Origin of the sequence: Mesorhizobium calcicola, assembly GCF_042682105.1 — a bacterium.
GTDB lineage: Bacteria > Pseudomonadota > Alphaproteobacteria > Rhizobiales > Rhizobiaceae > Mesorhizobium > Mesorhizobium calcicola.
Genome location: NZ_JBHUGY010000029.1, coordinates 1 through 53,448 on the forward strand (window position 1 = coordinate 1; position 53,448 = coordinate 53,448).

Below are 53,448 nucleotides of genomic sequence, written 5' to 3' on the forward strand. Positions count from 1 at the left end.
CGGTGGTCATCGGCAACTATATCTCGATGAGCGCGTCCGCATCTCGCGGAACTGACACCTCGATCCGCGTCCATTTGTTGGCAAGATGGCAGAATCGGTCCTCGTGCTGGTGGCTGGCGCACTTCGCTATTTCCGCCGTCGGCGTCGACTCACGGCGCTGACGGGTGTTTCCGGCGCGATCGGCGTCGGTCTCATCGCTTTCGGGCTGCAAAAGGTCGTTTCAAATTTTGTCTCCGGCGTGATTCATCTGCTCGACAAGTCGATCAAGCCGGTGACACCATATCGCTCGAAGGCACCTTTCGGCGGGATCCGCGAAATGCGGGGGCGCTTCGATCTCGGTGGTGACGCGCGACGGCCGCGGATTTCCTGATCCCCAACGAAGACTTCATCACCCAAAGGGTCATCAACTGGTCGTTTTCAACAACGGGGCGACAACTCGTGCGGCTCGATGTGAATTTCGGCGTCTCTATGACGCCGACCCGCACAAGGTCGGCGAGCTGGCGATAGAAGCCGCGATCAGTGTCGGCCGGGTCGAAGCCGATCGGCGCCCGTCTGCTGGCTCACTGGCTTCGGCGACTCCTCGCTGATATTCGTCTGCGCTTCTGGATCCGCGATCCCGCAGCAAGGCTGACCAACGTGCGCGGCAAGTACTGCTGCGCTGTGGGACACATTCAAGGCAAACGACATAGGCATCCGGTGCAGGGGCGCTGGCACCATAACAGGCAATCTCTGCAACGCCCTCGCCGGCCGCCGACAGCGGCCGCGCTGGTCGCCGACAGCGCAGGGCGCTGGTTGCGCGGACCCGCGCAAGCGCACGATTGCGGTGGAGGCCGTGCCGACCGGGCCGGGCAAGAGTCGCGGGCAAAGCGCGAGATCATCGAGGCGATCTGCTCAGACAAACGCGCGCCCGCTCGGGCGATGCCTATCTGCGCTTCATCCGCGCACGGAGCTGGACATAGCGGTGGTCAGCGCCGGCGTGAACCTGACGCTCGATGAGCAAGGTGTTGTGTAGTCGGCCGCGTGGCGCTGGGTGTCCGCGGGCGCGACGTGCTGCTGCTGGTGGAAGAGGCGGCCGAGGCCCTCATGCGGCAGGAAGCTGGATGAAGCAGCACTTGAGCGGCTGGCCAGGTCTGCTCGGGAGGCTGACCGCCCCATCGACGACAGCGCGGCAGCACATCGAGTTCAGACGTGAAGTTTGCGCGGTGTGCTGGCCAGCGGGCCGCCACGACCGCCTATGTACGCGCAGGAGGCAAGTGATGGCTGGGTAGCGGTTCAACGACAATCACGGCGATAGCGTCGAGTTCTTTCGCCAGCGACGAGACGCTGCTCGACGTCTGCGCGATCGCCTCGACTGACGGGCGCCAAGGAAGCTGCGGCACCGCGTACTGTCGGCGCCTGCAGCCATCTCCTCGACGACCGGCTGGTGTGCTCGTGCCTGGTGCTCGGCGCGGAGGCCGAGTGGCCGGCGCGTGCGAGACCGTCGAGGGCATGGCGCATGGCGACAGGCTGCATCCGTTGCAGCAGGAGTTCTCGAGCATGCGCCACTTCAATGCGGCATCTGCAACGCGCAGGCTTCCTGATCGCGGCCAGGACCTCTGGCCAAGAACCCGATCGACCGAGGAGGAAATCCTCTTCCGTGGGCCTCGCCGGCAACCTCTGCGCTGCACCGCTACGACAAGATCGTGCGTGCCGTTCAGGACGCCGCCAGCGTGATGAGGGAGCAGTAACGATGATTTCGACCACGTATTCCACTCGCAATTTCGCCTCCGTCGGCACGCGTCCCATCCGCCCCGACGGCGTCGACAAGGTGACGGCCGCGCCGCTACGGCGCGGCATTTCAAACATGGCCGGCCAGTTGGTCGGGCGTATTCTGCGCAGCCCGCACGCCCAAAAACCGCAACGATCAGGAGGATAGACACCTCGAGGCGGAAAGCTTCCGGCGTGAAGGCGTGATCACCGCGGCAGACCTGCCGACCTCCCGATGGCGATGCCGCCATGTACGACATCCTCGACAACGGCATGGCGCGCACCAAGGCGCTCTATGACGGCATGCGTGGACGCGGTCGCTGCCGTGGACGCCCGCACGGGCCAGGCAGGCAGCTGAAGCTGATCGAGTCGACTACGAGGTTCTGCGCTGTCACCGATGTCGACAGAGGCGATGAAGCACATCCGGCCACCCTCATCAACGACGCCATCTCACGAGGGCCTCGAGTAAAGCCGGTAAAAGCCGTCCAACGTCACCAAGAAAGCGCAGCCAGTTTTGCCATGGCGATGTTCATCAGGGTTTCGCCAGGCCGATTTCATCGTCGAACGCTCCTACAAGACCGAGCAGACGCACCAGGGCTCTATATCGAAGCCGCATGCCTGCGTGGCGAGCGTCAGCTCGGATGGTCACTAGCCGATCTCTGGGTCTGCACGCAGGGCATTTCGTCTACCGCCAGCATTGCGCCGAGCTGCTTGGCATGGAAGCCTCGAAGCTGCGCGCGTCACCTCGTCGGAGATCGGCGGCGGCTTCGGCGGCAGACCCATGTCTGGGCTGAGCCGGTGGCGCTCGCGCTGTCGCGCAGGCCGAGGCCGGTCAAGCTGGTCATGACCCGCGACGAGGTGTTCCTTGCGCCTCCGGTTTCCGACCAGCGCGACATCGATCGACGTCAGGATCGGCGCCCGCAAGGATGCACCCCTAGACTCAAAGTTCATCATCTTGCGCATCACAAAGATGCGATCGCCATCCGACTGCCGAGCAGCCAAGGATCCGGTGTCCAACACTGGTGACGAACAGCGGCATCAGGTAGCTTGGCTCGACAGGTAGACGAGACGCACGATGAAAGGCAGCGCGCCGAGTGATGGCGGCGGACGCTTGGCTTCCATCGACAGTGCCTGGACCTTGGCTTTATCATCTTCTTGCGATCGCGAAGCACGCGCGAAAGATGCCAGCGCCGCGGAGAGATTGCCGCCAGCCTGCGCTGAATCTGGATTCGATGCCAAGAAGCTTGCCATCCAGTGCAAGGCGATGGTTTCGGCATGCGCACGGTCGCCATTCGCTCAGGGATCGACAGGACCATCTGCTGGGAATCGACAATACGGCGAAACTCGTCTTCACCGGTTCGGGAGATTCGTTGGCGATCAGGCGCACGGCTCGTTCAGCGGCAGGCGGATTTGACGCGCGCACGATGATATCGAGCGCGTTTGGAATTCGTTGAGGGAATGCCTTGACCCGCGGGCGCGACGAACGAGACGAACCAGCGTGGCAGGCCGAGACGCCGCGCCAGCAGCACCCTGCTAAGACGATCAGCGCGGCGCTCCGGCCACAAAGGCAGCCTTGGTCAAAGCGAGACCGCATATGGCCGGAGTATACATAGAAGCGCTCGCTGATGGTGGTTTTCAGGCCGGCCTGACGGAGTTGGGGGCTTCAGCGGTGGTATTCTTGACCGCGCTGTCTTGGTTTTCTGCTTTGCGTCGAGTTCGTTCAGCGAATCCTGAACCGATTTGCGCCGTTTGGCGCTTCGCACGCGGTCGCGCGAGGAGGCTTGACGACAGAGCGATCCGTCCCGCGCTCTTGATCGTTTCAAGCCGCTTGCCGACTTGTCTCGTTGCTGATCTGGTGACAGAACGCATAGCGACCGCACCGGCGCTGCAGCGGCGAGCACGACAACGACAGTACTGTGCCGTCAATTCCAAACATTGGCCAGAACCCTCACGCCGTCACGTCAGCACGTTTCTCTCGCCGCCTCGAGCGCGCTCGGCGCGAGCCGCTGCTCCTCGCCATAGTTCAGCGAGCCCGGTCCCAGAAATGCGGACGACCGATGCCGGTCCGATACATGCTCGCCAGCAGCCTGCATTGGCGATCCTCGGCCCTTGAGTGTTATAGAGGACGATATCCTGCGTGATGACGACGTCGCCCTCCATTCCGATCACTCGGTGATGTGGGTGATGCGACGCGATCCATCGCGCAGGCGCGCCGCCTGGATAATCACGTCGATGGACGCCGACAACGATTTCGCGCACGTCTTCGGCGGCCAGCGAATAACCGCCCATGGCAATCATGATTCGATACGGTTCAGGCATTCGCGCGGGCTTGTTCGAGTGATCGTTCCCATCGAGCCGTCATGCCGGTGTCATCGCCTAGCCCAGAAGATCGACACTTCGGGTCCGCGCACATTGCGCCGACGATGATGCGCTCGGGCCGCATGCGCAGGCAGTCTGGCACCAGGTCGCGCATCGTCACCTCGCCTCGCCCTCCAGATGGGTGGGCGGGTTCGAGGCGCACGACATGGAGCGGCTGCTTGCAATTGCAGCTCTCGGCCGAGTCCTCGCAGGTGATGGACGCGTTCCTCCTCGCGGTCGCGATATAGTTGGTCAGCAGTTGAGCAGCGTCGTCTTGCCCGAGCCGGTGCCGCGAGATGATCGATGTTGCAGCGAACACGATGATGATCTTGAGAGAACTTCGGCTCCCTGCGGTGAAATGGCGCCGAACTTGCCAGCTGTATCGAGGGTCAGCTTGTCCTTCTTGAATTTGCGGATGGTGAGCGTGGCGCCATCGATTGAGAGATCGCGCGGCGATGGACGTTGACGCCGGAGCCGATCGGGAAGACGCGCGTCGCAGATCGGCTGGAATTCGTCGACACGGCGACCAACCTGGTCTGACGAGAGCGCTGGCAGGATGTTGAGGAGCTGCTGGTTGTCACGAAGCGATGCGCGTCTGTTCGACCTTGCCGCAGTGACTTCGATGTAGACGTCCTGGAGGCCGTTGACCATGGATGTCGGCGCTGACAATGACGGTCACGCTTGAACCGGCAATCCACGGGGACAGGGTTTCACTGCTCCGCGTACTTGGCCCGGCCCATGTCTGGGCGCTCGGCGTCGGCATCGTGCTGGTCGGCGAATTCACCGGCTGGAATTTCGCCGCCGACAAGGGCGGCGCGCTTGCCGCGCTGATCGTCTGCTGGGTCGTCGGATTGCTCTACACCTCGGTCGCGATGATCGATTCCGAGGTGACATCGACGGTGGCCGCCGCCGGCGGCCAGTATGCGCAGGCAAAGCACATTGTCGGGCCGCTGATGGCATTCAATGTCGCGTTGTTCCTGGTGTTTGCCTACACGATGCTCGAAGTGTCCGACGCCATCCTGCTTGGCGACACCATCGTCTCCAAGGCCGGCGTCGAAGGGCTCACCCACAATTCCTTCATCGCCGCCACCATCGTCGTGCTGGCGTGGCTGAACTATCGCGGCGTGCTGATGACGCTGAACGTCAACTTCGTCATCACCGCAATCGCCTATGTCTCGATCGTCATCCTGTTCTTCTCGGTCAGCCCGTGGACGCAGGGCGCCGTGCTGAAGCTCAACGAGCTGGTCACCCCCGAAAACGCCCTGCCCTATGGCTGGATCGGCGTCATCGCCGCCTTCCAGTTCGGCATCTGGTACTATCTCGGCATCGAGGGCACCACGCAGGCGGCCGAGGAAGTGCGCTCACCGGCCCGCTCGCTGCCCTATGGCACGATGGCCGGCATGATCACGCTTCTGATCGCCGCTGCCATGACCTGGTATGTCTGCGCCTCGATGATGCCGTGGGAATATCTGGGCATCACCTATTACCCGCTGTGGGACGCCGGCAGGCTGACCGGCAGCCCTCTGCTCGAGAACCTGCTGTTCATCGCCACACTGCTGGCTGCGCTTGCGTCGGCCAATGGCTGCATCAACGACGCGGCGCGCGCCTGGTTCTCGCTCGGCCGCGACCGCTATCTGCCGACCTGGTTCTCGGCCGTGCATCCCCGGTATCGCACGCCCTATCGCTCGATCCTGTTCCTGCTGCCGATCGCGCTCGCCTTCGCCTTCATCGCCGACCTCAACCAGGCGATCACCTTCTCGATCCTGTCGGGCGTGCTGCAGTACACGTTCATGAGCATCAACATCATCATGTTCAGGAAGAAATGGCCGCTCGGCTCGATCCGCCGCGGCTACACGCATCCGTTCCATCCGCTGCCGGCGATCGTGCTGTTCTGCCTGTGCGTGGTGACCTTCTTCGCCATCTTCCTCGGCTTCGGCTCGCAACTGATCGCCATGGTCGCCTTCTATTTCCTGATCTCGCTGTGGTTCCATTTCTACCGCTACAGATTCGTGCGGCGCGGCGATCAGTTCACCATGCCGTGGCCGAAGCCTCAGGGTTATTGATGGGAGTAGGCCCGTCCGAATCCCGGGCGGGCCTGGCATGACAAAATGTCCGAGGTGACGTCAGCACTCTTTGCCGGGGCAATTGTCCTGGCCCTCGTCCTTCACCTTGCCTGGCTGGCGCGCGCCAGCCGCAACAGGGCGTCAGCGGCGCTCGCCATCGACCATGCCGGCATCCGCACCGTCATTGCCGACGCAGCTGATGTTTCGGACGGCACCGCCGGTGTGGTCACCTGGGAAGGATCATGGAACGGCCGGCGCGTGCAGCTGCGCACCATCGTCGACACGCTGGCGACGAGAAAGCTGCCAACGCGCTGGCTGAGCATCTCGATCACCGAAAAGGTCGCGGTGCCCGGCACGTTCGACATGATGATGCGGCCGGGCTCGCCGACGACATTCTCCAATTTCGATCATCTCGACCACACGCTGCCGAAGGCCCCGGGATTTCCAGTCGAGTCCGTGCTGCGCACCGACCGCAGGGGCGCGCGTTTTCCCCAAGGCATCATCGCCAGTCATATCGAGATCTTCTCCGAAGGGCGCGCCAAGGAACTGCTGATCACGCCCAAGGGCATACGCATTGTCTGGCTGCTCGCGGAGGCCGAGCGAGCACGCTATGGCGTTTTCCGGCAAGCCGAATTTGGCGACGCAACACTTGATCCAGCGCTGGTCGAGAGACTGCTGATGTCGGTGTCGGCGCTGCGCGACGCCATCAACATAAGCGAACGGCAGGCCGCATGACCAATTCCGCCACCGACCCCACCCCTCCCAACCCGTATCTGGTTCTCGGCGCGGCAATCGCGCTGCCGGCAAGCGGACACGTCATTCTCGGCGTGCCGGTGCGCGGTCTGCAGTTCCTTTTCTTCACGGTGATCCTGGCATGGGTCACCGCCAAGATCGCACCACCCGACGCCAGCTTCGTCGGCCGTCATGCCGGCGGCTTCCTGATCTATGCGCTGTCGATCCTCGACGCCTACAGGATAGCCCGCATCCGCACCGCCAAATGGGTTCACAATGCCCGGCGGGGCAACGATAGTGCGCAGGGCGGCATTGAGCCGCATACGTAACTAGAGGAAAATTTTTTTCATGTGATTGAATTCGAGGGACTCATTCGATACATCATCGTCTAGCTGCAACATCGGGAGGCTGACATGTGTGGAATTGTCGGACTGTTTTTGAAGGACAAGGCGCTCGAGCCTCAACTCGGCTCGATGCTGTCGCAGATGCTGATCTCGCTCAGCGACCGGGGTCCGGACAGCGCCGGCATCGCCATCTATGGCGCGCCTTCCAGGAATGAGGCCAAGATCACCATCCAGTCGGCCAAGCCGGAACGCGATTTCCGCGGCCTCGAGGCCGAACTCGCCAAGGCTATCGGCACGCCGGTGACGATCGCGGTGAAATCAACCCATGCGGTGGTCAGGACCACGCCTGCCAAGATCGACGAGGCGCGCGAAGCCATCCAGGCGCTGCGCCCCGATATCCGCATCATGGGCACCGGCGACGTGGTCGAGATCTACAAGGAGGTCGGCCTGCCGGAGGCGGTCGTCGATCGCTTCGACGTTCGCAAGATGACCGGCACGCATGGCATCGGCCACACCCGCATGGCAACGGAATCGGCGGTGACGACGATGGGCGCGCATCCGTTCTCGACCGGCGCCGACCAGTGCCTGGTGCACAACGGCTCGCTGTCCAACCACAACAACGTCCGCCGCGAACTAATCCGCGAAGGCATGACCTTCGAGACCGAGAACGACACCGAGGTCGCGGCCGCCTATCTCTCGTCGCAAATGGCGCATGGCAAGAATCTCGGCGAGGCTCTCGAGGGCACGCTCAGCGACCTCGACGGCTTCTTCACCTTCGTCGTCGGTACAAAGAACGGTTTCGGCGTCGTGCGCGACCCGATCGCCTGCAAGCCCGCCGTCATGGCCGAGACCGACCAGTATGTCGCCTTCGGCTCGGAATATCGCGCGCTGACCAAACTGCCCGGCATAGACAATGCGAGGGTCTGGGAACCCGAGCCCGCAACCGTCTATTTCTGGGAGCATTGAATTCATGCCGGCAACCAAGCTTTCAGAGACGGTCGTGCACGACCAAGCCTCTCGGGTCTTCGATCTCGATCAGATGTCGTTGCGCGAACTCAACCAGGCGCTCCACAATTTGACGCCCGGCTCGAATGAAACGGCATGGGAAGTCCTCAACCCGAAAGGCAACCATTCGGTCGCCGTCGGCGTCGACCAGCCGATCACCATCGATGTACGCGGCAGTGTCGGCTATTATTGCGGCGGCATGAATTCCGGCAGCGCCATCACCGTGCATGGCTCCGCAGGACCCGGCGTCGGCGAGAACATGATGTCGGGTTCGATCACAGTCAAAGGCGATGCCAGCCAGTATGCCGGCGCCACCGGCAAGGGCGGCCTGCTGGTCATCGAGGGCAATGCGTCGTCGCGCTGCGGCATCTCGATGAAGGGCATCGACATCGTCGTGCACGGCAATATCGGCCACATGTCGGCCTTCATGGCGCAGTCCGGCAATCTGGTGGTGCTGGGCGATGCCGGCGACGCGCTGGGCGATTCGATCTACGAGGCGCGGCTCTTCGTGCGCGGCAAGGTCGACAGCCTCGGCGCCGACTGCATAGCCAAGGAGATGCGGGCCGAACATCTGGAATTGCTGCAAGGCCTGCTCGACCGCGCCGGCGTCACCGGCGTCAAGGCGGCGGAATTCACGCGCTACGGCTCGGCGCGCACGCTCTACAATTTCAATATCGACAACGCCGACGCGTATTGAGGCAGCATGACCTACAGGAACCCGCCGACGACGCCGCGCAAATCCGCGACCTTCGACGACTACACGCTTTCTGAAATCCGCCGCGCCGCGGCGACCGGCATCTACGATATCCGTGGCGCCGGCGCCAAGCGCAAGCTGCCGCATTTCGACGACCTACTGTTCCTCGGCGCCTCGATCTCGCGCTATCCGCTCGAAGGCTATCGCGAGCGCTGCGACACCAGCGTCGTGCTGGGCTCGCGCCACGCCAAGAAGCCGATCGAGCTGAAGATCCCGATCACCATCGCCGGCATGAGCTTCGGCTCGCTGTCCGGCCCTGCCAAGGAAGCGCTCGGACGCGGCGCGACCCTGTCGGGCACCTCGACCACCACGGGCGACGGCGGCATGACCGAGGAAGAGCGCGGCCATTCGAAGACGCTGGTCTACCAGTACCTGCCGTCGCGCTATGGCATGAACCTGCGCGACCTGCGCCGCGCCGATGCGATCGAGGTTGTTGTCGGCCAGGGCGCCAAGCCCGGCGGCGGCGGCATGTTGCTCGGCCAGAAGATTTCCGACCGCGTCGCCGAAATGCGCACCCTGCCCAAGGGCATCGACCAGCGCTCGGCCTCGCGCCATCCCGACTGGACCGGTCCCGACGATCTCGAGATCAAGATCCTCGAACTGCGCGAAATCACCGACTGGGAAAAGCCGATCTACGTCAAGGTCGGCGGCGCCCGCCCCTACTATGACACAGCGCTTGCGGTGAAGGCCGGCGCCGATGTCGTCGTCGTCGATGGCATGCAGGGCGGCACGGCCGCCACGCAGGAAGTGTTCATCGAAAATGTCGGCCAGCCGACGCTCGCCTGCATCAGGCCGGCGGTGCAGGCGCTGCAGGATCTCGGCATGCACCGCAAGGTGCAGTTGATCGTCTCCGGCGGCATCCGCAACGGCGCCGATGTCGCCAAGGCGCTGGCGCTCGGCGTCGATGCGGTCTCGATCGGCACGGCGGCGCTGGTCGCGCTCGGCGACAACGATCCGCGCTGGGAAGCCGAGTACAACGAGCTCGGCACCACCGCCGGCGCCTATGACGACTGGCACGAGGGGCGCGACCCGGCCGGCATCACCACGCAGGACCCGGAACTGATGAAGCGCGTCGATCCGGTCGCCGCCGGGCGCCGGCTGGCGAACTATTTGAAGGTGATGACGCTGGAAGCTCAGACTATCGCCCGCGCGTGCGGCAAGAACAGCCTGCACAATCTCGAACCCGAGGACCTCGTCGCATTGACGATCGAGGCAGCCGCCATGGCTGGCGTGCCGCTGGCCGGCACCAACTGGATACCGGGGAAGAACGGCTTCTGATCAACGAAGGGCCGAAGCCCGCACGCTCTGGGGCAACGATCGACAAAAAAATGGGGAACTTCCGTGACAGCTGATCTTGCAGAATTCGCAAGGGCGAAAAACGTCAAATATTTCATGATTTCCTACACCGACCTGTTCGGTGGCCAGCGTGCCAAGCTGGTGCCGGCGCAGGCCATCGCCGACATGCAGAAGGACGGTGCTGGTTTTGCGGGGTTCGCCACCTGGCTCGATCTCACGCCGGCGCATCCCGACATGCTGGCGGTGCCGGACCCGGATTCGGTGATCCAGTTGCCGTGGAAACCTGATGTCGCCTGGGTCGCCGCCAACTGCATCATGGACGACAAGGAAGTCGACCAGGCGCCGCGCAACACGCTGAAGCGGCTGATCGCCGAGGCGGCCAGCGACGGCATGCATGTCAAGACCGGCGTCGAGGCCGAGTTCTTCCTCATCTCGCCGGACGGCAAGACGATCTCCGACGAATACGACACCGCGTCGAAGCCGTGCTATGATCAGCAAGCGGTGATGCGTCGCTACGATGTCATCGCCGAGATCTGCGACCACATGCTGGCGCTCGGCTGGGGCGCCTACCAGAACGACCATGAGGATGCCAACGGCCAGTTCGAGATGAACTGGGCCTTCGACGATGCGCTCGCCACCGCCGACAAGCACTCCTTCTTCAAATTCATGGTCAAGTCGATCGCGGAGAAGCATGGCCTGCGCGCGACCTTCATGCCCAAACCCTTTCAGGGCCTGACCGGCAATGGCTGCCATGCCCATATCTCGGTGTGGGACAAAGCCGGCAAGACCAACGTGTTCGCCGACAATGCGATGGAGCTCGGCCTGTCGGCCAAGGGCAAGAATTTCCTCGGCGGCATCATGAAGCATGCCTCGGCACTGGCCGCGATCACCAACCCGACGGTCAATTCCTACAAGCGCATCAACGCGCCGCGCACCATTTCGGGCGCGACCTGGGCACCGAACACGGTGACCTGGACCGGTAACAACCGCACTCACATGGTGCGCGTGCCGGGCCCCGGCCGCTTCGAACTGCGACTGCCCGACGGCGCCGCCAACCCCTATCTGCTGCAGGCGGTCATCATCGCCGCCGGCCTCGACGGCATCCGCTCGAAGGCCGATCCCGGCAAGCGCTACGACATCGACATGTACCAGCACGGGCATACGGTGAAGGGCGCGCCAAAGCTGCCGCTCAACCTGCTCGACGCCTTGCGCGAGTTCGACAAGGACAAATCGCTGAAGGCGGCGCTGGGTGAGGAATTCTCGTCGGCCTACCTAAAGCTGAAGCACCAGGAATGGAATTCCTATGCTTCGCACTTCACGCAATGGGAGCGCGACCACACGCTGGATATCTAGGCGCATCGGACCGAAAAGTGTGAAACGGTTTTCGGATAAATCCGATGCGTTAGAAGGGTCCCCAGCGGTGCGAGCGACCTCGGAATGAACGTATGAAATACTCGATCTTCTCGCTCGCCCGCGCCGCCCTGTCCGGCCATAAGAACTGGCAGCGCACCTGGCGCGATGCCAGCCCGAAGGATCGCTACGACGTGGTGGTCATCGGCGGTGGCGGCCATGGCCTGGCCACCGCCTGGTTCCTGGCCAGCGAATACGGCATCAGGAATGTCGCCGTGCTGGAAAAGGGCTGGATCGGCTCCGGCAATGCCGGCCGCAACACCACCATCATCCGCTCCAATTACGGTCTGCCCGGCAACATCGGCTTCTACGAATTGTCGATGAAGCTGTGGGAGCGGATGGAGCAGGACCTCAACTACAACGCCATGGTCAGCCAGCGCGGCGTCATCAACCTCTACCATTCCGACGCGCAGCGCGACGCCTATGCGCGGCGCGGCAACACGATGCGCATCAACGGCATCGATGCCGAGCTGCTCGACCTCGCCGCGGTCAAGAAGATGATCCCGTTCCTGAACTTCGACAATGCGCGCTTTCCCGTGCAAGGCGGGCTCTTGCAGCGGCGTGGCGGCACGGCGCGCCATGACGCCGTGGTCTGGGGCTACGCCCATGCGGCGAGCGCGCTTGGCGTCGACATCATCCAGAACTGCGAGGTGACCGGCTTTAGCCGCGACGCCAGCGGCAAGGTGACCGGCGTCGAGACCTCGCGCGGCAAGATCGGCGCCGGCAAGGTCGGCATGGCGGTCGCCGGCAGTACCTCGCGCGTCGCGGCGATGGCCGGCCTGCGCCTGCCGATCGAGAGCCATGTGCTGCAGGCCTTCGTCTCCGAGGCGATCAAGCCGCTCATCCCTGGTGTCATGACCTTCGGCGCCGGCCATTTCTACGTCAGCCAGTCGGACAAGGGCGGCCTCGTCTTCGGCGGCGACATAGACGGCTACAATTCCTACGCCCAGCGCGGCAACATGCCGGTGATGGAGGACGTCTGCGAGGGCGGCATGGCGCTGATGCCGATGATCGGCCGCGTGCGCCTGCTGCGCCAGTGGGGCGGCATCATGGACATGTCGATGGACGGCTCGCCGATCATCGACAAGACGCCGGTCGACGGGCTCTACCTCAACGCCGGCTGGTGCTATGGCGGCTTCAAGGCGACGCCGGGCTCAGGCCTTGTCTTTGCCCATCTGCTGGCCCGCGATGAGCCGCACGAAGAAGCCGCACGGTTCCGCCTCGATCGCTTCCGGACTGGTGCGATGATCGACGAGAAGGGCCAGGGCGCCCAACCGAACCTGCACTGAGGACGGACAGGAAACCATGCGCATTGTCTGTCCCTTCTGCGGCGAACGCGAACTCGGCGAGTTCACCTATCTCGGCGACGCCAAGCCGGTGCGGCCGGCGGCCGGCGCCTCGGAAGACGAGGTCTTCGACTATGTCTATCTGCGCGACAATGTCGCCGGCGAGACCAGCGAGCACTGGTACCATGGCGGCGGCTGCCGGGTCTGGCTGAAGATCGGCCGCAACACGCTGACGCACGAGATTTCTTCGGTTGAGCCGGCGGCCGGCGCCGGTGCAAGGCAGGCCGCGAAATGAATTTTCGTGTCGAAGTCCGCGCTGCCCCCTCGCATTTCATCGAACCCACGGAAGGCCGGCAGTCGTGACGTCCAGCCAATCCCATCGCCTCGCGTCCGGCGGCCTCGTCGACCGCTCGGCGCCACTGAGCTTCCGCTTCGACGGCAAGACTTTCTCCGGCTTCCAGGGCGACACGCTGGCCTCGGCGCTGATCGCCAATGGCGTCAAGCTGGTCGGCCGCTCGTTCAAATACCATCGCCCGCGCGGCATCCTCACCGCCGGCTCGGAAGAGCCCAACGCGCTGGTCGAATTGCGCACCGGTGCGAGGCGCGAACCGAACACGAAGGCGACCACGGCAGAGCTCTATGAGGGGCTTGAGGCCGCCAGCCAGAACCGCTGGCCGTCGCTGCGCCACGATGTGATGTCGGTGAACCAGCTGTTCGCGCCGATCTTCGTCGCCGGCTTCTACTACAAGACCTTCATGTGGCCGGCCAAGTTCTGGGAAGCGATCTACGAGCCGGCGATCCGCCGCGCTGCCGGTCTCGGCCGGGCCGCGGGCGTTGCCGATCCCGACCATTACGACAAGGCGTGGGCGCATTGTGATGTGCTGATCGCCGGCTCAGGCCCGACCGGCCTGGCCGCGGCCTTGGCTGCCGGCCGCAGTGGTGCCCGCGTCATCCTGTGCGAGGAGGATTTTTCGCCCGGCGGCCGCCTGCTCTCGGATGGCGGCACGATCGACGGCCTGCCGGCAGCCGAATGGCTTTCGCGGACGCTGGCCGAACTGGCGGCAATGCCCGACGTCCGCATCATGACCCGCACGACGCTGTTCGGCGTCTATGACGGCGGCACCTATGGCGCGATCGAGCGGGTCAGCGACCACCTGCCCTCGCCGCTCGAGCATCAGGTGCGGCAGCGGCTGTGGCGGGTCGTGGCCAGGCGCTGCGTGGTCGCGGCCGGCGCCATCGAACGGCCGATCGTCTTTGCCGGCAACGACACGCCGGGCGTGATGATGGCGTCAGCCATGCGGACCTATGTCGCGCGCTATGCGGCAACGCCGGCGAAACGCGTCGCGCTGTTCACCAACAATGAGGATGGCTGGCGCACGGTCGAGACAGCGCTCGGCGCCGGATTGCAAATCGCGGCGGTGATCGACGCGCGACCGGATGTGTCGCCCGCCCATCGCTCGCTCGCCTCCAAGGGTGGCTTCCCGGTGCTGCACGGCTCCGTGAGCGGCGTCGATGGCGGCAAGGACGGCGTCAAAAAGATCGCGGTGTCGCTGACCGGCGGCGCGCGCGCCGAAGTCGAAGCCGACGGGGTTGCCGTTTCCGGCGGCTGGAACCCGGCGGTTGGGCTGACCTCCTACCATCGCGGCCGGCCGAAATGGCGCGATAACATCGCCGCTTTCGTGCCCGACGGCGCACCTCCCGGCATGGTCGCCGCCGGTGCCGCCAACGGCGCCTTCGGCCTCGGTGCCTGCCTGGCTGAAGGATTTGCAGCGGGCGCAGCAGCCGCGCTCGACGCCGGGCACAGCGGCAAGGCGGGCACGGCTCCTGTCGCCGACGACGAGGCGTTCTCGCTCACGCCGCTCTGGCATGTCGTCGGCAAGGGCAAGGCCTTCGTCGATTACCAGCACGACGTGACGGCGTCCGACATCGAACTGGCGCAGCGCGAAGGCTTTGAATCGGTCGAGCATCTGAAGCGCTACACGACGCTCGGCATGGCGACCGACCAGGGCAAGACATCGAATGTCGCCGGCCTCGCCATCATGGCGGCGGTTAGCGGCCGGTCCATTCCAGAGACCGGCACGACGATCTACCGGCCTCCTTACGTGCCCGTCGCGATCGGCGCCTTCGCCGGCCATCACCGCGACGAGACCTTCCATGCGACGCGGCTGACGCCGTCGCATCACTGGGCGGCGGAGCAAGGGGCTGTTTTCGTCGACACCGGCCTGTGGAAGCGCGCGCAGTGGTATCCGCGCGCCGGCGAGAAGGACTGGCTGGACTCGGTGACCCGCGAGGTCAAGGCAGTGCGCGGTGGCGTCGGTTTCTGCGATGTCTCGACACTGGGCAAGATCGACGTGCACGGTCCGGATGCCGGCGCCTTCCTCGACCGCGTCTACATCAACACCTTCTCCAATCTCGCCGTCGGCAAGGCCCGCTACGGGCTGATGCTGCGCGAGGACGGCATGGTCTATGACGACGGCACCACATCGCGGCTGGCGGAGGATCACTATTTCCTGACCACCACCACCGCCAAGGCCGGGCTGGTGATGCAGCACCTCGAATTCTGCCGGCAGGTGCTGTTCAGCGAATTCGACGTGCAGCTGACCTCGGTCTCCGACCAGTGGGCGCAATTCTCGATCGCCGGGCCGAAGACCCGCGACCTGCTCAAGGAGATTGTCGATCCGGCCGAGGACCTGTCCAACGAGGGCTTTCCGTTCATGGGCGCGCGCAAAGTCCGCTTGCGCGGCGGCATCAAGGCGCGGCTGTTCCGCATCTCCTTCTCCGGCGAGATGGCGTTCGAGATTTCCGTGCCGGCACGCTTCGGCGATGCCATGGCGCGCAATCTGATGCTGGCCGGCGCGCCATTCGGCGTCACGCCTTACGGCACCGAGGCGCTCGGCGTGATGCGCGTCGAAAAGGGTCACATCGCCGGACCGGAACTGAGCGGTACGACGACCGCTGCCGACCTCGGTCTCGGCAAGATGATGTCGACCAAGAAGGATTTCGTCGGCCGCGTCATGGCCGGGCGCGAAGCGCTGGTCGCGCCGGATCGGCAGGTCGTGGTCGGCATCAAGCCGACCGACAAGGCACGCCGCTTGCGCTCCGGCGCGCACATCATCCCGAAAGGGCAGACACCAGGACCGGGCAACGACCAGGGCTACGTCACCTCGGTCTGCTTCTCGCCGACATCAGACCAATGGATAGGGCTCGGCCTTGTCGAACGCGGCCGCGAGCGCATCGGCGAGATCGTCCATGCGCATGATCCGCTGCGCGGCGAGGACTACGACGTCGAACTGTGCAATCCCGTCTTCTACGATCCGGATGGAGGGCGCCAGCGTGGCTGAGTTTTCCTGGATTTCCCGCAGTCCGCTCGAGCATGCGCTTGTCGCCGGCACGCATGGTGCACGCGGCGTCGAGGCCGGCGTGTCGTTGACCGAGATCCGCAATTTCGACCTGGTCCAGGTGATGACGCGGCGCGGCAAGGCGGCCGAGCTGGCAAAGGCGGCCAAAGCCCATTTCGGCGTGGTAGCGCCGGATGCGCCGAAGGCAATCCAAGCCTCGGACGCCACGCTGATCTGGTCCGGGCCGGATCAGTTTTTCGTCCTGTCGAAGGGCGGCAAGCACATGATGGACACGCTGGCGCCGGCCTTGTCCGGCCCTGCCTCGCTGTCGGACCAGTCGCATGCGCGCGCCCTGATCAGCATCTCGGGCGCCAAGGCGCGCAGCATGCTGGCCAAACTGTCGTCGATCGATCTGCACGCGGCGGCATTCCCGGTTGGCGCGGCCGCCGCAACCTCGATGGACCACACCAGCGTCACGCTCTGGCGCGGCGACGATCGGCCGGATGGGCAGGCCGTGTTCAACCTGCTGGTGTTTGCGACCTTCGCCGAAAGCCTGTGGCACACGATGCTCGACGCGGCGGCGGAGTATGGCGTGACGATCGTGCATTCGGAGGAGTTGGCGTAGCGCTTGCACGCGCGCGTGCCCGCCACGCACTACCTTCGCCTTGCCAAATCCGGCCTTGCTGCCTATTCTTGCTGCTAAAATAATTTTACACACAGGCAAACTTGTTTCTCGAACCAATGTCTCGAAACGCAAGGTTGAAGATGAGCCAGTCGCCCTACCCTGCAATCGCCGCCGAACCGCCGCGGCCGAGCCGTATCCTGAGGCCCGGGCAGATCGCGCTGCCGCCCGGCCTCGAGCGTTACACGATCCAGGGCAATGGCGCGGTGATCGTCGAGGTCGAGGCTGGCGATACGATCAGCGTGCGCAATGTCGAAGGCGGCCAGGCCTGCGAGGTGCTGGCATGGGACAAGACCGGCGTCACCGACCCCGGCATCTTCGGTGAGACATCGAACAGCAATGCCGCCGGCATCAAGGCGCTACTCGCCGAGGGCGATGACAGTCTTGGCGCGCTGCGGCGCGGACTCGCGCGCCGGCAGGTGCAGCTCGATCAGGCCAAGGCCGTGCGCGTGTTCGGCGGCGCCACGCCGGCCGGCACCGAGCAGGCTTTCACCATTGCACGCGACGGCGCGATGGTCATCGCCGCGCCAGGGGGGCCGATGCTGGTCGATGGCCACGACACGGCGACGCCGCTTGCCGTCATCGTCCGGCGCGCCACCATCCGCCCGGCGGCGAAGTCGCAACTGGCCGATCCGCTCGCCGATCCGGTGTTGGACCTGCGTGTCCACTCGGCGACGGCGGAATCCTATTTCGTCAAGGCCGGTGACTATCTGCAGATCATCGATGTCGACGGGCGCCAATGCACCGACTTCCAGTGCTTTTCGGCGCGCAAGCTGGACAAGGGCCGCGACCATCCTCTCGACGTGACGACGACGCGCACGTTGATGGGTGCCAGCTATCCAATGCCTGGCCTGCACTCGAAATACTACGACCAGGACATGGAGCCGCTGGTCGAGGTGGTGCAGGACACCTGCGGCCGGCACGATGCGTTCGCGCTCGCCTGTGCTGCCAAATACTACGACGACATCGGCTATCCAGGGCACAGCAACTGCTCGGAGAATTTCAACCGCGCGCTGGCCGACAAGGGTGTGACCCCTCGCGCCGGCTGGATGGCGATCAACTTCTTCTTCAACACGGCGATCGACGCGCATGGCGTCATGGTGTCCGATGAGCCGTGGTCACGCCCCGGCGATTACGTGCTGCTCAAGGCGCTGACCGACATCGTCTGCGTTTCCTCGGCCTGCCCCGACGACACGACGCCGGCCAATGGCTGGAATCTGACCGACATCCATGTGCGGACCTATTCCGGCCAGCACAAATTCTCGCGAGCGATCGCCAGACGCATGACGCCTGATTCGGAACCGAAAATGACCCGCGAGACTTCATTTCATTCGAGCTTTGCCAAGCACACCCGCAACTTCGTCGAGTACCGGGGCTACTGGCTGGCCAACTCCTTCGCCAAAGAAGGCGCCATCGCCGAATACTGGGCCTGCCGGCAGGACGCGGTGATCATGGACCTGTCGCCGTTGCGCAAGTTCGAGGTCACCGGCCCGGACGCCGAAGCGCTGCTGCAATACACGCTGACCCGCGACGTGAAAAAACTCGGCGTCGGTCAGGTCGTCTATTCGGCGATGTGCTACGAGCATGGCGGCATGATCGACGACGGTACGCTGCTGCGGCTCGGCAAGGACAATTTCCGCTGGGTCGGCGGCGATGATCTGTCCGGCGAATGGCTGCGCGAAATGGCGACAAAGCTCGGCCTCAACGTGCTGGTGCGTTCGTCCACCGACCAGATGCACAATATCGCCGTGCAAGGGCCGAAGAGCTGCGACATCCTGAGGGAGGTCATCTGGACCTCACCGCTGCAGCCGTCGATCGACGAGCTCGAATGGTTCCGTTTCGCCGTGGCCCGCATCGGTGGCGGCAACGGCATCCCGGTCGTCGTCTCGCGCACCGGCTACACCGGCGAGCTCGGCTACGAGATCTGGTGCCACCCGCGCGACGCCGAAAAGGTCTTCGACGCCATATGGGAAGCCGGCCAGCCGCACGGGCTGAAGCCGATGGGGCTGCAGGCACTCGACATGGTGCGCATCGAGGCCGGGCTGATCTTCGCGGGCTACGAATTCTCCGACCAAACCGACCCGTTCGAGGCCGGCATCGGCTTCACCGTGCCGCTGAAGACCAAGACCGACGACTTCATCGGCCGCGAGGCGCTGATCCGGCGCAAGGAAAACCCGCAGACAAAACTGGTCGGCCTCGATATCGACGCCAATGTCGATGTCGGCCATGGCGATTGCGTGCATGTCGGCCGCGCCCAGATCGGCGTGGTCACGTCAGGCATGCGCTCGCCGGTGCTGAACAAGACCATCGCGCTGGCGAGGCTCGACGTCACCCACGCCGCCATCGGTACCGAGGTCGAGATCGGCAAGCTCGACGGCCATGCCAAGCGGCTGCCGGCCCGCGTAGTCGCCTTTGCCCACTACGATCCGCAGAAGACAAAGCCGCGCTCCTGACCGCGCTTCTCTCACAAGACAGTGAGAGCCGCGCCGGCTGTCCGATCGACAAGTGCCGGCAGTTATGCTATTGGTACAGGCATGGTGCTGATTTGCGCCGCGACCCGCTTCAGGCGGGTTTTTTCGTTTCAGGCCCCTGGTCCTTCTTTCGAACAATCCCACCCGCAGCAGTGCGAAGCTGACAAGTTTCGCAAGCGTGATGTGCACGGCGCGACAAAACGCTTGACGTGAAAGCGCGCCGGATCAATCTTCACTGTTAAGAAAAAAATGCGACTGAGTGGAAACACCGACAGTCGCTCAATGCATGCGTCGATGATGAAGCCTCGCGAAGTCGCGGCCGTCACGAACGGGGAACATCAAAAAGGGGAAGCCAAACACATGAGCACGATAACGACTGCCTTGGAGCAGCCTGCCGAAAGCAAGCTGCACCGGAACATCGACTGGCGCGGCGCCTTCTGGGTGGCAAGCGGCGTCCCTGCCCTCGTCCTGTTTTCGATCGGCGGCATTGCCGGCACGACCGGCACGCTGGCCTTCGCGATCTGGATCGCCTCCATGATCATGGGCTTCCTGCAATCCTTCACCTATGCCGAGATCGCCGGCCTGTTTCCGAACAAGTCCGGCGGCGCCTCGATCTATGGCGCCACCGCCTGGCTGCGCTATTCCAAGTTCATCGCGCCGCTCTCGGTGTGGTGTAACTGGTTCGCCTGGTCGCCAGTGCTGTCGCTCGGCTGCTCGATCGCCGCCGCCTACATCCTCAACGCGCTGGCGCCAGTGCCGCTGTTCACCGAAACCTCGCCCGATGTCGTCGCCTATATCGCGGCCCATGCCGGCACGAGCGCCGCCGATGCGATCACGGCGGTGACCGCAGCGGCGACGCCGGCGATCCGCAACTGGACGCTGTACAGCCACACGCTGGGTCCGGTTTCCTTCACGCTCAACGCGACCTTCTTCATCGGCGCGGTGCTGATGCTGATCATCTTCTCCATCCAGCATCGCGGCATTCTGGGCACCGCCAATGTGCAGAAATACATCGGCTTGCTGGTCATCATTCCGATGCTGATCGTCGGCGTGGTGCCGATCGTCACCGGCCAGATCAACTGGGCGAATTTTTCGCCGCTGGTGCCGTTGGCGGCGGCTTACGCGCCCGAGCCCGGCGCCTGGAACATAGCCGGCTGGACACTCGTGCTTGGCGGCATGTTCATCGCCGCGTGGTCGACCTACGGTTTCGAGACCGCCGTCTGCTACACCTCGGAGTTCAAGAACCCGGGCACCGACACGTTCAAGGCCATCTTCTACTCCGGCCTGCTCTGCATGCTGCTGTTCATCCTGGTGCCGTTCACCTTCCAGGGCGTGCTCGGCCTGAACGGCATGCTGGCGACGCCGATCGTCGACGGCTCCGGTGTCGCCGACGCGCTGGCCGGCATGGTCGGTGGCGGCGCGCTGATCCACAGCCTGCTGGTGATGCTGATGATCCTGGCGCTGGTGCTGTGCATCATGACGGCGATGGCGGGTTCCTCGCGCACGCTCTACCAGGGCTCGGTCGACGGCTGGCTGCCGCGCTATCTCAGCCACGTCAACGAACATGGCGCGCCGACGCGGGCCATGTGGACCGACCTCGTCTTCAACCTGATCGTGCTGGCCATTGCTTCGGCCGACGCGACGAGCTTCTTCTTCATCCTCGCCGTGTCGAACTGCGGCTACATCATCTTCAACTTCCTCAACCTCAACGCCGGCTGGATCCACCGCATCGACAACGGCCAAATCGCGCGGCCGTGGAAGGCGCCGAGCTGGCTGCTCGGCGTCGGCGCCATCTTCGCCTATGTCAACGCGATCTTCATGGGCGCGGGCGCCAAGGTGTGGAACCCGATGGCGCTGTGGGCTGGACTGATCACGGCCGCGCTGATCATCCCGGTGTTCTGCTTCCGCCACTACATCCAGGACGGCGGCAAGTTCCCCGACCACATGCTGGCCGACCTCGGCATGAGCTCGTCCGATCTGGCGGTCAAGAAGGCGGGGATGCTGCCCTACCTGACGCTGGTCGCCGGGGTGGTGGTGATGCTGCTCGCCAACTGGTATTTTGTCATCTGACGTCTACTGGCCAGCCGGCAGCCTTGAACCGGTAACGAGATGGAAAACCGGCCGGTCGAAAATCGACCGGCCGGTTTCGTTTATTCAGCCGCCAGTGCCAGTTGCGGCCTTTCGGCGGGCAACTCCGGTTCGAGCGCCTGTTCGGCATCCACTGCCTTCTTGGGCTCCCGCCCAAAGAACAAGGCATAGCCCGCCGGCAGCACCAGGATGGTCAGCACGGTGGCAACCAGGATGCCGCCCATCATGGCGTAGGCGAGCGGCCCCCAGAACACGGCGCGCGAGATCGGGATCAGTGCCAGCACCGCCGTCAGGGCGGTCAGCGTGATCGGCCGGAAGCGGCGCACGGCCGAGCCGATGATCGCCTCGGAGCGATCCATGCCCGCCGCGATGTCCTGGTCGATCTGGTCGACCAGGATGATCGAGTTGCGCATGATGATGCCGAGCAGCGCTATGACGCCGAGGATGGCGACGAAGCCGAACGGCGCGCCGCTGATCAAAAGGGCAGCGGCAGCACCGATGATGCCGAGCGGGCCGGTCGCCAGCACCAGCATCGCCTTGCCGAAATGCTGCAGCTGGATCATCAAAAGCACGACGATGATGGCCAGCATGACCGGCGCCTTGGCGGCGATCGAAGCCTGGCTTTCGGCCGAATCCTCGGCACCGCCCTGGATCTCGATCTTGTAGCCGGGCGCCAGCCCGTCGCGCAGGCCCTGCATGTCCTTGTACAGCTTGGTGACGACGTCGTTCGACTGCACGCCGTCCGGCAGCGTCGCCCGCACGCTGATGGTCGGCAAGCGGTCACGCCGCCACTCGATGCCTTGCTCCAGCACGGGCACCACCTTGGCCACCTGCGACAGCGGCACGAAGCCGCCGAAATCGGTCGGGATGTAGACGGAGTCGACCGAGGACAGCAGGCTGCGGCTGGCATCCGGCTCGCGGGCGACGATGGACACCGTCTCCTCGCCGTCGCGGAAGTCGTCGAGCGAGGCGCCGGTCATCGTCGCCTGCAGCATCTGGCGGATGCGCTGCGAGGTGACGCCGAGCGCCCGGGCGCGATCCTGGTCGATGACCAGCTTCATCGCCGGCACCGGCTCCAGCCAGTCGTCATGAACGGCGCCAAGCAGCGGATCTTCGCGGAACTTGGCCTTCACCTGGTCGGCGATGCGGCGCACCTCCTGCCGGTCGGGACCCATGACGCGCATCTGCACCGGCCAGCCGGTCGGCGGGCCGAGGAACAGGCGGTCGACCTTGGCGCGGATCGACGGGAAGTCCTCCGCAAGAACGGTGCGCAGCTTGACGATCAGCCGTTCGCGGGCCGGTTCGTCATTGGCCATCACCAGAAGCTGGGCGAAGTTCGGATTGCGCAGCTGCTGGTCGAGCGGCAGGAAGAAGCGCGGCGCGCCTTCGCCGATATAGGTGGCGATGAAGCGCTTGTCCTTATCGTCCATCATCTTGTTTTCAAGCGCCTTGGCCTGCGCCTCGACTTCCTTGATGCTGGTGCCTTCCGGCAGCCAGAGGTCGACGAGGATTTCCGGCCGCGACGATTGCGGGAAGAAGTTCTGCGGGATGAACTGGAACGCCCACAGGCTGGTGCCGAAGGTCACCAGCGTCATCACCAAGACGATGATGCGATGGCGCACGGCCCAGCTGACGGTCGAACGCAGCCGGCGATAGAAGCGGGTGTCGAAGACATCGTGATGGCTGCCGGCATGCTTGCGCTGCTTCAGGATCATATTGCCGAGCCACGGCGTGAAATAGACGGCCACGAACCACGAGACGATCAGCGCGATGCCGACGACATAGAACAGCGTGCGGACATATTCGCCGGCCGTCGAGGCGGCGAAGCCGACCGGGATGAAGCCGGCGGTGGTGATCAGCGTGCCGGTCAGCATCGGGAAAGCGGTCGAGGAATAGGCGAAACTCGCCGCCTCGATCTTGACCAGCCCCTCCTCGAGCTTGCGCTCCATCATTTCGACGACGATCATCGCGTCGTCGACGAGCAGGCCGAGCGCGATGATCAGCGCGCCGAGCGAAATGCGCTGCAGGTCGATGCCGATCTCGTACATGATGGCGAAGGTGGCGGCCAGAACCAGCGGAATGGCGATGGCGATGACCAGGCCGGAACGCCAGCCGATCGACAGGAACGAGACGACGAGCACGATCAGCAGCGCTTCGCCGAGCGCCTCCATGAATTCGTTCACGGCATCCTTGACGACCTCGGGCTGGTCGGAAACCTGGTCGACCGCAACGCCATAGGGCAATCCTTCCTCAAAGCGCTGATAGGTCGCTTCGACATCCTTGCCGACGTCTCTGACGTTGAAGCCCTTGGCCATGACGACGCCGACCTGCACGCTCTCATGGCCGTTGAAACGGTATTTACGCTGGAACGGATCTTCCAGCCCCGACGTCACCGTGGCGATGTCGCCCAGCCGGGTGACCTGGCCGCCGGCGCGCAGTCGCAGGTTTCTGATATCCTCGACCTTGCCGACATCGCCTTCGACCGAAATGCGCACCGAATTGGTGCCGGTGTCGACGGAGCCGGCCGGGTCGACATTGTTCTGTCCCTTGATCGCATTCTGCAGATCGGGCAGCGTCAGGCCGCGTTCGGCGAGCGCCTTGGACGAGACGTCGATGTAGAGCTTTTCCGGCTGATCGCCGATGATGACGGCCTTCTCGACGCCGGGCGTGGCCAAAAGCATGTCGCGCGCCTGGGTGGCGAACTTCTTCAATTCGGGATAGCTGAACCCTTCGCCGCTGATCGAATGCAGGGTGATGAAGGTGTCACCGAACTCGTCGTTGAAATAGGGGCCGAGCAGGCCTTGCGGCAGGTCGCCTGATATATCGCCGACCTTCTTGCGCACCTGATAGAAGGCGTCCGTCACCTCGGCGGCGTTGGTGTCACCCTTGATCTGGACCGTGATGATGGCGCTGCCGGCACGGGTGAACGAACGGACGAAGTCGAGATGCGGCGTTTCCTGCAGCTTGCGTTCGATCTTGTTGACGACCTGGTCTTCCATCTCCTGGATCGAGGAGCCTGGCCAGATCGCCTGGACGACCATCACCCGGAAGGTGAAATCGGGATCTTCCTTCTGGCCCATGCGCATCAGGCCGAGCGCGCCGGAAATGATGATCAGGCCAAACAGGAACCGCGCAATGGAGGGATGGCCGATTGCCCATCGCGACAGGTTGAAGGGCCGCTTCTCGTCCGTGGAACTGGTCATCGATGCTGGTCCATCTCTTTCAACAAGATCGAGTTCGGTAGTGGGCTTCCGGGCGGCAAGGCTCTCCGAGCGGAGAAGCACTCTTCGCGGTGGGACGCGAAAATCGATGTGGGGGTTACATCAATCGAGCGTCTCGGTCGGGCGCCTGCCGCCCGGAAACCAGCGGCTGCGGGAACGCGCAGCCGGTGTCTGTCGTCAGTGCACCTGCTTGGCGTCGTTGTCTGCCGCCGAGGCGGATTGCAGCACCGTGTCGCCGGCGAGTTTCACCTTCAGGTTTTCGGTCATGAACTGCGTGCCGGCGGCAACCACGACGTCACCTGGCTTCAAACCCTCCGCAACCCGCACGCCATCGGCGGCGAACTTGGCGACCTTGACCGGGCGGGCATGAACGGTGTCGGCGCCACGGTCGACGGTCCAGACGATCGACTGGCTGTCTTGCTCGGCCAGCGCGCTCAGCGGGATCGAAACCAGCTGCCGCTCATTGGCCGCCGACGCTTCGATGCTGGCGGTCATGCCGAGCAGCACGCGCGGATCGTTGGGCAGGCTGACGCGGACGGCAAAGGTGCGCGATTGCGGATCGGCGCTGCCGGCGACTTCGCGGACCTTGCCCTCGAGCGCCAGTCTGTCGTCGGACCAGAAGCCCGCCTTGACGACCTTGCCAGGCTTGAACTCGGCGATCTCCATTTCCGGCACGGCGATCAGCACTTCCTTTTCGCCGTCGACCGCGACGGTGACCACCGGCGTGCCGGAGCCGACCACCTGGCCGACATCGGCACTGACCGCGGTGACGATACCGTCCCTGTCGGCCTTGAGGTCGGTATAACCGGCCTGGTTCTTGGCCTGGTCAAGCGACGAGCGGGCGGAGTCGCGCGTGGCGACCGCCTGATCATAGCTCAACGTCGCCTGTTCGAGCTGCGATTTCGGCGCAAAGTTCTTCGTAAACAGCTGCTCGGCGCGCTTGCGGGCAAGTTCGACCGTCTCGACCTGGCGCTCGGCGGCATCGAGGGAAGCCTGGGCACTTTTGACCGAAAGGTCGTAGTCGATGGGATCGATGCGGGCGAGCACATCGCCCGAGGCGACATGCTGGCCGATGTCGACAAGACGCTCGGTGATCTTGCCGTTGACCCGGAACGCCAGCGCGCTTTCGGTGCGGGCCCGCACCGACCCGGAATAGGAGAGCGTGCGGGTGTCATGCGCCTGGGCGATCTCGACGACCTTGACCGGGCGGATGATGTCCTTGACTTCGGCTTTCTCCTGCGAGCAGCCGGCAAGCCCGAGCGCCGCGACGATCAGGCCGGCGACCGGGAGCTTGCGAAGGATAGAACGGGACAAAGACATCTTGGTACTCCGACTGGAGATGAGTGGTCGACACCGGCACCCGCGTGCGGCGCTATTTCTTCAAAGCCTTGATTGCATAGTCGATGAGGTCGTCGGGCATCGCCCGATTGGTCTTGGCAAGACACTGCGCCACCATTTGCGGATGGCACAGGATGACGGTGGCGGCGCCGAAGCAGCGCGACGCGATCACCGGATCCTGTTCCCTGAACTCACCAGCCTCGATGCCATCGCGGATTACCTCCGCGAACAGGTCGTGAATGCTGTCGACATGCTTGTCGATGACGCCCCAGTCCCGCTCGAGCGCGACGATGACCATTTCATGGACCTTCTGCTCGTCGAGCATGACTTCCATCGTCATCTTGTATTGCGCATGGACGTAGCGCCGAAGCCTCTCCTCCGCGCTGATCGGCAGATGGCAAATCTCGTAGGCCATCTTGTAGCTGGCGCCGAGCATCCGGCCGCAGACGGCCTGGTGGATTTCGACCTTGGTGGCGAAGAAACGGTAGATATTGGCCGGCGACATGCCGAGTTCACGCGCGATGTCGGCGACATTGGTCTTGCCGTAACCGTAATGCCGGAACAGGCGCTCGGCGCAATCGAGAATGCGCGTCACATTCTCCTGTCGGGCAGCGTCGGCGACAATGGTGGCGGCTTCGGACATAGCTTCCTGCTAATTTACGAGTGACGAATTTCGATTTTCGTCACTCGTAAATCGAAAAAAGCGACCTGTCAATGCGATTTCGACGTACTTGTACGATTGGTGACAGCTGGTGACAGAGAAGAACGAGACCGGCGCCCCACGATTGGCGAAAGGCCTATTCGTTCGTCATCCTAGGGCGAAGCAAGGAGCGCAGCGACGCGGCGCAGACCCTAGGATCCATGCCGTGACATCGGCCAAAGAGTGTGATGGATCAATAGTTTACACTGTCGGGGGCGAGCCATTTTCGACCGTTAGAGCACGGCGGTGAGGTTATGGCATGGATCCTGGGTTTCCGCGACGTCGCTTCGCGACTGCTCCACCCTAGGATGACGAAGTTAGGTACCCTTCGCCATTTCCCGCAGCCGGAACTTCTGGATCTTGCCGGTCGAGGTCTTCGGGATTTCGGCGAAGATCACCGCCTTCGGCACCTTGAAGCGGGCAAGCAGCGCACGGCAGTGCGCGATGATCTCGGCTTCGGTCGCCGCCTTGCCGGGTTTCAGCTCGACATAGGCGACCGGCACCTCGCCCCATTTGTCGTCGGCCCTGGCGACCACACCGCAAGAGGCAACGGAGGGGTGCTTGTAAAGCGCGTCCTCGACCTCGATCGAGGAGATGTTCTCGCCGCCGGAGATGATGATGTCCTTGGAGCGGTCCTTGAGCTGGATGTAGCCATCGGCATGCATGACGCCGAGATCGCCGGAATGGAACCAGCCGCCGGCAAAGGCTTCGTCGCTCGCCTTGCGGTTCTTCAGATAGCCCTTCATGACGATGTTGCCGCGGAACATCACCTCGCCGATGGTCTCGCCATCCGCCGGCGTCGTCCGCATCGTCTCGGGATCCATGACGGTCAGGCCTTCAAGGGCCGCGTAGCGCACGCCCTGCCGTGCCTTTTTGGCGCTGCGCTCGCCCTTTTCGAGATCGTCCCAGGCGCCGTGCCATTCATTGACCACCGCCGGGCCATAGGTCTCGGTCAGGCCGTAGAGATGGGTGACGGAAAAGCCGGCATCGGCCATGCCCGACAGCACGGCCTCCGGCGGCGGAGCAGCCGCGGTGTTGAAGGTGACGGTCTGCGGGAATTCGCGCTTGTCCTCGTCCTTCGCATTGATCAGCACCGACATGACGACCGGCGCGCCGCACAGATGGGTGACACCGTGATCGGCAATCGCATCGTAGATCGGCTTCGGCCGCACCCAGCGCAGGCAGACATGAGTGCCGGCCTGGACGGCCAGCGTCCACGGAAAGCACCAGCCATTGCAGTGGAACATCGGCAGCGTCCACAGATAGACGGCATGCTTGGTCATGCCGGCATGGATGGTGTTGGTGTAGGCCATCAGCGCAGCACCCCGATGGTGGTAGACGACGCCCTTCGGGTTGCCTGTCGTGCCGGAGGTGTAGTTGAGCGAGATCGCATCCCACTCATCGTCGGGCATCGACCAGGCGAAATCCTCGTCGCCGCTTGCGACGAAGTCCTCATAGTCTGATGTGCCGATGCGCTCGCCCTTCGGATAGGGCGCGTCGGCGGCGTAGTCGGGATCATCATAGTCGATGACCAGCGGCTTGACCTTGGCCAGTTCCAGGGCCTGCTTGACGACGCTAGAGAACTCGCGGTCGACGATCAGTATCCTGGTCTCGGCATGGTCAAGCTGGAAGGCGATGACCGCGGCATCGAGGCGGGTGTTGAGCGAGTGCAGCACCGCCTTGGTCATCGGCACGCCGAAATGCGCCTCCAGCATCGGCGGCGTGTTGGACAGCATGACGGTGACCGTGTCGCCCTTGCCGATGCCACGCTTGTCGAGCGCCGAGGCAAGCTTCAGCGACCGGCGCCAGAACGTGCGATAGTCCATGCGCTGGCGGCCATGGATGATGGCGACATGGTCGGGATAGGTCTTTGCCGCGCGCTCCAGATAGGTCAGCGGCGTCAGCGGCTGGTGGTTGGCCGCGTTCTTGTCGAGATCCTGTTCGTAAGGATTGCCCATCCCGTCCTCCCATTCCATCGAAGACTTCTAATCACAGGCTCGCGCCGGCGTCATCCCCCGTCAAACAGCCAAATCGGTTGAGGCCCGTGCGCCGGATACAATCAGCAAGTTTGACTTTTGTCGAAGGCCGTGAATAATGTCAGCCGAGGAGACGGCATGGCGATCCGACCGGCAGAACAGCTCATCCACAAGGCCGCCTGGCTCTACTACGCGCATGGCCTCCGGCAGGACCAGGTGGCGAGCCAGCTTAACATTTCCCGTGCCTCGGTCGCCATGTATCTGCGCAAGGCGCGCGAGACCGGCATCGTCAATATTTCGACCTCGACCCAGCTTTTCACCGACGATGTGCTGGCGCGCAAGCTCGAGGATGCGCTGAGCCTCCACACCGTCTGGATCGCGCCGGAAAACGACCATATCGCCGATCCGTCGACGGAAATCGCCGTGCTGGCGGCAAGCGTCTTTCTCGAGCTGGTCAAGAAGGGCGATCGCATCGGCGTCGCCTGGGGCCGCACCGTCTACACGATCGCCGACATCATGTCCTATGCCGACCTGCAGGATGTCACCGTGGTGCAGCTGTGCGGCAATCTCGGCGCGCCCTATTCCTACCGGCCCGACCAATGCACGATGGAGATCGCGCGGCGGCTGAACGCCAAGGGGCTCAACTTCTACGCGCCGCTGGTGCTGTCGACGGAAGAGCTGGCGCGCGCGCTGCGTGCCGAGCCGGTGATCCGCGAGCAATTGTCCGGCGTCGGTGAATGCGACATGGCGCTGTATTCGGTCGGTGCGGTCGACGCCGACAGCCATCTGGTCAAATGCGGCGCCCTGACATCGGGCGAAATGGCGGAGCTGCGCAGCCGAGGCGCCGCCGGCGTCATTGCCGGGCAGATCATCGACGCCGAGGGCAAGGTGCTCGACTGCAGCTACAACCGCCGGGTGATCTCGGCCGAGCTTGCCTCGCTGCGCGCCATCGCCAGGCGGCTGATGGTCGTGCAGGAGGACAGCAAATTCGAACCGCTGCTCGCGGCGATCGCCGGCGGACTTTGCACGCATCTGGTGGTCGGCGCACGCATGGCGAAGCGGCTGCTGGATCATGCTGGAGCCACCACAGAAAAGGCCTCCTAGAGAACACAAATTTCCCTCGCCGGCGCATTGTCATCAAAGCGTCGCGGCATTCCTGTTTCACCCATCAAAGACAACAACCGGACGAAGCGAACATGAAGAACCTGTGGAACGACGACGCAGCCGAAAAACTCGTTGCCGACTATGCAAGGAAAGGTGTCGGCCGCGACCTGGCGTTGCGCGTCTACACGACCCGGCTGCTGGGCGGCGAGCCACGGCTGGTCCTGCATGGTGGCGGCAACACCTCCTGCAAGACGACGGCCACCGATCTGGTCGGCGACGAGTGGGACGTGCTGTGCGTCAAGGGCAGCGGCTGGGACATGGGCGTCATCGAGCCGCAGGGCCTGCCGGCGGTCAAGCTCAGACCGCTGCTCAAGGCGCGCGCGCTGAACAGATTGGCCGACGAGGACATGGTTGCCCTGCAACGCGCCAACCTCATCGACCCGTCCTCGCCCAACCCCTCGGTCGAGACGCTGCTGCATGCCTTCCTGCCGCACAAATTCGTCGACCACACCCATTCGACCGCCATCCTGGCCATCGTCGACCAGGAGGATAGCAAGCCGCTGGTGAAGACGGTGTTCGGCGACAAGATGGGCTATGTGCCCTACATCATGCCCGGCTTCGACCTCGCCAAGGCGGCCGCCGACATTTTTGACGCCGATCCGACGGTCGAGGGCCTGATCCTCGACAAGCACGGCATCTTCACCTTCGGCGACGATGCCAGGCAGGCCTACGACCGCATGATCCACTATGTGAATGTCGCCGAGGACTTCATTGCCGCAAGCGGCAAACCCAAGGCGGCAAAGGTGGCATTGCCGGCAAGGCTCGCGACACCTGCCGCCATTGCGCCGACGCTGCGCGGCGCCGTCGCGGTGGCACGCGGCGAAGGCCGCTTCGACCGCATGATCAGCGATTTTCGCACCTCGGATGCGGTCGTCGATTTCATCAATTCGGCTGACATCGCCGACTATGCGGCACGCGGCGTGTCGACGCCCGATCTGTCGATCCGCATCAAGACCGGACCGATGGCGCTGCCGGCGCCCGACGCCGACAAGGTCGGCGACTACAAGGCGGTGGTCAAGGATCACGTCGAGGCCTTCGCCAGGGACTACCGCGCCTATTTCGAAACCAACGATGCCCTCGACGACGTCAAGCGCACCATGCTCGACCAGATGCCGCGGCTGACGCTGGTGCCCGGGCTCGGCATGTTCGGCCACGGCCGCACGCTGAAGGACGCGAAGATCGCTTCCGACGTCGGCGAGATGTGGATCGAGGCGGTGCGTGGCGCCGAGGCGGTCGGCCGTTTCCATCCGCTCGCCAAGGCCGATCTGTTCCCGCTCGAATACTGGTCGCTGGAACAGGCCAAGCTGGCCTCCAACAAGCCGAAGCCGCTGACCGGCCAGGTGGTGCTGATCACCGGTGGTGCCGGCGCGATCGGCGCGGCGACGGCCAAGCTGTTCGCAGACAACGGCGCCCATGCCGTCGTCGTCGATCTCGACGCCGAAAAGGCGGCCGAGGCGGCGAAGAAGGCCGGCAACAATTCGATCGGCGTCGCCGCCGACATCACCGATCCGGCCCAGGTGCGTGCTGCATTCGACAGGGCGGTTGCCGTGTTCGGCGGCGTCGACATCCTGGTCTCCAATGCGGGTGCTGCCTGGGAAGGCCGCATCGGCGAGCTCGACGATGCACTTTTGCGCAGGAGTTTCGAGCTCAATTTCTTCGCCCACCAGTCGGTGGCGCAGAATGCCGTGCGGATCATGCTCGAACAGGGCACCGGCGGCGTGCTTTTGTTCAACACCTCCAAGCAGGCGGTCAATCCGGGGCCGAAATTTGGCGCCTATGGCGTGCCGAAGGCAGCGACGCTGTTCCTGTCCAGGCAATACGCGCTCGACTATGGCGCGTATGGCATCCGTTCGAACGCCGTCAACGCCGACCGCATCCGCTCGGGTCTTTTGACCGACGCCATGATCGCCAGCCGCTCGGGCGCGCGCGGCGTGTCGGAGAAGGACTACATGTCCGGCAATCTGCTCGGCCAGGAAGTGACGGCGCAGGACGTGGCGCAGGCCTTCCTGCACCACGCGCTGGCCGACCGGACCACCGCCGACGTGACGACGGTCGACGGCGGCAACATCGCGGCGGCGCTGCGGTAGGCAAAGTCTTGCCCTTACAGTCCCAGCCGCGCGCCAGGGGACTGTAAGGCGCGTATGCCTAAACCCTAACAAAGAGGCTGCGGGAGAAGACTTCAAATCTGAAAAGAGCGGCCCGAGAGCCGCTCTTTCTTTTGTCTTCGGCTGAACCCTACTTGGCGTTCGGGTTCGGCATCCAGGCCGGCATCGCGACATCGGCATGGGCGAATTGCGGCAGCTTGGCAGACAGGTCTTCCATGTTCTTGATGTCCTTGTCGATGAGGTCCTTCTGGGTGATCAGCGTCGGCGGCACGACGACGTTGTGGCCCGGATCTTCACCGGCGAGCAGCTGTGCCAGCGCGCGCACCGAGACCTGGCCGACAACGGCCGGGTTGGTCGCGGCGGTTGCCGCCCAGGCGCTGTCGGGCTCACGCATCGCGGCGATATCCGACGTCGAGATATCGGCCGAGTAGATCTTGATGCCCTTGTTCAGGCCCGCCTCGTCGACGGCGATCTTCACGCCCTTGGCGAATTCATCATAGGGCGCGAACATCACCTTGATGTCGGCGTGGGCCGACAGCACCGAACGCGCCTGGTTGGCGACGGAATTGGCGATCGGGTTGTCGAGCGTGCCGAACATCGCGACTTCGTTAATGCCGGCATGCTTCTTCTTGACGTCGACCCAGGTCTCGTTGCGGCGGTCGAGCGGCGCGATGCCGGCGACATAGACATAGCCGGCCTTCCAGCTCTCGCCATTGTCCTTGACCGCCTGCTCGAGAGCGAGGCGGGCCAAGTCGCGGTCGGACTGTTCGACCTGCGGAATCTTGGGGTTCTCGACGTTGACGTCGAAAGCCACCACCTTGATGCCGGCGTCGACCGCGCGCTGGGCGGCGTCCTTCATCGATTCCGTCAGGCCGTGCTGGATGATGATGCCCTGCACGCCAAGCGCGATGGCCTGGTCGACCATGTCGGACTGAAGGGCGGCGTCCTGGCGGCTGTCGAGCACGCGCAGGTCGATACCGAGCGCCTTCGACTGCGCCTCGACGCCACTGAGATAGGCCTGGAAAAAGTCGCCGGTCGAGAGATAGCGCACCAGCGCGATCTTGACGCCGGGCTTGTCGAAAGGCGCCGGCTTGTCCGCGGCCAGCGCCGGGAATTGCATCAGCATGGTTGCGCCGGCCAGCCCGAGCGCCACCTTCCCCAGAAGTCTTCTTGTGATGTTCACCTTGTTTCCTCCACTCTTGTTGAACCCAAAATCCTCTCCGGTCGAAAAGCTACCTCCTGCCCCGGCCCGAAAGGGCAAAGGTGAAGACAAGGGCGACGACCAGAACCACGCCCTTGACGAAATCCTGCGTGTAGTAGGGCGCGTTCATCATCGTCAGGCCTTGCAGCAAGATGCCGACGAACAGCGCGCCGACGGCGGTGCCGAAGGCGTTCGGCTTGGCGGCGCCGAGCACCGCGTAGCCGATGAGCGCCGCGGCGACAGCGTCGAGCAGCAGATTATTACCCGAGGCGATGTCGCCGCGTCCAAGCCGGGCGGCGAGCAAAATGCCGCCGATCGAGGCAAAAACTCCTGAAATAACGTAGGCCCAGATTTTGTATGCCTTGACAGGCGCGCCGGCGAGTTCGGCGGCGCGCTCGTTGCTGCCGACCGCATACATCATGCGGCCGAAACGCGTGTATTCGAGGAAGAACCAGATCAGCACGGCGAGCACGAGCAGCACCACCACCGAGACCGGAATGAGGTTCGGGATGAAGAAGTCGAAGCGGTGGCGGCCGAGCGCCAGGAAGGCGTCGCTGAACTTGCCATTGGCGACCGAACCGTCCGGCATGGTCATGCCGGTGGCGATCGAGCGGCCCTCGGTCGGGATGCGCTGCAGACCGACGAGCAGGAACATCATGCCGAGCGTCGCCAGGAGATCGGGCACGCGCATGTAGACGATCAGCCAGCCATTGATCAGACCGACAATGGCGCCGATCAGCAGGCAGACGACGACCGCGACGAGAGCGTTCTGTTCCAGCACCACCATGACATAGGCCGCCGCCATCATGGCTGATGTGGCGACCGAGCCGATCGACAGGTCGAAGCCGCCGACGACGAGCGTGGCGGTGACGCCGAGCGCCAGAACGCCGGTGATGGCGACCGACTGGAAGATGAAAACAGCACTTTGCGGCGAAACGAAACCGTCGGCGGCGATCGCGAAATAGGCGACGAGCCCGAACAAAAGCACGATGAAGCCGTAGCGGATAGCGTAGTCGCGCAGCGTCATTCAGCGCTCCCGCGCGCCGCTGCGATTTTTACCCAACTCGAACCCATGGTCTCTCCATTCCAATTCCCATTTGCCGCCGCGCTCAGGCGGCGCTGTGCAGCGGTCCGCCCGCCACCTCGGCGAGCAGGCGATCGAGATCGACATCGGCATTGCGGTGTTCGCCGACGATGGTCTGCTCGGACATCACCAGGATGCGATCGGCCGTCTCCAGCGCCTCGTCGAGCTCGGTGACGAACAGCAGCGTGGCGCGGCCGTTTGCACTCGCTCTCAGCTTGGCGGCAATGTCGCGCCGGGCGGAAATGTCGACGCCCTGAAACGGTTCATCGAGAATGAACAGTCCTGCATCCTGCGCCATCCAGCGTGCGACCATAACCTTCTGCTGGTTGCCGCCCGACAGTTCCGACATCTCGTCCTTCTCGGAGCGGCAGACGATGCCGAGCTCCCGGATTTGCTGGCGAGCGGTGGCGCGTTCGAGGCGGCGCTTGAGAACACTGAAATTCGACATGCGCTTCAAGAACGGCAGGCTGACATTGCGCTCGATATTGAAGCTGCCGACGATGCCGTTCTCGCCGCGATCCTTGGCAACGAGGAACACGCCGGCGGCGATCGCTTCGGCTGTCGATCCCGGCGCATAGGGTTTGCCGTTCAGCACCATGGTGCCGGCGAGCGGCTTGCGCACGCCAAACAGCGTCTCGGCCAGCGCCGTCTTGCCGACGCCGACCAGGCCGGTGATGGCAACGACCTCGCCGTCGCCGAGCGTCAGCGAGATCGGCCTGGCGCCTTGCGCCAGGCGCAAACCCTCGATCTTGAGGACGATGTCGGCCGAATCCCTGACGACGATCTGGTCGAGGTGAATCTTGCGGCCGAGCATGGCGTTGACCGCGCCTTCATAGTCGAGCGGTTTCTTGTCGAAGGCGCCTGAGATGATCCCGTCGCGCATCGAGACGATACGATCGGCAAGCCGCCTGATGTCGGACATGCGGTGCGAGATGTAGAGGATGGCGACGCCCTGCTCGCGCAGCCTGTCGATCAGCGCAAACAGCCGATCGGCTTCGGCGCTGGACAGAGAGGAGGTCGGCTCGTCGAGGATCAGCACTTTCGGCTGATGCGCCAGCGCGCGGGCGATCGCCACCATCTGGCGATCGGCCAGCGAAAGATCGCTGACGCGCGCCCTGAGATCGATGGCCAGCCCCATGCGGTCGGCAACGGCCTTGGCCTCGCGACGCACGCGCGCCGGATTGAACAGCAACGGGGCACCGCTGCCACTCAAGCGGTCGAGGGTCAAATTGGTGGCGACATCGAGATCGGCGACGACACCATCATTGATGTTCTGATGCACGGTGACGACGCCGGCGCGAATCGCCTCCGCCGGCGTTCCCGGAGCGAAGGCCTGACCAGCGAGGACCATGGTGCCGTCGCCGCGCTCATAGACGCCGCTGATGATCTTGACGAGGGTGGATTTGCCGGCACCGTTGGCGCCCATCAGCACGGTCACTTCACCGGCATGCAGTTCCAGCGAGACGCCGCCAAGCACCTCGTTATGGCCAAAGGATTTCCTCAGCCCCTCTGCGCGGAACACGGCATCGCCGACCATACGTTCCTCCCTGACATGACGCTATGGGCTACATCGGCAATTGTCAACACGATTGACAATTGCCAGATCGCTTCCTAGCTTGGCCCGGCCGCCATGCCTCCGTTATGTTCGGAGCGCATAAGCGAGAGGATGACGATGACGCAGAAATTGCCGTTCGAAGCACTGTCGGTCGAGACGCTCCCGAGCCGCCTTGGCGACAACGAGGCGTTGCGCGCGAAGATCGGCAAGGACACGAGCGCCTGGAAGGTCCGCGAGGTCGGCGACGGCAACCTCAACCTGGTGTTCATCGTCGAAGGCGCCAGCGGTGCAGCGGTGGTCAAGCAGGCCCTGCCCTATGTCCGCTTGGTCGGCGACAGCTGGCCGCTGCCGCTCAAGCGCTCCTTCTTCGAATACCATGCGCTGACCCGGCAAGAAGAGCGCGCGCCGGGGTCGGTGCCGACGATCTATCACTTCGACGAAGCCCAGGCGCTGATCATCATGGAATATCTGTCGCCGCACATCATCCTGCGGCGGGCGCTGATCGAAGGCCGGCAGCTGCCGAACATTGCCCGGGATATCGGCCTGTTCATGGCCCGCACCCTGTTCCGCGGCTCCGACCTGCATATGGCTGCCAGGGACCGCAAGGCCGATCTGGCGCTGTTCGCCGACAATGTCGAACTCTGCGACATCACCGAGAACCTGGTGTTCTCCGACCCCTATTTCGACGCTAGGATGAACCGGCACACCAGCCCGCAACTGGACGGCATCGTCGCCGAACTGCGCGCCGACCGCGACCTCAAGGTCGAGGCGCAGCGGCTGAAGCATAGCTTCGCCGCCAATGCCGAAACGCTGCTGCATGGCGACCTGCATTCCGGCTCGATCATGGTCACCGAGAGGGAAACCCGGATGATCGATCCGGAGTTCGCCTTCTACGGTCCGATGGCGTTCGATGTCGGCATGCTGCTTGCCAATTTCTGGATGTCGTTCTTCTCGCAACGGGGACACGAGCAGAGCGGCAAACGCGACGCCATGCGCGCCTACCTGCTCGAGGTGACCGTCGAGACTTGGGTCGTGTTCCGCGCTGAGTTCTCGCATCTGTGGCGCACCGAGCGCACCGGCATGCTCTACCAGAAAAGCCTGTTCGAGGATCAGGGCGACAGGCTCGGCGCCGAACAGGCGCTTGACCATGTGCTACACCAGATCTGGACCGATCTGCTCGGCTTCGCCGGCATCGAGGTCCACCGGCGCATCCTCGGCCTTGCCCACAATGCCGATTTCGAGACCATTGCCGACGAGGATCTGCGCGCCAGTTGTGAGGCCAAGGCGCTGAAATTCGGCCGTCACCTCGCCGTCAACCGGCGCCAGATCCACAGCATCGACGAGGTCAGCACCCTGGCCGCGCTGATCGAACAGGAGAGCAGCATTTGAACGTCGGCGACCGCCACTATCGCACCATTTGGTTGAGCGACGACCGGCGTTCGGTGGAGATCATCGACCAGCGCTGGCTGCCGCATGATTTCCGCGTCGAAAGGATCGGCAGCGTGGCCGGCATCGCCACCGCCATCCGCGACATGTGGGTGCGCGGCGCGCCGCTGATTGGCGTCACCGCTGCCTATGGCGTCGCCATGCAGATGACCGACGATCCGTCGGACGCCGCGCTCGACGCGGTCTGGGAGACCCTGCACGAGACGCGGCCGACCGCGATCAATCTGCGCTGGGCGCTGGACGAGATGCGGCGCTTCCTGCGGCCATTGCCTCCCGAACAACGGGCCGAAGCTGCCTATCGGCGGGCCAGGGAAATCGCCGACGAGGATGTCGGCCTCAACCGCGCCATCGGCGAGAACGGCCTCGCCATCATCAAGGCGATCGCGGCGCGCAAGCCGAAGGGTGAACCCGTCAACATCCTGACCCATTGCAATGCCGGCTGGCTGGCGACCGTCGACTACGGCACCGCCACCGCGCCGATCTATCTGGCGACCGAGGCCGGCATTCCGGTCCACGTCTATGTCGACGAGACGCGGCCGCGCAACCAGGGCGCCCAGCTGACCGCATGGGAGATGGCCGGCCATGGCGTGCCGCACACGCTGATCGTCGACAATGCCGGCGGCCATTTGATGCAGCGCGGCGAGATCGACATGGTGATCGTCGGCACCGACCGCACCACCGCCGACGGCGATGTCTGCAACAAGATCGGCACCTATCTCAAGGCACTCGCCGCCGCCGACAATCACGTGCCGTTCTATGTCGCCTTGCCGTCGCCGACCATCGACTGGACGGTGCATGACGGGCTGGTCGAGATCCCGATCGAGCAGCGCTCGGCCGACGAGGTGTCGCTGGTCTGGGGCAAGACCTCTGATGGCGAGATCGCCCAGGTGCGCATCTCGCCCGAGACGACGCCGGCGGCCAACCCGGCCTTCGACGTGACGCCGGCGCGACTGGTCACCGGCCTGATCACCGAACGCGGTGTCGCCAAGGCGTCACGCGAGGGCCTGAAGGCGATGTTTCCCGAGCGCGGCCAGATCTGACTGCAAGCCACCTAATAGAGCGGCTCGGCCATATGCTTGGGCGTCGGCCACTGCGCGGTGACGCCAGGCTGCACCGGCCGCTCGAGATAGGTCGACAGGACCACATAGCTGCGCGTCGAGGTGACGCCCGGCGTTTCGTAGAGGCGTGCCAGAAGCCCTTCGAGCGCTCTCGTGTCTTCGGTGCGGACCTTCAGCAACATGCAGGTGTCACCGGCGACGGTGTGGATTTCCTCGACTTCCGGATATTGCGAAACCGCCATCAGTTCCGGCGTCTTTCCCCAGCCCCTGGTGTCGATATGGACAAAGGCGAGCAACGGCTTCTTCACCGCCTTGGGATCGATGATGGCGGCTGTGTTGCGGATGGCGCCGCTGCGCCGCAGGCGCTTGACGCGCTCATGCGCGGCCGGCGGTGAAAGCCCGACACGATCACCGAGTTCGGCATAACTGACCGTCGCGTCATCGACCAGAACGCCTAATATTTTTCGGTCAATTGCGTCGAGCTCACGGGCCGCAGACCTGTTCTGCAGAATGCCATCTGTTTCTTCGTCCATGTTGAAATCCTCGATTGCTGCTGAATTTAATACGGTCATTATGGTCATATGTCGAACACCGATCAAGTTGCATCATTGACCGCGCGGGCGCCGATCCCGGCCCTCGCCTATCTCCTGACCGGCTGCATCGCCGTGATCGGCTCGAATTCGCTCGTCCTGGGCCCGATCGCTCCGGCCGTGGCCTCGTCGTTTGCGACAAGCGTGCCGGTGGTCATGATTGCGGCCGCCGCGTTCGGCCTCGGCACCTCCGCAAGCGCGCTGTTCCTGGCGCGCTACATCGACCGGGTTGGCGCCCGCCGGATGCTGCAGGGCGCTTTGCTGTTGCTGGCGATAGCACTCGTCGCCAGTGCCGCGGCACCGACGGTCGCGGCGCTGGTCGTGGCCCAGTCTGTCGCCGGTATCGCTGCCGGTATCGCCATGCCGGCTATCTATGCGAGTGCGGCGGCCATCGCGCCGCCGGGCCGCGAAAGCGGCACGATCGGCGTCGTGCTGACCGGATGGACGCTCAGCATGGTCGCCGGCGTTTCGCTATCGGCCGTGCTTGCCGATCTCGTGCATTGGCGCGCCGTTTTCGCCGCGGTAGCGCTGCTTGCAACGATTGCCTTGGCCGGTCTCACAATGACGTCGCTGAGCGACACCAGGAAGAGCGGTCCGGCGCCGACGCCGCTGGGCGCGCTCGGCATTCCCGGCATCGTGCCGCTGCTCATCGCCTGTGCCGCCTTCATGACCGCCTTCTACGGCGTCTATGGCTATCTCGGCGATCACCTTCACAGCGGATTGGGGAGACCGGTGAGCGCCAACGGCTGGGCAGCACTCGCCTATGGCATCGGCTTCGGCACGGCTGCCCTCCTCGACGGCGTCATCGATCGCCTGGGCGCGCGCCGTGTCATGCCATTCGCCTATCTTCTTGTCGCCATCGTCTATGTCGCCATGGCCGCGACAAGCGGCAGTTTCGGCCTGACCATCGCCATGGTGGCGGTCTGGGGGCTTGCCAATCATTTCGGATTGAACGTCCTGGTGATGCGCCTGTCGGCGCTCGATCCGTCGCGGCGCGGCACGATCATGGGCCTGAACAGCGCGGTGACCTATCTGGCGGTGTTCGTCGGCACCACCGGCTTCGGGCCGCTCTATTCGACTTTCGGCTTTGCCACCTGCGCGGCGGTTGCGGCATTGCTGATGCTGGTTGCCGCTGCAGCGGCGGCATGGCGCTAAGGTGTACTGATATTCAGGTGATGCCGGCCTGCAAACGGCGGCTTCCTGCGCTTCCGGTGTTCACGTACCAAAAGTACGCTCCGCTCCGGTTCTCGGAATCCACCGTTTTCGACTCGGCCTGACCTGAATCTCAACACACCTTAGTCGACAGAACGTGATGGGCCAGGACCTTCACGCGGTTGACAGCAGCGCCCTGCCCTTCCATACAACCGGCGTTAAAGTTCTCAGGGCGGGGTGAAAGTCCCCACCGGCGGTAAGGACTCTCAGTTGCGCATGATTCCTTTCCGAAAACCGGTTTCGGTTTTCGGGGTCATGCGCGGGACCCAAGCCCGCGAGCGCTCTCCGGTTTGCCGGAGAGGTCAGCAGATCCGGTGTGATTCCGGAGCCGACGGTTAGAGTCCGGATGGAAGAGAGCGAAACGAAAGACGGACCGCCTTGGCGGGCCGGATTTTGTATCGTGCGTCCTGATTCTGGTTCGAAACGGAAGGATGGACCCATGAATCAGCATTCCCACAAAGACTATGAAACAACCCGCATCGCCGTTGTCAGAGCGCGCTGGCATGCCGACATCGTCGACCAGTGCGTGCGGGCCTTCGAGGCGGAGCTGGCCTTGCTCGGCGGTGAGCGCTTCGCCGTCGATGTCTTCGACGTGCCCGGCGCCTACGAGATTCCGCTGCACGCCAAGACCTTGGCTCAGACCGGCCGCTATGCCGCGATCCTTGGCACGGCGTTCGTCGTCAATGGCGGCATCTACCGGCATGAGTTTGTCGCCAGCGCGGTGATCGACGGCATGATGAACGTGCAGCTGTCGACCGGCGTGCCGGTGCTGTCGGCGGTGCTCACACCGCACAACTACCATGACAGCGCCGAGCATCACCGCTTCTTCTTCGAGCACTTCACCGTCAAGGGCAAGGAAGCGGCCGATGCCTGCGTGCAGATCCTGGCGGCCCGGGAATTGATCGCGGCCTGAGACATCAAAACAGGCCGGATTTCAGCCCTGCAACAAGAATTGCGATCGACAGGACCGCAGAAGGTTGCGGTTGGCCTGAAATCCGGCCAGAAGCATCACGGGCCGACCGGTGACCGGCCGGCCCGCGACGTTGCGCTTGAAACCAGATACGGGAGACTATTGGGTGGCTCGCATAACACTGAGACAATTGCTCGACCACGCCGCCGAATACGGATACGGCGTACCCGCTTTCAACATGAACAACATGGAACAAGGCCTCGCCATCATGGAGGCCGCCGAGGAGACCAAGTCGCCGGTCATCCTGCAGGCGAGCCGTGGTGCTCGCGCCTATGCCAATGACGTGGTGCTGGCCAAGCTGATCGACGCGCTGGTCGAAATCCACCCCGACATTCCGGTCTGCATGCATCTCGACCATGGCAACAACGAAGCCACCTGCGTCACCGCGATCCAGTACGGCTTCACCTCCGTCATGATGGACGGATCGCTGAAGGAAGACGGCAAGACGCCGGCCGACTACGCCTACAATTCCGGCATCACCCGGCGCGTCGTCGACATGGCGCATTGGGGCGGCGTGTCCGTCGAAGGCGAGATCGGCGTGCTCGGCTCGCTGGAGATGGGCGGCGGCGAACAGGAAGACGGCCACGGCGTCGAAGGCGAGATCAGCCACGACCAGCTTTTGACCGACCCGGAACAGGCGGTGGAGTTCGTCAAGGACACCCATGTCGATGCGCTGGCGGTTGCCATGGGCACCAGCCATGGCGCCTACAAGTTTTCGCGCAAGCCGGACGGCGCGGTTCTGGCGATGAACGTCATCGAGGAAATCCACCGCCGGCTGCCCAACATGCATCTGGTCATGCACGGCTCGTCCTCGGTGCCGGAGGATCTGCAGGAGATCATCAACAAATATGGCGGCCAGATGAAGCCGACCTGGGGCGTCCCGGTCGAGGAGATCCAGCGCGGCATCAAGCACGGCGTGCGCAAGATCAACATCGACACCGACAACCGCATGGCGCTGACCGGCGCGATCCGCAAGGTGCTGACCGAGAACCCGAGCGAGTTCGATCCGCGCAAATATCTGACGCCGGCGATGGCGGCGATGAGGAAGCTCTGCAAGGAGCGCTTCGAGCAGTTCGGCACCGCCGGCAACGCGCAGAAGATCAAGCCGCTGCCGGTCGCCGAAATGGCCAAGCGCTACAAGTCTGGCAGCCTCGACCCGAAATTCGGCTGAGCTCGATCAACCATCCAGAGTCGCCAAGCACATCCCCTGGCGGCTCTGGAGGCTATTGTGCTGTGTTTCACTCCGGCGTGTCTGCCTCGGCGCGAACCAGCTTGATGTCGGCGCCGGCCGCCCATGCGCCGATATCCTCGCGACGCAATGCCGCCGCCATCAGGTCTGGAAACAGATCCGGCGTGCAGGCAAAGACCGGAACGCCGAGCGCTGCCACCGAACCGGCCATCTTGGGGTCGTAACCGGGCCTGCCCTGGTCGGTCAGCGCCAGAAGCACCACGACATTGACGCCGGACCGAACCAGCGCGGCAAGCCGCTGCAGCAATTCCTGACCGTTGCCGCCTTCATAAAGGTCGGTGATCAGCACCATATGCGACTTGGTCGGCCGTTCGATGCGATCCGCGCAATAGGCGACGGCCTGGTTGATGTCCGTGCCGCCGCCCAGTTGCACGCCGAACAGGACTTCGACGGGATCGCTGAGTTCCTCTGTGAGATCGACGATGGCCGTGTCGAAGCAGACGAGCCTGGTCCGCACGACCGGCAAGGAGGCCATCACCGCGGCGAATATCGAGGCGTAGATCACCGAGCTTGCCATCGAGCCGGATTGGTCGACGCACAGCACGACCTCGTCCAGATCGACCAGCCTTCGCTGTTTGCGCAGGAAGCCGACCAGCTTCTCCGGCACGATGGTTTTATGCTCGGGCTGGTAGTGGCGAAGGTTGGCCGAGATGGTGCGCGACCAGTCGATATCGCGCTGGCGTGGCCGGTTGGTGCGCTGCGACCGGTCGAGCGCGCCGCGGATCGCCTCGGCCGTCTTCTGCTCCAGCCGCTGCATCAGCTTGGCGACGATGTCGGCGATGATCGTACGCGCGATGTCCTTGGTCTTGGCCGGCATGACCGAGCGCAGCGAAATCAGGTCGGCAACGAGATTGACGTCCGCCTCGATCGCCTTGAGGAACTCGGGCTCCATCAGCATCTGCTTCAGGTTGAGGCGCTCGAAGGCATCCTTCTGGACGATCTGCACGACCTGCGCCGGGAAGAACGACCTGATATCGCCCATCCACTGCGCGACCCGAGGCGCCGAGCGGCCGAGCCCGCCGCGCCGCTTGCGCGGATCGGCGGCCGCATCGCCGGCACCATCGCCGTAGAGTGCGTCGAGCGCCGCCGAAAGCCGCTTGTCGGTATCGGAAAGCGCTGACGAGGCTTCGTCATCGGCGCCGATCGCCAGGCGCCAGCGGCGCTCCCGTTCGTCGCCCGCCTGGACCGGTTCGCGCATTTCGGCCTCGTCATCCATTGCCGTTCCCGCCCTTCAGCAACGGTCCAAGTCGTTCCAGATGGCGACGCCACGCGTCGTCACCATCGGGTGTCGGAGTGAGTCCGGCCGGCAGGCGCGCGGCGCGGCCGAGCACCGCTTCGATCAACCGCCGCCGCTCCATCGAGTCCAGATGCGAAAAGACCCGGCGCAGCAGCGGCAGATGCGCAATGAAGGCATCTTCGTCGAGGGATGTAAGCCAGGCATCGACCGCGCCGCGCAACGCCTCGTCATAGATGAGCCGCTGGCCGGCGGTGCTGAAGAAGCCTTCGAAGAACCCTGCCGCCTCCGCGACCGGCGTTCCCGGCGACAGGCGCCGTGCGATCAGGCCCGCCGCCGCGTCGGCGGACAGATGGCCGGCTTCGTAGAGCAGATGCGCGGCGCAGCCTGCGACCAGCGCCGTCGATCGCGATCCATCGAGCACCGCGGCCAGTCCGTTGCGCCAAGCGTCCAGCACGTCCTGTCCGGGCTCGACGAGCGTGATCGCTTCATCGGCCTTGCGCATCGCGCCAACCAGCGCCGCCGAAGCCTGGGCGTCGAGGTCGCGGGCGGCATAGGCAAGCGCGATCCCGCCCTCGATGATCAGCCGCTCCAGCAGACCGGACAGGCGGGCCGTTTCCGTCTTGCGCGCCTCGCCATAGCGGATGATGTCGGCGAGCGGCGGCACCGATGCCAGGATTTCCAGGCATTCGCTGCTGTGCGCCGCTCGTTCCTCCAACGCCACGAGACCTGCGGTCGACGCTTCCGACAGGTCCGCCGTGATGGCGCCCTGAACCAGTCCCGCCAGCGCGTCGAGAGATGTCGCCGCGCCGATCATCTGGATCAGCCGGCCATTGGCGGCCTTCTCGATGGTCGGCCCGTAGATCAGGTTCTCGACCAGGCGAACGGCATATTCCGGCTCCCACGAGAGCGCCCATCGCTCGCGAAAGGTGCCGCGGCTGCGTCCGCTGTCGGTCAATTTGCCCCAGTACACGCCAAGCACGTTCAGCCGGTGCAGCAATGTCGAACGAAACAGCCCGCTTTCGCTGCGCAAATCGACCGACAGTTCGCGCTCCAGCGCCTCGGGCTTCAGCCGCGCCGCCTTCTGGTTGCGCTGCAGATCCTCGATCAGCGGCGCCAGCGGCGTGTCGGGCGGAATTTCACCGACATCCGCGCCCAACAGCAGTTCGGCTTCCACCAGCGCCCACAGCAGCGCTTCGCCGTTGAACAGGGCGGCGATTGCGGCGTCGCGCAATTCCTCGAAGCCAGGCTTTGGCCGCTCACGGATTGCGGCCAGCGCACGGGCCAGCCGTTCGGCGTCGATCAGCGAGGCGGTCGAGACCATGTGCCCCTTCGCCCTCAGCACTGTGGCGATGCGCGCGAGCCACAGGACCGAGGCTCCGCCTTGCCCACGCGTCTGCCACAGATGCTTGCACCAGCCGGGCGCTACGACGCCCGCACCGTAGCCGAAGCCTAGCGCCAGGCGCGGCCCCGTCCATGGTGCCCAGGTCATCGTGCTTTTGCGCCGGGCGAGCCCTTTGAGAAGCGCCTGGTCGTCCTTCTGTGGCCGCGTCGCCTGCAATGCAGGCACATGCCAGGCGCCGCAAACGACAGCGATCAGCCCCTCGAATTCCTTGCGCGCGGCGATGATTTCAAGCCGCATATGCGCTTCACGCCGGGCCTCGAATTCGGCAAGCGGACCTTCGCCGTCCCGAAGCGTCGTCATTGCATCGGATATCGCGGCGAAGATGGGACCCGGTTGCGGATTCTGCTCGATGATATCGGACCACCAGCTCTCGCCATCCTCATAGCCGGCCGCCTGCGCCAGCGTCCCGATCGGATCACGCACATGCTGAGCCGTCCCTTCGTCGACACCGGGTTCCGCTTCGCCGGCATCAGCATCCTCAGCATCATCAACCGCCGCAACCCGGGCCGATGACGGCAGGTCGATGAACCGCAAGGCCGCGTTGTTGCCGACAGCCCACAGGGCCGCCTGGTATTCCGGCGAGAACTCGGCGAAGGGCCAGAAGCTCGTCGAGGCCGGATCGTCTTCCGGATAGCAGAGCAGCGCCACCGGCGGCTGCATCTCAGGGCGGGCAAGCAGCGGCAGCAGCGCGGAGGCATCGGCCGGCCCTTCGATCAGCACGGCGACCGGTTTCAAGTCCTGCAACGCCTGCACCAGGCTGTCGGCGGAGCCGGGCCCGTGATGGCGTATGCCGAAGTAGGAAACGTCGCTCAGCGCCATGGCGTCAGATCGCCGCGTTCAACGCCGAATAGTAGCCGGCATAATCGGGCCGCTTCTTGAGCACGGTTTCCAGATATTCCTCCAGCACCAGCTTGTCCTGCACCGGATCCTTTATGATCGCGCCCACAAGGCTGGCGGCCAGGCCTTCGGCGCCGAGCTTGCCGCTGTCGAACCAGGCCGCCTGGCTGAGGCCGCCAACCATGGTGGCGATGGCCTCCGCCGTGGACAGCGAACCGGACGGCGTCTTCAACGTGACCTTGCCGTCTGATGTGGCACCGGAGCGCAATTCGCGAAAGATGGTCAGCACCCGGGCGATCTCCTCGCCGACATTCTTCGGCACCGGCAGGTCGAGACCGCCAGCCATCTCGCCGACCCGCTTCGAGACGATCGCCACTTCCTCCGCCATGTCCTCGGGCAACGGCAGCACGACGACATTGAAGCGGCGCTTCAGTGCCGATGACAGCTCGTTGACGCCTTTGTCGCGGTTGTTGGCCGTGGCGATGATGTTGAAGCCGCGTTGCGCGTAGATCGACGTGTTGAGTTCCGGGATCGGCATCATCTTTTCGGACAGCACGGTGATCAGCGTGTCCTGCACATCCGACCCCATGCGCGTCAGTTCCTCGAGGCGGCACAGCTTGCCGTCCTGCATGGCGCGGTAGAGCGGCGTCGGCACCAGCGCCTCCTGGCTCGGGCCCTTGGCAAGAAGCTGCGCGTAGTTCCAGCCATAGCGGATCTGGTTCTCGTCGGTGCCGGCCGTGCACTGCACGATCAATGTCGAGTCACCCATGATGGCGGCGGCGAGATGCTCCGACACCCAGGACTTGGCCGTGCCGGGAACACCGAGCAGCAACAGCGCGCGGTCGGTGGCGAGCGTCGCCACGGCGGTCTCCATCAGCCGCCGGCGGCCGACATATTTGGGCGTTATCAGCGTCCCGTCATCGGCCTTTCCGCCGAGCAGATAGGTGAGAACCGCCTTGGGCGAAAGGCTCCATCCGGCGGGCTTTTGCCGGTCGTCGTTGCGCGAGAGCGCCTGCAACTCGGCGGCGTAGGCCTGCTCGACCGGAAGACGGATGGCTGCGTTCATTTGCTGTTCTCCGGATTGATCATCTGTCGGTGATCATGTGTTGGTTCTGGGCCCGGCCAGCGATGCGTTGAGACGCAGAAGACCGAGCGAAGGCGCCGCCGGAGCCATGCCCGCCGCAACAACGTCCCCGATCAATTTTTCCGCCGTCGCCGCTGTCGCGAGAAGGCCCATCGTTTCCAGTATCTGGTCGGCGCTTCGCTTCAAGGGCTCGTCGTTTCCCGCAACGGCGGAACGCAATGCCGGCAGCGTCTGGCCGTTTGTCAGGTCGCCCCATTCCAGCCAGCCTGCTTCGACGCCTTCGGCCAGGGTGAGCGCACCAAGATATTGCGTGTCTTTCAGGATCAGCCTGACCAGGACACGCTTCCTGCGGCTGTCCAGACGCGGCATAAGGTGGAGGACGAAAAGCGCCGGCTTGCCGCCTTCGGCGACAAGCGCATCGGCCATATGCGTCACCGCGGCATCGCTGCCTGACGCGGCGACCATTCGAGCGACAAGGATGTCGGCATTGTTGTCGGTGCCGAATTGCCAAGCCGCAATGAAATCGGACTCGGTGACGCCAAAGCGCGCGGCAAGCTCAACCAGGTTGCAGGTTTCGAACAGTTCGGCGCGGCGTCTTTCCTGTGCCGGCGATTTGAGCTTTGCCGGCGCGTAGGTGGTGCGGCGGCGGATGAAACCGGATTTGCCTTCCGTGATGAAGGCGGCGAGTTCGGCTGTCGGATCCTCCGCCCCGCCATCGCCCGGGTTGCCATGCTCTCCCAGCCTTGCCAGCAGCCGGGCAGCCATTTCGCGCACCCTGGCGGAACGATCGGCGGAAAGGCTCTTCAGGAATGGCACGTCATCGGCGCCCAAGCCGAACGTCATGAGTTCGATGAGTGCAACCCTGACCTCCGCCGGCTCACTTGATCCCTTGGCCTCGATCAGTTGTCTGGCCAAAGCCGGAGCGGTGCGGCGCAAATCGGCCAGCGCGGTACGGCGCGCGGCGGGATAGAAGTCATCCCAGGTTTCCGCGGTCAGCTGCTCCCGGCGGGATTGTTTTTCGCCATCCACACCTGCCTGCCAGTCGACCCAGGGCGCATAAACGTCCGGACTTTCCTGATATGACGGGGCGGGCATCCAATCCATTGGATGCAGCACGAAGCCTCGGCTGGCGACGAGCGTTGCCACGCGTGTCTTGGATCTTGCGTCGGCTGCATGCTTCAGCGCGGCTCGCAAAAGCGGCCGCAGCCGCTCCGGCAGCATCGGCAAGGCAAGTTCAGGCAGTGGCGGCCGTCGGTTCAGCGCCTTCGGCGCCGCTGGCCGCAAGGCAATGTCGAGGGCCTGCGCGGCGATTGCCAGCAGCCGGCGTTCACGCTCGTCGGGACTGGCACTGGCGGCGATCTCCTTCCACGCGGCCGGAGCCAGATCGAAGGTAGTCCCGCCGGTGATCCAGCAATCGCGCATCGTCGCCAGGCCGGTCTGCTCGATCTCATTCACGACAGATCAAGCCTCCCGAATCCGCTTTGCGCCGCCAGCAGCTCAAGCCGGCTGCCGTTCCAAAGTGCGGCCGTTGCCTTGAGGTCCAGCCCGAGCAGCGTTGGATTGACGGTATCGGCGATCGGCAAGGCGATGCCGTGCGGATCGCCCGCGGCCTGCCACCAGGCGGCACCCCGATCGTCCAGCAGGATCGCTCCGGGCGGCAGCATGACGGGGCAATCGGTGACCCAGGGCGCGGCGTCCTGGCGAGCGACATGGGCCGCCAGCGGATCCGACGCGCCAAAGCTGAAATCCGGCCACGGGCCGGACGAGACGTCGCCCTTGCGATCCGCCACCAATGCCCGCAGCGGCTGCCGCGCCGGATAGAAGACCAGCCGGGCATCGAAACGGTCACCTGGCGTGAACGCGTTCGACCGGCGACCGGCCGAGGCCGGAAAATAATCGAGCAGCAGGGCAAATTGCGAGGTGGCGCCGTTCAGGTCGAGCAGCCAGGTCGAATGGCTGACAAGACCGTCACGGCGCGGCTCGATCTTCTCGCCCAGCACTTCCCAGACGCTTTCGACCTGTGTCGCATCGGGATTGGCCAGCACCTGTTCGCGGCTCTCGGAGGTCGAGACGAGCCGCCTCAGTTCCGGGTCGTCGGGTGCCGATCGCCAGGCCTTGGCCAGCAGCACAAGCTTGCCGAGCTCGCGGATCGCCGCGTCCGGGCGCTCCTCGCCGCGCAGCGCCATCAGCCGTGACGGTATCTCGTCGATGCGGCTGGCAAGTGCCGTCGCCTTCATGTCGACCAGCCGCGCGGCAATCCGGCGGCAGCGATCGCTGCTGTTGTCGACAAAACCGGCAAGGCCAAGCCGCAGCTGGTCGGCGATCCATTGATCCAGTTCATCCAGGCCTGCCGACACAGAGGAACGCGTGTCTTCCGCCCGCTTGCGCTGCGCAGCCTCGCGGCGCTCGGCCGCGGCCGCGTCCTCGACAACAGCGCTTTCGTCGCGCGAGGCTTCGACGATGCTCTTGCCGCCCGCACCGGGTGCCGGTGCCACCGGCTGCGACGCGGGCTTCCTGCGGCGGCCGAGCCAATCGTTCACCCATTCCGGCGTCGAGCCGGCGGCGACAAAACTGGCTGGCGCGGTGGCGGCGATCCACATCAGCGCCAAAGTGTGCTTGCAGGGAAATTTCCGCGACGGGCAGGTGCATTTGTAGCCATGGTCGCCGGTGTCGACGACCACACGGTAGGGATTGGAGCCGGAACCCTGGCATTCCCCCCAGATGAGAGCGAGCTGTTCGTTCTTTTCGAGCCGTGGCCAGTTCGATTGCTTGGTCAACTTGGAAGCGGCGCTCAACGACGCCTGGTCGGGCGCAAGCGCCTCGATGGTTTTCAAGTCAAATTCCAAGCCGCGCCTCTCGTCGCTCGAACGAATGCCGGTCGCCAGTATAGATGGCCGTTTGCGAAGGATTCTTGTAGCAGCAGAGGAATAGAGACCGATACGGCGGGCCGCAAGTATTCAGCTCGCGTGGCGCAGAAATTCGATCACCATCGCCGCCGTCCAGGTGAAGCGGCCGCCGCCGAGCGGTTCGCCGGTGAGCGGATCGTAGTATTCGGCAAAGCCGCTTTCCCTGATCAGGTCCAGGCTGGATTGCGTGATGCGCCGCGCGGCGTCGTTGTGGCCGGCTGCGGCAAGACCGTCTGATATCATGTAGTTGACCACCAGCCAGACCGGGCCGCGCCAGTAGCGCTTGGCATCGAAGCGTGGATCGCCGGGATCATGCGACGGCACGACGTAGCGCGCGTTGGCGGCAAGGCGCTCGACGGTGGCGGCCAGCGCTTGCGCACGAGCCGTGGGGATGGCCGCGAAGGCCGGCAGGATGCCGCCGACGGAGGCGCTGTCGATCCGTTTTCCTGTGATGCGGTCGAGACAAAGATACTGGCCCTGCGCATCGCTCCAAAGCCGTTCCATCGCCGCCAGGCCTTTTTCAGCGCGGGCACGATTGGCGGCGGCAATCGCGGTGTCGCCCAGCGCTTGCGCGAGATCGGCAAGATCGGCCGCGGCGCGGATCAGGATGGCGTTGAAGCCGGGATCGACGACCTGGAACGGCGAGGCGTCATGCAGCCTGGCATTGTCCCAGCCAAGCCCGCGAAAGTGCTGCACCAGCCAGATGTAGCGGTCGTACTGTTCCCGTGTCGGACGGTGCGCCGGGTCGGCGTGCAGGGTGTCGCGGCGGATGTAGGGCTCGACGCCTTCGGTCGGCACGCGCTCGAAGGCATCGTCCCAGTCGATGGAATTGTCGCGGCCGGACTCCCAGGGATGGATGATGGCGACCAGCCCCTCGCCCTTGGGGTCGCGGGTTTCGTAGAACCATCGATGCCAGGCATCGATCTTCGGCAGCAGCGCGCTGGCGCGTTCTCTTGCGAGCGTCTTGTCCCTAGCGCGGTCGAACAGGCGGCGCACTGCAAAGCCGGCGACGGCCGGCTGGGTGATGCCGGAGGTGGCCGTCGGCCGGCCGGTCCGCCAGACCTCCGGGCCGGGAAAATAGCCGTCGTTCCAGACATGGAAGACGATATGCGGCACCATGCCGTCCGGCCACTGGTGCGCGAACAATGTCTCGATCTCGGTCCATGCGCGCGCCTCGTCATAGTGGGCAAGGCCGAGCGCGGTCAGGCAGGAATCCCAGTTCCACTGGAACGGATAAAGGCCTTTGGTCGGGACGGTGTAGGCGCCCTGGTCGTTCTCTTTCAGCACCTCGACGGCGCGGGCGATGATGTCGTTGGTGGCAGAAGCAGTCATGGATGTTCGTGGGCTTTCGATGTCAAAGGGCATTGGTGGTTTCAGGATCGAACCAGCGGATGCGGTCGGGTTTGGGCGCCAGGCGCAGGTGATCGCCGACCTTGACGCTGGCATTCGATTCCAAGATGGCGCGGAACAGGCCGCCCTCGACATCGCAGGTGACCAGCGTGTGCGGTCCGAGCGGCTCGATGACACGCACGGTGGCGTACAGACCCTCGCCGCCGGCATCGACGTCCTCGGGGCGGATGGCGAATTCCAGCTTCTGCCTGTCTGATTTGGGGCCGGGGAGCGTCAGCCCGGCAACGCTCCAGCTGCCGTTCGCGGTCTTCGTCGCGGGCAGGAAATTCATCGGCGGATTGCCGATGAAGGAGCCGACGAAGCGCGCGGCCGGATTGCGGTAGACCTCGACCGGCGACGCAGCCTGGACGATGCGGCCCTGATGCATGACGGCGATGCGGTCGGCCAGGCTCATCGCCTCGACCTGGTCGTGGGTGACGTAGATGGTGGTGGTCCTGGAGGCGGCGAGCACGCCCTTGAGTTCGGCGCGCATTTCCAGCCGCAGCAGCGCGTCGAGATTCGACAGCGGCTCGTCCATCAGGATGACGTCGGGCTCCATGGCGAGCGCGCGGGCGACGGCGACGCGCTGGCGCTGGCCGCCGGACAGCTGGCCGGAATAGCGGTTCAGCAATTGCTCGATATGCATGAGTTCGGCGGTGCGGGCAACGCGGCGCTCGACCTCTTGCTGCGGCAATTTCTTCATCCGCAGGCCGAAGGCAATGTTCTCGAACACGGTCAGATGCGGAAAGACGGCATAGTTCTGGAACACCATGGCAATACCGCGGTCGCGCGGCTGCAGATGGTCGACGCGGCGGCCGCCGATCCAGACCTCGCCCTGGCTCGGCGTCTCCAGCCCGGCGACGATCCTCAGCAGCGTGGTCTTGCCGCAGCCCGATGCGCCGAGCAGCACCATGAATTCCTGATCGGCGATGGTGAGGTCGACCTGATGCAGCGCGGTGAAGCCACCGAAGCGCTTGGCCACGCCCTTGATCGCGATTTCAGCCATGAGCGGTCTCCGTGTCGCGCGTCATCGGTTGGCGATCCCCCACATGGCGAACAGATATTTCCTGACGGCGAAGATGAAGATCAGCGCCGGTACGACCAGCGCCGCACCGCCGGCGAATTTGAGATAGAGCGGCGATTCACCAAGGCTCTGCAAAAGGAAGGCGGTCAGCGTGCGGTTCTCGATGGTCAGCACGGCGGCCGCAAACACCTCGTTCCAGGAGATGGTGAAGGCAAACACCGCCGAGGCCGCGATACCGGGTAGCGCCAGCGGCAGGATGACCTTGCGAAAGGCCTGCCAGCGCGTGCAGCCGAGCGTCCACGCCGCCTCCTCGAGCTCGACCGGAATGCCGGAGAACAGCGAGAAGGTGACGAGCACGGCGAACGGCAGCGCCAGCGTGGTGTGGACCAGCGCCAGCCCGATGGCGGTGTCGTCGAGACCGGTGCGGATGAACATCACCGCCAGCGGCAATGCCAGCAGCGGCAGCGGAAAGGCGCGCGTCATCAGCACCAGGAAGCGGAAGGTTCCCTTGCCCGGAAAGTCGAAGCGCGACAGCGCGTAACCGGCCGGTGCGCCGAAGCCGATGGCGAGGATCATCGTCAGGGTGGCGACCAGGACCGAGTTCCACAGCGCCCTGGCGACGCCGGCGAAATTGATGAAGAAGGACAGGCTGCCAAAATCAAAGGACGGGAAGAAGCGCTTGGGAAAGGCCGTGACCTCGCCCGGCGACGACAGCGCGTTGACGATCAGGAGGTAGATCGGCAACAGCACCCAGACGCAAAGTATGATGGCGGTGGCAATCAGCAGCCAGTCGCCGGCCTTGCGCGCATCGGCGGTCGCGGCAGCCGGTGCTTGCGTGACCGCGCTCATATGCGCGCCTCCTTCATATCCGTGCCTCTTTGGGCACGCGCAGCACCCTGAGGAAAAACAGCGTGAAGCCGATCGAGACGGCCAGGATGAGCAGCGCCGAAGCGGCGGCGACATTGCGGTCCTGCAGCGTGAATTGCCAGTTGTAGGTCTCGCCCATCAGCACCGGCAGATTGGTGCCGCCAAGGGCTGCGACGACGGCGAAGACCTCGAAGGCGAGGATGACGCGCAGGATGATCGCCGTCTGCAGGCTGGGGCGCAGCAATGGCAGCGTGATGCGC

Annotated in this window: 38 protein-coding genes, 4 pseudogenes and 1 riboswitch; of the genes and pseudogenes, 23 read left to right on the forward strand and 19 right to left on the reverse strand. The window is 64.4% G+C overall.

Annotation, left to right across the window (positions count from 1 at the left end):
• Positions 1 to 85: 85 nt before the first annotated feature.
• The 3 genes and pseudogenes from ACFSQT_RS19645 to ACFSQT_RS19655 form a co-directional block, all read left to right on the forward strand.
• Positions 86 to 370: a hypothetical protein gene (locus ACFSQT_RS19645; protein WP_379021203.1), complete on the forward strand. Its 285-nt coding sequence runs from the start codon at positions 86 to 88 to the stop codon at positions 368 to 370.
• Between the two features lie 330 nt (positions 371 to 700).
• A pseudogene (locus tag ACFSQT_RS19650) lies at positions 701 to 1,257 on the forward strand (FAD binding domain-containing protein); the annotation flags it as partial.
• Between the two features lie 472 nt (positions 1,258 to 1,729).
• Positions 1,730 to 2,707, forward strand: a pseudogene (locus ACFSQT_RS19655) (xanthine dehydrogenase family protein molybdopterin-binding subunit); the annotation flags it as partial.
• Between the two features lie 77 nt (positions 2,708 to 2,784).
• On the opposite strand, the gene ACFSQT_RS19660 reads toward ACFSQT_RS19655, so the two are convergent.
• Both ACFSQT_RS19660 and ACFSQT_RS19665 read right to left on the reverse strand, forming a co-directional pair.
• Positions 2,785 to 3,006: a hypothetical protein gene (locus ACFSQT_RS19660; RefSeq protein ID WP_379021205.1), complete on the reverse strand. Its 222-nt coding sequence runs from the start codon at positions 3,004 to 3,006 to the stop codon at positions 2,785 to 2,787.
• Positions 3,007 to 3,707: 701 nt separating this feature from the next.
• Positions 3,708 to 4,755, reverse strand: a pseudogene (locus tag ACFSQT_RS19665) (CpaF family protein); the annotation flags it as partial.
• A gap of 17 nt (positions 4,756 to 4,772) precedes the next feature.
• Between ACFSQT_RS19665 and ACFSQT_RS19670 the strand changes: the two are divergent.
• The 13 genes from ACFSQT_RS19670 to ACFSQT_RS19730 all read left to right on the forward strand — a co-directional run bounded on the left by ACFSQT_RS19670 (position 4,773) and on the right by ACFSQT_RS19730 (position 21,555).
• Positions 4,773 to 6,167: an APC family permease gene (locus tag ACFSQT_RS19670; protein WP_379021269.1), complete on the forward strand. Its 1,395-nt coding sequence runs from the start codon at positions 4,773 to 4,775 to the stop codon at positions 6,165 to 6,167.
• Between the two features lie 45 nt (positions 6,168 to 6,212).
• A complete protein-coding gene (locus tag ACFSQT_RS19675) occupies positions 6,213 to 6,902 on the forward strand; it encodes a hypothetical protein (protein WP_379021207.1) in 690 nt (229 codons plus the stop codon).
• Entirely contained in the window at positions 6,899 to 7,228 is a 330-nt protein-coding gene (locus ACFSQT_RS19680; protein ID WP_379021209.1) for a hypothetical protein, read from the forward strand. Before ACFSQT_RS19675 ends, ACFSQT_RS19680 begins: the two co-directional genes overlap by 4 nt.
• Positions 7,229 to 7,312: 84 nt before the next feature.
• Positions 7,313 to 8,209, forward strand: a complete 897-nt coding sequence (locus tag ACFSQT_RS19685; protein WP_379021211.1) for a class II glutamine amidotransferase — start codon at positions 7,313 to 7,315, stop codon at positions 8,207 to 8,209.
• Between the two features lie 4 nt (positions 8,210 to 8,213).
• Positions 8,214 to 8,945, forward strand: a complete 732-nt coding sequence (locus tag ACFSQT_RS19690) for a GltB/FmdC/FwdC-like GXGXG domain-containing protein (protein ID WP_379021213.1) — start codon at positions 8,214 to 8,216, stop codon at positions 8,943 to 8,945.
• Positions 8,946 to 8,951: 6 nt separating this feature from the next.
• Positions 8,952 to 10,280 carry an FMN-binding glutamate synthase family protein gene (locus ACFSQT_RS19695; RefSeq protein WP_111546931.1) on the forward strand — a complete coding sequence of 443 codons (1,329 nt, stop codon included), beginning with the start codon at positions 8,952 to 8,954 and terminating at the stop codon, positions 10,278 to 10,280.
• Positions 10,281 to 10,343: 63 nt separating this feature from the next.
• The gene (gene glnT / locus ACFSQT_RS19700) at positions 10,344 to 11,651 is read left to right on the forward strand and encodes a type III glutamate--ammonia ligase (protein ID WP_379021215.1); all 1,308 of its coding nucleotides are present in this window, start codon (positions 10,344 to 10,346) and stop codon (positions 11,649 to 11,651) included.
• A gap of 92 nt (positions 11,652 to 11,743) precedes the next feature.
• A complete protein-coding gene (locus tag ACFSQT_RS19705; protein WP_379021217.1) occupies positions 11,744 to 12,997 on the forward strand; it encodes a sarcosine oxidase subunit beta family protein in 1,254 nt (417 codons plus the stop codon).
• Positions 12,998 to 13,013: 16 nt separating this feature from the next.
• Entirely contained in the window at positions 13,014 to 13,289 is a 276-nt protein-coding gene (locus ACFSQT_RS19710) for a sarcosine oxidase subunit delta (protein WP_379021219.1), read from the forward strand.
• Positions 13,290 to 13,353: 64 nt separating this feature from the next.
• On the forward strand, positions 13,354 to 16,335 hold the full coding sequence (locus ACFSQT_RS19715; protein ID WP_379021221.1) for a sarcosine oxidase subunit alpha: 2,982 nt from the start codon (positions 13,354 to 13,356) through the stop codon (positions 16,333 to 16,335).
• Entirely contained in the window at positions 16,328 to 16,957 is a 630-nt protein-coding gene (locus tag ACFSQT_RS19720; protein WP_379021223.1) for a sarcosine oxidase subunit gamma, read from the forward strand. The genes ACFSQT_RS19715 and ACFSQT_RS19720 overlap by 8 nt, the downstream gene beginning before the upstream one ends.
• 140 nt (positions 16,958 to 17,097) lie before the next feature.
• A complete protein-coding gene (locus ACFSQT_RS19725) occupies positions 17,098 to 19,467 on the forward strand; it encodes a DUF1989 domain-containing protein (protein ID WP_379021225.1) in 2,370 nt (789 codons plus the stop codon).
• A 378-nt stretch (positions 19,468 to 19,845) separates the two neighbouring features.
• Positions 19,846 to 21,555 carry an APC family permease gene (locus ACFSQT_RS19730; protein WP_379021227.1) on the forward strand — a complete coding sequence of 570 codons (1,710 nt, stop codon included), beginning with the start codon at positions 19,846 to 19,848 and terminating at the stop codon, positions 21,553 to 21,555.
• An 80-nt stretch (positions 21,556 to 21,635) separates the two neighbouring features.
• Here ACFSQT_RS19730 and ACFSQT_RS19735 read toward each other — a convergent pair whose 3' ends face one another.
• From ACFSQT_RS19735 to ACFSQT_RS19750, 4 genes are all read right to left on the reverse strand, one after another.
• A complete protein-coding gene (locus ACFSQT_RS19735) occupies positions 21,636 to 24,776 on the reverse strand; it encodes an efflux RND transporter permease subunit (RefSeq protein ID WP_379021229.1) in 3,141 nt (1,046 codons plus the stop codon).
• A gap of 195 nt (positions 24,777 to 24,971) precedes the next feature.
• Positions 24,972 to 26,114 carry an efflux RND transporter periplasmic adaptor subunit gene (locus tag ACFSQT_RS19740; protein WP_379021231.1) on the reverse strand — a complete coding sequence of 381 codons (1,143 nt, stop codon included), beginning with the start codon at positions 26,112 to 26,114 and terminating at the stop codon, positions 24,972 to 24,974.
• Between the two features lie 52 nt (positions 26,115 to 26,166).
• On the reverse strand, positions 26,167 to 26,775 hold the full coding sequence (locus ACFSQT_RS19745) for a TetR/AcrR family transcriptional regulator (protein WP_379021233.1): 609 nt from the start codon (positions 26,773 to 26,775) through the stop codon (positions 26,167 to 26,169).
• A 374-nt stretch (positions 26,776 to 27,149) separates the two neighbouring features.
• Complete coding sequence (locus ACFSQT_RS19750) at positions 27,150 to 28,790, reverse strand: acyl-CoA synthetase (RefSeq protein ID WP_379021235.1); 1,641 nt, start codon at positions 28,788 to 28,790, stop codon at positions 27,150 to 27,152.
• 156 nt (positions 28,791 to 28,946) lie between these two features.
• Between ACFSQT_RS19750 and ACFSQT_RS19755 the strand changes: the two genes are divergently transcribed.
• Positions 28,947 to 29,912, forward strand: a complete 966-nt coding sequence (locus tag ACFSQT_RS19755) for a sugar-binding transcriptional regulator (protein WP_379021237.1) — start codon at positions 28,947 to 28,949, stop codon at positions 29,910 to 29,912.
• Between the two features lie 92 nt (positions 29,913 to 30,004).
• Positions 30,005 to 32,059, forward strand: a complete 2,055-nt coding sequence (locus tag ACFSQT_RS19760) for a bifunctional aldolase/short-chain dehydrogenase (protein ID WP_379021239.1) — start codon at positions 30,005 to 30,007, stop codon at positions 32,057 to 32,059.
• Positions 32,060 to 32,207: 148 nt separating this feature from the next.
• Here ACFSQT_RS19760 and ACFSQT_RS19765 read toward each other — a convergent pair whose 3' ends face one another.
• The 3 genes from ACFSQT_RS19765 to ACFSQT_RS19775 form a co-directional block, all read right to left on the reverse strand.
• Positions 32,208 to 33,260 carry a substrate-binding domain-containing protein gene (locus tag ACFSQT_RS19765; protein WP_379021241.1) on the reverse strand — a complete coding sequence of 351 codons (1,053 nt, stop codon included), beginning with the start codon at positions 33,258 to 33,260 and terminating at the stop codon, positions 32,208 to 32,210.
• A 49-nt stretch (positions 33,261 to 33,309) separates the two neighbouring features.
• On the reverse strand, positions 33,310 to 34,305 hold the full coding sequence (locus ACFSQT_RS19770; RefSeq protein ID WP_379021243.1) for an ABC transporter permease: 996 nt from the start codon (positions 34,303 to 34,305) through the stop codon (positions 33,310 to 33,312).
• Between the two features lie 82 nt (positions 34,306 to 34,387).
• Positions 34,388 to 35,899 carry a sugar ABC transporter ATP-binding protein gene (locus tag ACFSQT_RS19775; protein WP_379021245.1) on the reverse strand — a complete coding sequence of 504 codons (1,512 nt, stop codon included), beginning with the start codon at positions 35,897 to 35,899 and terminating at the stop codon, positions 34,388 to 34,390.
• 135 nt (positions 35,900 to 36,034) lie between these two features.
• On the opposite strand from ACFSQT_RS19775, the gene mtnK reads away from it, so the two are divergent.
• Both mtnK and mtnA read left to right on the forward strand, forming a co-directional pair.
• Complete coding sequence (mtnK, locus tag ACFSQT_RS19780; RefSeq protein ID WP_379021247.1) at positions 36,035 to 37,306, forward strand: S-methyl-5-thioribose kinase; 1,272 nt, start codon at positions 36,035 to 36,037, stop codon at positions 37,304 to 37,306.
• Positions 37,303 to 38,403 carry an S-methyl-5-thioribose-1-phosphate isomerase gene (gene mtnA / locus ACFSQT_RS19785; protein ID WP_379021249.1) on the forward strand — a complete coding sequence of 367 codons (1,101 nt, stop codon included), beginning with the start codon at positions 37,303 to 37,305 and terminating at the stop codon, positions 38,401 to 38,403. The genes mtnK and mtnA overlap by 4 nt, the downstream gene beginning before the upstream one ends.
• Before the next feature lie 11 nt (positions 38,404 to 38,414).
• Here the strand turns inward: mtnA and ACFSQT_RS19790 are convergent, their stop codons facing one another.
• Entirely contained in the window at positions 38,415 to 38,954 is a 540-nt protein-coding gene (locus tag ACFSQT_RS19790) for an Lrp/AsnC family transcriptional regulator (RefSeq protein WP_379021251.1), read from the reverse strand.
• A 48-nt stretch (positions 38,955 to 39,002) separates the two neighbouring features.
• Here ACFSQT_RS19790 and ACFSQT_RS19795 point away from each other — a divergent pair, with 48 nt between their 5' ends.
• The 3 genes from ACFSQT_RS19795 (at position 39,003) to fba (ending at position 42,364) form a co-directional block, all read left to right on the forward strand.
• Entirely contained in the window at positions 39,003 to 40,166 is a 1,164-nt protein-coding gene (locus tag ACFSQT_RS19795) for an MFS transporter (protein WP_379021253.1), read from the forward strand.
• A 216-nt stretch (positions 40,167 to 40,382) separates the two neighbouring features.
• Positions 40,383 to 40,585, forward strand: a riboswitch (FMN riboswitch).
• A 77-nt stretch (positions 40,586 to 40,662) separates the two neighbouring features.
• A complete protein-coding gene (locus ACFSQT_RS19800; protein WP_379021255.1) occupies positions 40,663 to 41,136 on the forward strand; it encodes a 6,7-dimethyl-8-ribityllumazine synthase in 474 nt (157 codons plus the stop codon).
• Between the two features lie 163 nt (positions 41,137 to 41,299).
• A complete protein-coding gene (gene fba, locus ACFSQT_RS19805; RefSeq protein WP_184871534.1) occupies positions 41,300 to 42,364 on the forward strand; it encodes a class II fructose-bisphosphate aldolase in 1,065 nt (354 codons plus the stop codon).
• A gap of 67 nt (positions 42,365 to 42,431) precedes the next feature.
• Here fba and ACFSQT_RS19810 read toward each other — a convergent pair whose 3' ends face one another.
• The 9 genes and pseudogenes from ACFSQT_RS19810 to ACFSQT_RS19850 all read right to left on the reverse strand — a co-directional run.
• Positions 42,432 to 43,658 (reverse strand): VWA domain-containing protein, encoded by a 1,227-nt coding sequence (locus ACFSQT_RS19810; RefSeq protein WP_379021257.1) that lies wholly within the window; start codon positions 43,656 to 43,658, stop codon positions 42,432 to 42,434.
• Complete coding sequence (locus ACFSQT_RS19815) at positions 43,651 to 45,900, reverse strand: DUF5682 family protein (RefSeq protein WP_379021259.1); 2,250 nt, start codon at positions 45,898 to 45,900, stop codon at positions 43,651 to 43,653. The genes ACFSQT_RS19810 and ACFSQT_RS19815 overlap by 8 nt, the downstream gene beginning before the upstream one ends.
• A gap of 4 nt (positions 45,901 to 45,904) precedes the next feature.
• Positions 45,905 to 46,984: an ATP-binding protein gene (locus ACFSQT_RS19820; RefSeq protein ID WP_379021261.1), complete on the reverse strand. Its 1,080-nt coding sequence runs from the start codon at positions 46,982 to 46,984 to the stop codon at positions 45,905 to 45,907.
• 33 nt (positions 46,985 to 47,017) lie between these two features.
• Positions 47,018 to 48,457, reverse strand: a complete 1,440-nt coding sequence (locus tag ACFSQT_RS19825) for a DUF5691 domain-containing protein (RefSeq protein WP_379021263.1) — start codon at positions 48,455 to 48,457, stop codon at positions 47,018 to 47,020.
• A complete protein-coding gene (locus ACFSQT_RS19830; protein WP_379021265.1) occupies positions 48,454 to 49,836 on the reverse strand; it encodes an SWIM zinc finger family protein in 1,383 nt (460 codons plus the stop codon). The genes ACFSQT_RS19825 and ACFSQT_RS19830 overlap by 4 nt, the downstream gene beginning before the upstream one ends.
• A gap of 123 nt (positions 49,837 to 49,959) precedes the next feature.
• Entirely contained in the window at positions 49,960 to 51,240 is a 1,281-nt protein-coding gene (locus tag ACFSQT_RS19835) for an MGH1-like glycoside hydrolase domain-containing protein (RefSeq protein ID WP_379021267.1), read from the reverse strand.
• Between the two features lie 22 nt (positions 51,241 to 51,262).
• Positions 51,263 to 52,303, reverse strand: coding sequence for an ABC transporter ATP-binding protein (locus ACFSQT_RS19840; protein WP_379016982.1), 1,041 nt, complete (start codon positions 52,301 to 52,303; stop codon positions 51,263 to 51,265).
• Between the two features lie 21 nt (positions 52,304 to 52,324).
• Positions 52,325 to 53,170, reverse strand: coding sequence for a carbohydrate ABC transporter permease (locus ACFSQT_RS19845; protein WP_379016981.1), 846 nt, complete (start codon positions 53,168 to 53,170; stop codon positions 52,325 to 52,327).
• A 13-nt stretch (positions 53,171 to 53,183) separates the two neighbouring features.
• A pseudogene (locus tag ACFSQT_RS19850) lies at positions 53,184 to 53,448 on the reverse strand (sugar ABC transporter permease); the annotation flags it as partial.

Coding starts and splice junctions, on each gene's coding strand:
- ACFSQT_RS19815 (WP_379021259.1), bottom strand. CDS start 45,900: ATGGCGCTGAGCGACGTTTCCTACTTCGGCATACGCCATCACGGGCCC.
- ACFSQT_RS19760 (WP_379021239.1), top strand. CDS start 30,005: ATGAAGAACCTGTGGAACGACGACGCAGCCGAAAAACTCGTTGCCGAC.
- ACFSQT_RS19775 (WP_379021245.1), bottom strand. CDS start 35,899: ATGGTCGGCGATGCCGTGTTCCGCGCAGAGGGGCTGAGGAAATCCTTT.
- ACFSQT_RS19680 (WP_379021209.1), top strand. CDS start 6,899: ATGACCAATTCCGCCACCGACCCCACCCCTCCCAACCCGTATCTGGTT.
- ACFSQT_RS19675 (WP_379021207.1), top strand. CDS start 6,213: ATGTCCGAGGTGACGTCAGCACTCTTTGCCGGGGCAATTGTCCTGGCC.
- ACFSQT_RS19735 (WP_379021229.1), bottom strand. CDS start 24,776: ATGACCAGTTCCACGGACGAGAAGCGGCCCTTCAACCTGTCGCGATGG.
- ACFSQT_RS19750 (WP_379021235.1), bottom strand. CDS start 28,790: ATGGGCAATCCTTACGAACAGGATCTCGACAAGAACGCGGCCAACCAC.
- ACFSQT_RS19745 (WP_379021233.1), bottom strand. CDS start 26,775: ATGTCCGAAGCCGCCACCATTGTCGCCGACGCTGCCCGACAGGAGAAT.
- ACFSQT_RS19695 (WP_111546931.1), top strand. CDS start 8,952: ATGACCTACAGGAACCCGCCGACGACGCCGCGCAAATCCGCGACCTTC.
- ACFSQT_RS19845 (WP_379016981.1), bottom strand. CDS start 53,170: ATGAGCGCGGTCACGCAAGCACCGGCTGCCGCGACCGCCGATGCGCGC.
- ACFSQT_RS19730 (WP_379021227.1), top strand. CDS start 19,846: ATGAGCACGATAACGACTGCCTTGGAGCAGCCTGCCGAAAGCAAGCTG.
- ACFSQT_RS19645 (WP_379021203.1), top strand. CDS start 86: ATGGCAGAATCGGTCCTCGTGCTGGTGGCTGGCGCACTTCGCTATTTC.
- ACFSQT_RS19795 (WP_379021253.1), top strand. CDS start 39,003: ATGTCGAACACCGATCAAGTTGCATCATTGACCGCGCGGGCGCCGATC.
- ACFSQT_RS19755 (WP_379021237.1), top strand. CDS start 28,947: ATGGCGATCCGACCGGCAGAACAGCTCATCCACAAGGCCGCCTGGCTC.
- ACFSQT_RS19685 (WP_379021211.1), top strand. CDS start 7,313: ATGTGTGGAATTGTCGGACTGTTTTTGAAGGACAAGGCGCTCGAGCCT.
- ACFSQT_RS19710 (WP_379021219.1), top strand. CDS start 13,014: ATGCGCATTGTCTGTCCCTTCTGCGGCGAACGCGAACTCGGCGAGTTC.
- ACFSQT_RS19810 (WP_379021257.1), bottom strand. CDS start 43,658: ATGGATGACGAGGCCGAAATGCGCGAACCGGTCCAGGCGGGCGACGAA.
- ACFSQT_RS19800 (WP_379021255.1), top strand. CDS start 40,663: ATGAATCAGCATTCCCACAAAGACTATGAAACAACCCGCATCGCCGTT.
- ACFSQT_RS19670 (WP_379021269.1), top strand. CDS start 4,773: ATGACGGTCACGCTTGAACCGGCAATCCACGGGGACAGGGTTTCACTG.
- ACFSQT_RS19820 (WP_379021261.1), bottom strand. CDS start 46,984: ATGAACGCAGCCATCCGTCTTCCGGTCGAGCAGGCCTACGCCGCCGAG.
- ACFSQT_RS19840 (WP_379016982.1), bottom strand. CDS start 52,303: ATGGCTGAAATCGCGATCAAGGGCGTGGCCAAGCGCTTCGGTGGCTTC.
- ACFSQT_RS19705 (WP_379021217.1), top strand. CDS start 11,744: ATGAAATACTCGATCTTCTCGCTCGCCCGCGCCGCCCTGTCCGGCCAT.
- mtnK (WP_379021247.1), top strand. CDS start 36,035: ATGACGCAGAAATTGCCGTTCGAAGCACTGTCGGTCGAGACGCTCCCG.
- ACFSQT_RS19790 (WP_379021251.1), bottom strand. CDS start 38,954: ATGGACGAAGAAACAGATGGCATTCTGCAGAACAGGTCTGCGGCCCGT.
- ACFSQT_RS19690 (WP_379021213.1), top strand. CDS start 8,214: ATGCCGGCAACCAAGCTTTCAGAGACGGTCGTGCACGACCAAGCCTCT.
- ACFSQT_RS19725 (WP_379021225.1), top strand. CDS start 17,098: ATGAGCCAGTCGCCCTACCCTGCAATCGCCGCCGAACCGCCGCGGCCG.
- ACFSQT_RS19835 (WP_379021267.1), bottom strand. CDS start 51,240: ATGACTGCTTCTGCCACCAACGACATCATCGCCCGCGCCGTCGAGGTG.
- ACFSQT_RS19740 (WP_379021231.1), bottom strand. CDS start 26,114: ATGTCTTTGTCCCGTTCTATCCTTCGCAAGCTCCCGGTCGCCGGCCTG.
- ACFSQT_RS19770 (WP_379021243.1), bottom strand. CDS start 34,305: ATGACGCTGCGCGACTACGCTATCCGCTACGGCTTCATCGTGCTTTTG.